The sequence below is a fragment of the Pseudomonas atacamensis genome (assembly GCF_017167965.1).
Lineage (GTDB): Bacteria > Pseudomonadota > Gammaproteobacteria > Pseudomonadales > Pseudomonadaceae > Aquipseudomonas > Aquipseudomonas atacamensis.
In genome coordinates this window covers 5,846,332-5,904,002 of the sequence record NZ_CP070503.1, presented here as the reverse complement: position 1 = coordinate 5,904,002, position 57,671 = coordinate 5,846,332, and the positions used below count along the sequence as shown (strand labels likewise).

General features: G+C 61.6%; 34 protein-coding genes and 2 pseudogenes (2 of these 36 only partly in view). 26 read left to right on the top strand and 10 right to left on the bottom strand.

Annotated elements, in window-relative coordinates; translation table 11 throughout:
* Positions 1-79: the 5' portion of a sigma-70 family RNA polymerase sigma factor gene (locus JWU58_RS26625; RefSeq protein ID WP_041479723.1), read on the bottom strand. Its footprint begins 422 nt before the window's first position; only the first 79 of its 501 coding nucleotides appear in the window; its start codon is at positions 77-79; the stop codon falls past the left edge of the window.
* A gap of 261 nt (positions 80-340) precedes the next feature.
* Here JWU58_RS26625 and JWU58_RS27680 point away from each other — a divergent pair.
* Positions 341-1,417: pseudogene (locus JWU58_RS27680) on the top strand (HAMP domain-containing protein); the annotation flags it as partial.
* A 69-nt stretch (positions 1,418-1,486) separates the two neighbouring features.
* Positions 1,487-2,272 carry a methyl-accepting chemotaxis protein gene (locus JWU58_RS27675; RefSeq protein ID WP_370593577.1) on the top strand — a complete coding sequence of 262 codons (786 nt, stop codon included), beginning with the start codon at positions 1,487-1,489 and terminating at the stop codon, positions 2,270-2,272.
* 126 nt (positions 2,273-2,398) lie between these two features.
* On the opposite strand, the gene JWU58_RS26615 is transcribed toward JWU58_RS27675, so the two are convergent.
* The 5 genes from JWU58_RS26615 to JWU58_RS26595 all read right to left on the bottom strand — a co-directional run bounded on the left by JWU58_RS26615 (position 2,399) and on the right by JWU58_RS26595 (position 9,403).
* On the bottom strand, positions 2,399-2,866 hold the full coding sequence (locus JWU58_RS26615) for an SRPBCC family protein (protein WP_206421284.1): 468 nt from the start codon (positions 2,864-2,866) through the stop codon (positions 2,399-2,401).
* Between the two features lie 22 nt (positions 2,867-2,888).
* Entirely contained in the window at positions 2,889-6,281 is a 3,393-nt protein-coding gene (locus JWU58_RS26610) for a non-ribosomal peptide synthetase (protein WP_123444133.1), read from the bottom strand.
* 10 nt (positions 6,282-6,291) lie between these two features.
* Positions 6,292-7,221, bottom strand: a complete 930-nt coding sequence (locus tag JWU58_RS26605) for a diiron oxygenase (RefSeq protein WP_123444132.1) — start codon at positions 7,219-7,221, stop codon at positions 6,292-6,294.
* Positions 7,218-7,994 carry a DUF3050 domain-containing protein gene (locus JWU58_RS26600; protein WP_038860823.1) on the bottom strand — a complete coding sequence of 259 codons (777 nt, stop codon included), beginning with the start codon at positions 7,992-7,994 and terminating at the stop codon, positions 7,218-7,220. Before JWU58_RS26600 ends, JWU58_RS26605 begins: the two co-directional genes overlap by 4 nt.
* A gap of 698 nt (positions 7,995-8,692) precedes the next feature.
* Positions 8,693-9,403: a GntR family transcriptional regulator gene (locus JWU58_RS26595; protein WP_016772282.1), complete on the bottom strand. Its 711-nt coding sequence runs from the start codon at positions 9,401-9,403 to the stop codon at positions 8,693-8,695.
* Positions 9,404-9,599: 196 nt separating this feature from the next.
* Here JWU58_RS26595 and lapG point away from each other — a divergent pair, with 196 nt between their 5' ends.
* Positions 9,600-10,292: a cysteine protease LapG gene (gene lapG, locus JWU58_RS26590; protein WP_041479715.1), complete on the top strand. Its 693-nt coding sequence runs from the start codon at positions 9,600-9,602 to the stop codon at positions 10,290-10,292.
* A gap of 14 nt (positions 10,293-10,306) precedes the next feature.
* Positions 10,307-12,259, top strand: coding sequence for a cyclic di-GMP receptor LapD (lapD, locus tag JWU58_RS26585; protein WP_071174001.1), 1,953 nt, complete (start codon positions 10,307-10,309; stop codon positions 12,257-12,259).
* 190 nt (positions 12,260-12,449) lie between these two features.
* On the opposite strand, the gene JWU58_RS26580 is transcribed toward lapD, so the two are convergent.
* Positions 12,450-12,788 (bottom strand): hypothetical protein, encoded by a 339-nt coding sequence (locus tag JWU58_RS26580; protein ID WP_016772279.1) that lies wholly within the window; start codon positions 12,786-12,788, stop codon positions 12,450-12,452.
* A gap of 149 nt (positions 12,789-12,937) precedes the next feature.
* Entirely contained in the window at positions 12,938-28,876 is a 15,939-nt protein-coding gene (locus JWU58_RS26575; RefSeq protein WP_206421283.1) for a retention module-containing protein, read from the bottom strand.
* A 361-nt stretch (positions 28,877-29,237) separates the two neighbouring features.
* Here JWU58_RS26575 and JWU58_RS26570 point away from each other — a divergent pair, with 361 nt between their 5' ends.
* The 11 genes and pseudogenes from JWU58_RS26570 to JWU58_RS26520 all read left to right on the top strand — a co-directional run bounded on the left by JWU58_RS26570 (position 29,238) and on the right by JWU58_RS26520 (position 42,935).
* Positions 29,238-30,590, top strand: coding sequence for a TolC family outer membrane protein (locus JWU58_RS26570; RefSeq protein ID WP_016772278.1), 1,353 nt, complete (start codon positions 29,238-29,240; stop codon positions 30,588-30,590).
* Positions 30,591-30,623: 33 nt separating this feature from the next.
* On the top strand, positions 30,624-32,780 hold the full coding sequence (locus JWU58_RS26565; RefSeq protein WP_206421282.1) for a type I secretion system permease/ATPase: 2,157 nt from the start codon (positions 30,624-30,626) through the stop codon (positions 32,778-32,780).
* A complete protein-coding gene (locus tag JWU58_RS26560) occupies positions 32,770-34,137 on the top strand; it encodes an HlyD family type I secretion periplasmic adaptor subunit (protein ID WP_024011116.1) in 1,368 nt (455 codons plus the stop codon). Before JWU58_RS26565 ends, JWU58_RS26560 begins: the two co-directional genes overlap by 11 nt.
* Positions 34,138-34,470: 333 nt before the next feature.
* A complete protein-coding gene (locus JWU58_RS26555) occupies positions 34,471-35,367 on the top strand; it encodes a TauD/TfdA dioxygenase family protein (protein WP_206421281.1) in 897 nt (298 codons plus the stop codon).
* 17 nt (positions 35,368-35,384) lie between these two features.
* Positions 35,385-36,245, top strand: a complete 861-nt coding sequence (locus tag JWU58_RS26550) for an ABC transporter ATP-binding protein (protein WP_122698868.1) — start codon at positions 35,385-35,387, stop codon at positions 36,243-36,245.
* 20 nt (positions 36,246-36,265) lie between these two features.
* The gene (locus tag JWU58_RS26545) at positions 36,266-37,132 is read left to right on the top strand and encodes an ABC transporter permease (RefSeq protein ID WP_041477414.1); all 867 of its coding nucleotides are present in this window, start codon (positions 36,266-36,268) and stop codon (positions 37,130-37,132) included.
* A 132-nt stretch (positions 37,133-37,264) separates the two neighbouring features.
* On the top strand, positions 37,265-38,182 hold the full coding sequence (locus JWU58_RS26540; RefSeq protein WP_016772273.1) for a LysR family transcriptional regulator: 918 nt from the start codon (positions 37,265-37,267) through the stop codon (positions 38,180-38,182).
* A gap of 224 nt (positions 38,183-38,406) precedes the next feature.
* Positions 38,407-39,945: an MFS transporter gene (locus JWU58_RS26535; RefSeq protein WP_206421280.1), complete on the top strand. Its 1,539-nt coding sequence runs from the start codon at positions 38,407-38,409 to the stop codon at positions 39,943-39,945.
* Between the two features lie 27 nt (positions 39,946-39,972).
* Positions 39,973-41,040: an HlyD family secretion protein gene (locus tag JWU58_RS26530; protein ID WP_110602297.1), complete on the top strand. Its 1,068-nt coding sequence runs from the start codon at positions 39,973-39,975 to the stop codon at positions 41,038-41,040.
* On the top strand, positions 41,037-42,602 hold the full coding sequence (locus tag JWU58_RS26525; RefSeq protein WP_206421279.1) for an efflux transporter outer membrane subunit: 1,566 nt from the start codon (positions 41,037-41,039) through the stop codon (positions 42,600-42,602). The genes JWU58_RS26530 and JWU58_RS26525 overlap by 4 nt, the downstream gene beginning before the upstream one ends.
* Before the next feature lie 78 nt (positions 42,603-42,680).
* Positions 42,681-42,935, top strand: a pseudogene (locus JWU58_RS26520) (DUF2789 domain-containing protein).
* Here JWU58_RS26520 and JWU58_RS26515 read toward each other — a convergent pair.
* Positions 42,923-43,204, bottom strand: coding sequence for a type II toxin-antitoxin system RelE/ParE family toxin (locus JWU58_RS26515; RefSeq protein ID WP_206421278.1), 282 nt, complete (start codon positions 43,202-43,204; stop codon positions 42,923-42,925). The pseudogene JWU58_RS26520 and the gene JWU58_RS26515 sit on opposite strands and share 13 nt — an antisense overlap.
* Entirely contained in the window at positions 43,201-43,479 is a 279-nt protein-coding gene (locus JWU58_RS26510; protein WP_016772267.1) for a hypothetical protein, read from the bottom strand. Before JWU58_RS26510 ends, JWU58_RS26515 begins: the two co-directional genes overlap by 4 nt.
* Positions 43,480-43,674: 195 nt before the next feature.
* On the opposite strand from JWU58_RS26510, the gene JWU58_RS26505 reads away from it, so the two are divergent.
* From JWU58_RS26505 to pgaD, 11 genes are all read left to right on the top strand, one after another.
* Positions 43,675-44,103 carry a MarR family winged helix-turn-helix transcriptional regulator gene (locus JWU58_RS26505; RefSeq protein ID WP_016772266.1) on the top strand — a complete coding sequence of 143 codons (429 nt, stop codon included), beginning with the start codon at positions 43,675-43,677 and terminating at the stop codon, positions 44,101-44,103.
* On the top strand, positions 44,100-46,163 hold the full coding sequence (locus JWU58_RS26500; RefSeq protein ID WP_206421277.1) for an FUSC family protein: 2,064 nt from the start codon (positions 44,100-44,102) through the stop codon (positions 46,161-46,163). The genes JWU58_RS26505 and JWU58_RS26500 overlap by 4 nt, the downstream gene beginning before the upstream one ends.
* The gene (locus JWU58_RS26495; RefSeq protein WP_016772264.1) at positions 46,160-46,369 is read left to right on the top strand and encodes a DUF1656 domain-containing protein; all 210 of its coding nucleotides are present in this window, start codon (positions 46,160-46,162) and stop codon (positions 46,367-46,369) included. The genes JWU58_RS26500 and JWU58_RS26495 overlap by 4 nt, the downstream gene beginning before the upstream one ends.
* Positions 46,366-47,253, top strand: coding sequence for an efflux RND transporter periplasmic adaptor subunit (locus tag JWU58_RS26490; protein WP_016772263.1), 888 nt, complete (start codon positions 46,366-46,368; stop codon positions 47,251-47,253). Before JWU58_RS26495 ends, JWU58_RS26490 begins: the two co-directional genes overlap by 4 nt.
* A complete protein-coding gene (locus tag JWU58_RS26485) occupies positions 47,250-48,692 on the top strand; it encodes an efflux transporter outer membrane subunit (RefSeq protein WP_206421276.1) in 1,443 nt (480 codons plus the stop codon). Before JWU58_RS26490 ends, JWU58_RS26485 begins: the two co-directional genes overlap by 4 nt.
* A 93-nt stretch (positions 48,693-48,785) precedes the next feature.
* A complete protein-coding gene (locus JWU58_RS26480; protein ID WP_206421275.1) occupies positions 48,786-49,421 on the top strand; it encodes an NADH:ubiquinone oxidoreductase subunit N in 636 nt (211 codons plus the stop codon).
* A 290-nt stretch (positions 49,422-49,711) separates the two neighbouring features.
* Positions 49,712-51,217 (top strand): YdgA family protein, encoded by a 1,506-nt coding sequence (locus tag JWU58_RS26475; protein WP_016772258.1) that lies wholly within the window; start codon positions 49,712-49,714, stop codon positions 51,215-51,217.
* A gap of 236 nt (positions 51,218-51,453) precedes the next feature.
* Complete coding sequence (gene pgaA, locus JWU58_RS26470; protein ID WP_206421274.1) at positions 51,454-53,934, top strand: poly-beta-1,6 N-acetyl-D-glucosamine export porin PgaA; 2,481 nt, start codon at positions 51,454-51,456, stop codon at positions 53,932-53,934.
* 12 nt (positions 53,935-53,946) lie between these two features.
* Positions 53,947-55,944: a poly-beta-1,6-N-acetyl-D-glucosamine N-deacetylase PgaB gene (gene pgaB, locus JWU58_RS26465; protein WP_122601359.1), complete on the top strand. Its 1,998-nt coding sequence runs from the start codon at positions 53,947-53,949 to the stop codon at positions 55,942-55,944.
* A gap of 1 nt (position 55,945) precedes the next feature.
* Complete coding sequence (gene pgaC, locus JWU58_RS26460) at positions 55,946-57,301, top strand: poly-beta-1,6-N-acetyl-D-glucosamine synthase (RefSeq protein WP_056786973.1); 1,356 nt, start codon at positions 55,946-55,948, stop codon at positions 57,299-57,301.
* A protein-coding gene (gene pgaD / locus JWU58_RS26455; RefSeq protein ID WP_123444120.1) for a poly-beta-1,6-N-acetyl-D-glucosamine biosynthesis protein PgaD crosses the window boundary here: on the top strand, positions 57,298-57,671 show its 5' portion. Its footprint extends 157 nt past the window's final position; 374 of the gene's 531 nt are visible here — the first part of the coding sequence; the start codon lies at positions 57,298-57,300; the stop codon falls past the right edge of the window. The genes pgaC and pgaD overlap by 4 nt, the downstream gene beginning before the upstream one ends.

Genomic DNA, 57,671 nt, shown 5'->3' with positions numbered 1-57,671 from the left:
GCCGCGCGCGCAGCCAAGCGTTGAGCCAGCCGTGATGACTACCGTAAAGCGCCTGTACGACCAACTCAGGTGAAGACATGACCACGCCAGCCCGAACGCCACAAATGATAATTAGTCGCATTGTCATCAAGGGTGACAGATTTTGCAACTGTCGCCCCTATGTCGATGCGGAAAACTCCCTTGCAGCCGCTCTGGCACGCCGTTCGGCGGGAATCCTGTCCAAAACCCGCCCATTTCTCACGCGCCCCTAAGATTTCTCCGACGCTGGCCGACAGACTGGTGAGAAATGCGTGCACCAAAGTAGAGCGGCCAGAAGAACGCTGCCTGCGCCGTACATGGAATGTTGCATCCGGAAACGCATCCCCACTTTTGGCATAAGAAGTCCCATGAAATGAATCTCAAGTTCAGCCATAAAATCCTCCTGGCCGCTTCGGGCGTCGTGGTCCTGGCGTTCGCGTTGTTCACGCTCTACAACGATTATCTGCAGCGAAACACCATTCGCCAGAACCTGCAGTCCTCCGTGCAACAGGCCGGTGACCTCACCGCCAGCAGCGTGCAGAACTGGATGAGCGGGCGCATTCTGGTGCTGGAAAACCTCGCGCAGAACGTTGCCCATCAAGGCCGGAATGCCGACTTGCCGGGTCTTGTCGATCAACCGGCCTTCACGTCGAACTTTCAGTTCACTTATGTCGGGCAGGCCAACGGTGTCTTCACTCAGCGTCCCGATGCGAAGATGCCGGACGGTTACGATCCGCGTCAGCGCCCTTGGTACAAGCAGGCCGTGGCCGCCGACAAAACCATGCTGACACCGCCTTACATGGCGGCCGTCGGTGGCCTAGTGGTGACCATCGCCATGCCGGTGAAGAAGGACGGTGAATTGCTCGGTGTGGTCGGTGGTGACCTGAGCCTGGAAACCCTGGTGAAGATCATCAACTCGGTGGACTTCGGTGGCCTCGGCCATGCGTTTCTGGTCAGTGCCGACGGTCAGGTGATCGTCAGCCCGGACAAAGATCAGGTAATGAAAAACCTCAAGGACATCTACCCGAACACCAGCGTGCGCATCGAGAAGGGCAACCAGAACGTCGTGCTCAACGGCCAGGAACGCATTCTCTCGTTCACCCCGGTCAGCGATCTGCCGAATGCGCAGTGGTACATCGGTCTGTCGATCGATCGCGACAAGGCCTACGCCGCACTCAGCCAATTCCGCACCTCGGCGTTGATCGCCATGTTTGTCGCGGTCGCGGCGATTGCGTTACTGTTGAGCCTGTTGATCAACGTGTTGATGCGTCCGCTGACCACCATGGGCCGCGCGATGAAAGACATCGCCCAGGGCGAGGGCGATCTGACCCGGCGTCTGGTGGTCGAGAGCAAAGACGAGTTCGGTGAACTGGGCAGCGCGTTCAACCAGTTCGTTGAACGGATTCACGCATCGATTTCCGAAGTGTCGTCGGCGACCCGTCACGTACATGACCTGTCGCAACGGGTGATGGCTTCGTCCAACGCTTCGATCGTCGGTTCCGACGAGCAAAGTGCGCGCACCAACAGCGTCGCGGCGGCGATCAATCAGCTAGGCGCCGCCACTCAAGAGATCGCGCGCAACGCGGCGGATGCTTCGCAGCACGCCAGTGGCGCTTCCGAGCAGGCCGACGACGGTCGTCAGGTGGTCGAGCAGACCATTCAGGCGATGACCGAGTTGTCGCAGAAGATCAGCCTGTCGTGCACGCAGATCGAAACCCTGAACGCGAGCACCGACAACATTGGCCACATTCTCGACGTGATCAAAGGCATCTCGCAGCAGACCAACCTGCTGGCGCTCAACGCTGCCATCGAGGCTGCGCGTGCCGGTGAAGCCGGGCGCGGTTTTGCCGTGGTCGCCGATGAGGTGCGCAACCTTGCGCATCGCACCCAGGAATCGGCGGAAGAGATCCACAAGATGATCACCTCGCTGCAGGTCGGCTCGCGCGAAGCGGTGAGCACCATGAACGCCAGCCAGGCGTCCAGCGAGCAGAGCGTGGAAGTGGCGAATCAGGCCGGTCTGCGCCTGGTCAGCGTGACCCAGCGCATCGGCGAAATCGACGGCATGAACCAATCGGTTGCAGCGGCGACTGAAGAGCAGACGGCGGTGGTGGAAACGCTGAACGTCGACGTCAACCAGATCAATCTGTTGAACCAGCAGAGCGTGGCCAACCTCAACGAAACGTTGAAGGATTGTGATGCGTTGTCGCAGCAGGCGAACCGGTTGAAGCAGTTGGTCGACAGTTTCAAGATCTGATTCACAGATCGCAGACCGCGTTATCGTTCTTCGCGAGCAGGCTCGCTCCCACAGGGAAATGCATTCCAAATGTGGGAGCGAGCCTGCTCGCGAAAGCGGCGGTTCAATCACCGCCAAACCGATGCCTTAGACAAACAGCTTCAGCACATTGCCCATCGCATCATCGGCAAACCCCTGCACGAAATCCCTGAACCCCGGCAATGCTTCATCCCCACCCGCAGCCGGTTCGGCAATGATCGTCCAGGTCGCTCGCGACTTCCCTGCGCTCAGCGATTCCACTTGCATCGCCGCCCACAGGTTCGCCACCCCCAACGTGTTGTAGATCGTCGTCCAGGTCATGCGCCGCGCCTGTTCATCGCGCGAGTTGAGTTGTTCGACCACGACGTTGCCGTCCTTGAAGACTTTCTTGCGCAGCGAAGACACGCCTTCGCCGGTCATTTCGGTGTGCGACAGCGCTGGAATGAATCGTTCGAAGCCAGCGAAATCGCCAACGATCGCCCAGACTTTTGCCGCGTCCGCCGGCACTTCCACCGACGACACAACGTGGCAGCCTTGCGGGTTTTTGATCAGGGTGTCGGGTTGCAGATTGCTCATGGTGTTGCTCCTTGTTGATGAGTCAGATGAAGTTGATTTCTTTCAGGTAGTCGCAGCCGCGACGCAGCAGCGCCGGGGATTTCTGTGGGTAGTGCGCGCCCATCTGCCGCACGCCGGCCTCGGCGTTGGCGTGACCGATCAGGGAGATGTCGCCGATGTCTTCTTCGAAGCCGTTGAGGTAGAAACCGAGCACGCCGAACAGCGCGTTGTCGGCGTCGACCCGGTTCAGTTGCTGTTGCCAATCGGCGACGCTGACCAGCGAAAATTCGCTGCCGGTTTCGCGGAACGAAGCGACGTACGCATCCCAGCTCAGCGGCTCGGGGTTGTGCAGATTGAACACCGCGCGTTGCGCTGAATAACGGCTGGCATGGAAGGCGATGAAGCGGGCGAGAAAGTCCACCGGCATCAGGTCGAAATTCAGCGCGAAGGCCGGCACCTGTCCGAGCTGGATCGAGCCTTTGAGCATCAGCATCAAACGGTTTTTATGCGGCTGGCAAACGCCGCTGAGGCTGTTGAAACTGATGTTGCCGGGGCGATACAGATTGACCCGAACACCACGCTCGCGCGCCCGTTCGAGGATGCGTTCGCCGACCCACTTCGACAGGTTGTAGCCGTTGCGAATGTAGATCGGCGGCGTCGCGGCGGCGGGTAGTTCCAGCACTCGACCGGCGTCATCCACGGTGCTGGATGCCGACAGGGTCGAGACGAAGTTGAAGACCTTTTTGCGCTGCCCTTCGCACAGCTTCAGCAGGGCAAATATCGGTTCGACGTTGTCCGCCGCCAGGGACTCGTAATCGAGCACGTGGTTGACGTTGGCGGCGTTGTGCACCAGCGCGCCGAACTCGCGATCCAGGCGCTGATAATCCTCATCGCCCAGGCCCAGTTGCGGACGGCTGATATCAGCTGCGTAAACTCGCACACGGCTCAGGTCGAGGTGCTCCAGCCGGTTCTCGCGCAGTGACTGAGCGAAGCGTTGCGCCGCCGTTTGCCCGGCGCCGTCGCGCACCAGACAGGCCACTTCGCTGGCGCCCCAACCGAGCAGCGCTTCGACGATGTGCACGCCGACAAAACTGTTGGCACCGGTGACGATGACCTTGTGCACATCGCCCATGCGGCTGATCGGCAGCGGTTCGACATCCAGCGCGCGCTCGGCGTCGGCCATGGCCTGAGCGCTGAGCACGGCGCTGTCATCGCTGCCGCGCACCAGCGTCGCCAGTTTGCTGATCGTGGGCAGTTCGATGAAGCGATTGATCGAAATGCTTCGACCGAATTCCTCACGCAAGCGCAGCAACATCCGCGACAGCAGAATCGAATGACCGCCGAGATTGAAGAAGCTTTCGTCAGTGGAAATGTCGCTGGTCGGCAGTTCCAGCAGTTCGGCCCAGACCTCAAGAAGCAGCGCTTCGTCAGCATTGGCCGGCAGGCATTTCGCAGCGCTGTCCTGCACCGTCACCGGCAATGCCAACAGCGCCTTGCGATCGACTTTGCCGTTACTGGCGAATGGCATCTGCGCCAGTTCGGTCCACGCTCCCGGTTGCATGTAGTCCGGCAGAAACTGCCGGGCGTGGGCTTTCAGTTCGTACCGGGCAGTCTCGGTCTGTGGCTGGGCGAGGAACGCCAGAATCCGCCGCTGATTGTCGATGACCACGGCAATCTGCCGATACAAGCGGCTCTCGCGCAGGCAGCGCTCGATCTCTTCCGGCTCGACGCGAAAGCCACGGATTTTCACCTGATTGTCGCGCCGCCCGCACAGCTCGATACCGTGCTCGCCCCACTTGGCCATGTCGCCGCTGCGGTAGGCGCGCACGGTTTCGCCGCCGGGCAGTGACAGGTTCAGATAACGCTCGGCGGTCTGCTGCGGATTGTTCAGGTAACCGAGGCAGACACCGGGGCCGACGATGAACAGCTCACCGACGGTTTGATCGGGCACCGGTTGCAGATCGTCGTCGAGAATCAGCACCCGACTGTTGGCGATCGGCCCTCCCAGCGTGCGGTTGCTGTCGCCCGGTTTGAGCTGGCGCGCGGTGATCAGCACGGTGGCTTCGGTCGGGCCATACAGGTTGTGCAGGGTGCCTTGACGGGTCAGTTGCTCGATGACGTACGGCTCGCAGACATCACCGCCGGTCATCACCTGAACGCCCTCCAGTTGTTCCAGCGGCAGGATGCTCAACAGCGCCGGTGGCAGGAAGGCGTGGGTCAGTTGCCGCCGGCGAATCAGCGCAATCAGCTGCAAAGGATCGCGGCGCTGGGTGTCGTCGGGCACGACGAGTTCCGCCCCTGCGAGCAGGCTGGGGAAGATGTCGATCAGCGAAGAATCGAAGCTCAGCGAAGAGAACTGCAACACCCGACTCTCGGCGTGCAGCTGCACGTAGTCGGCGTACCACGCGGTGAAATGGGCGAGATTGGCCTGGCTGAGCAGCACGCCTTTCGGATGCCCGGTGGTACCCGAGGTGTAGAGCGCCATGCACGGCGCATCAAGCTCCGGGCGGTGCTGCATCAGCGGCCGGTCGAGATCGGCGTTCGGCGCTTCGATGCCACTGACATCCAGCCCCGCTACCGACTCGCTGAGCGCCTGCTGTCCATCGTGAAGCAACAGCACCGCGCCGGCGTTTTCCAGGATGTATTGCTGACGCGGCAATGGATGGCTCGGCTCCAGTGGCAAGTACACCGCGCCGCTGCCGAGAATCGCCAGGATCGAGGCGAACAGCGCCGGGCTTTTGCCTTGGCAGACACCGACCACCCACGGCTGCGGATGTTGCTCGAGCAAGGGCAGCAACCGCTGCTGGATCGCCCGGCTGTGGGCGTGCAATTGGCGGTAGCTGATGGACTGTCCGCCGAGGTGCAGCGCCGGTCGTTCGGCATGCTCGATCAGGCTTCGTTGCAGACGCTCGATCAGCGGGATTTGCGCCTGCTCCAGCAGCGCCGGATTTGCCGTGTCGTTGAGACGGTGGACATACGCCAGTTTGTCGAGAAACAGCAGATCTTCCAGGCGTTCGAAATCCGGCGCTTTGAGGACCGGGGCATGCCTCAAATAATCGGCATCGCGGGAAAAGCGGCTGACCAGCAACGCCACTTCGTCGACCACATGGGCGAGCGCTCGTTGGCGTAGCGACTGACCGTTGCCGGACGGCTCATCGCCGATCGGCACACGGCTGATCAGCGACGAGCCGAGAAAGCACAGCAAGTCGAGGGTCGGCAGGCCGCCATGCTCTTGCGCGGCGATACCCAGGCGCAGGTGCAGATGCGGGATGGCGCAGAAGTCGCCGGCAGCGATAAAGCCATCGTCGATGATCAGATCCACCGTCGCTTGAGTGGCGCCGCTGCGGGTCAGTGCATGGCCATGCTGTTCGAGTTCCCGGGCCAGGTCGGTCATGGCCTGGCCGGCGCCGGTGAGCAAAATGTCCAGACGTTTCATGTCGGTCTCCTCAAACCAGATAGTCGCGCAGGGCGTGCTGCACGCACGGTGTGTCGAGCAGCGAGCTGTTGTGGAAAAACCTGACGATGTTGCCCACCAGCGGGTGGTGGCGATTGATCGGGAAGGCCAGTCCGGCGATTTCTTCGCGCAGTGAATGGCGCGTGGTTTCGCTGACCGGCAGCGCATCGATCAGGCGCAAATCGAAGGACTTCTGGATGTCGTTGGTCAGGTAATGGCCGATGAACACCGGCAGAATCTGCGCGATGGTTTCGCGGTCCGCGTCGCTGGCGGTGTGCCAATAGATGCGCACCATCCGCGCCCAGAAACTCGAGTGGCGACCTTCGTCGAGCAAGTGGTCGGCCATCAGGCCCTTGATCGACGGCTTGACCGAATCGTCGCGGGCGAACGCGGCGACATCACCGGTCACGGTGTTTTCGGCGATCGCCACGCAGATCAGTTCCACCGCGCTGCGCAGGTGGTCCGGCGCCAGCGCAACAGCGGCGGGAATTGCCCGGCTCAGCTCGATTTCGTCGGGCAACGGAATCGGTTCGATACCGGTCAGCGCGACCGTTTGCTGCATGAAGTCCATGGCCACCAGCGCGTGGTAATCCTCATCGACCACCACGGTCATCGCGTCGTAGCGACAGGCGAACGGGAACGCCACGGCAAAGCGATTCTTGGCAATGCTGCGGGCGGTCTTGTCGACGATTTCCGTCTCGAAAATCACTACGTCGTTGATGAATTTGTACAACGTCTGCACCAGGGCGAAATCACGTTGCTGTGGGCATTCACGCAGGAAGGTTTCGCTGAGCACCAGCGGCTGGCGGCTGAGCGGGTAGATCAGGCGCTGATCGTCTTCCAGCAGCCGCCGTGGACGGGTGCGGATGGTCGCGCGGCTTTCCCAGGCCTCGGCGAAGGATTGATAGTCGGCAGCGTTCATTGGGCCACCTCGGCAACTTCCACGCCCATGCTCAGGCGCAGCCCGTCCCACAAGGCGATGCGGCTTTCCACGGCGGCGATGGCGCTGGCGTAAACCTCGGCTGCGCGCTGCGGATCGCCGTCCACCAGACGCTCCAGCAACTGCTCGGCGGCCGGGCCGTGATCTTCGGAATCGACTTCGATATGCCGTTGCAGGTAGTAGCGAAAGGTCGGTGCCTGTTCGATGCCGATGCCCCAGTCATCGAGGATGCGCTGGAACATCGTTGGAATGACGCTCTCGCGACCATGCAGGAACGCGGCAGCGACACTGTGTCTCGGCGCCTCCAGGGCAATGCGCAAGGTATCGCGGACAAACTGCGCGGCCGCCGGGTCGACGTCGACGCTCTGCAACGCGACGTCATAACTCACGCCTTCCTGCTGCAGGGCGACAAAGCGCTCTACCGCCGTGGTGCTCGCGCCGACTTCGCGCATCGCATCCAGGTACAACTCGAAGTGGCTGTAGTGGCCGGCATCGAGGCGATCGTCCGATTCCTCGCCCAGCACGATCTCGTTGATCAACCGAGCCGCGTGGGGATCGCGCGGCGGCAACCAGGGTAAACGCGTGCAGGTCAGTTCCTGTTGCAGGCGCTTGGTCAGCGACATGAAGTCCCATACGGCAAATACATGGGTTTCCATGAAACGGCGTAATACCGATAACGAAGTAATCTCGGAAAAGATCGGGTGAATACTCAGTTCGGCTTTCTTCAGGGCGAGTTGCTGCTTAGTGGGCATCATGATGTCCTTTATCATTGATTGAAGTGCACGGTTCTTTTCAGTTGCTGTAAGCGGTCGAGCAAGTTGGATAGCAAGTTGGTCGGGCAAATATTGATTGCACTGTGGCGCCGTTGCGGCGCCACGGGTGCTGCGGTTGGTGCGTGAGGTATGCCGCGCTGAACGGCGACGTTCAAACCTGGCGAGAGAAAAACTAATACAGGGCAAATGCATTTAACAAGTTTATTTTCAATTATTTTAAGTTGGCTGTTTTTTGAATATAAGAGTTACCGATAAAACTTTCAGATCAAGTTTTATTAGGGCGTAGTTACTCCTTTCGGCTAATAACGGCCAAAATCGATAACAAGAGTGAATGCCTCACTCGAAGCAACTTTTAAACAAGGGAAATTTATGAATTCAAAGGGGGCGAAAGTTGGCCGGGACCGGCGCCATGACTTCCTGTTTCCCGTGACAAGGCTCCTTCCGTAGGTTCCTGTTGCGGGGACTGTGCCGTCAGGGCGGCGCGTCCCCGTTCTGTAGGGGTGGCGCTGGAAGAGTGCGGGTAAATTGCCGTCACGGCTATTACCGATTGGTCATCGGCGGGCAGCAGAAATGCGTCGGCAGGGCCGGGGCGGGCACCAGCGGGCACGCCGATCCGCTGCCAGAGCCGGCAGCAGAGCGGTCGCGAAGATTTGTAAGGGGATTATTCGACGTACGAGATATCAGCGTGCGGTGTGACGCTTCTGTGCGGCGGGAGTCGCCAGGTAGCGGGTGATAACCTCAACGCCACGGTTGAGGTGCTGCTCCAGCATTGCGAGCGAGCGCGGTATGTCCCGCTCGATCACGGCCTGAAGCATGGCGCGGTGGTCATCCTGGGACAGCTTGCCCAAGCCCATCGCTTCCAGATTGAACCGCAGAAAACGTTCTTCTTCGTTCAGCCCGTCCTCCACTAGGCGCAGCAGTCGCTGATTGGGCGCTTTGCTGTACAAGGCCATGTGAAAGAGACGGTTGAGGCGGCCGATTTCGTTGTAGTCGTGCTGCGCTTCCAGTTCGTCGATGTAGCCAGCGGCGAGTTGATGCTCGGCCTCAGTCAGCAGCGGAATGGACTGCCGCAATGCCTCGGATTCGAGCAGAATGCGCAACTCGTAGGTTTCAGCGGCATCGCCCTGGATCAGCGGGGCGACCACGGCGCCTTTGTGCGTAGTGACGCTAAGCAGCTCCTGCGCTTCGAGCTGGCGCAAGGCTTCGCGCACCGGCATGCGGCTGACCCCGAACAGATCGGCCAGATCCTGCTGGCGCAGTGCAGTGCCACAGGGCAGGCGGCCATCGAGAATGGCCGAGCGCAGAGTTTCTTCGATCACCGACCGGGCCAGATGCGCAGGAATCGGTCCTTCGACTTTGATGCTGTGCAGCGGTTTGGGCTTCTGAGTCACGACAACACACCCTGTAGGTCGCAATATTTGGATCCAAATGACACTAGTGATTGCTCTACAGGTTGTCAAACCTTGTAAAACGTTGCGCGGCAATCTCAAGTCTAGCGCGTCTTCGATGATCTCACGGTGCCATTGTTTTTTGCCGGGCTAAGCTTCACCATCAAACGCTTCCTTTCTGTCCTTCTGGAAACCTGCAGTGGCGGTACGTTTCGCGATCCCTCGGACCTTGCGCTGGCTTGGCTGCGCATTGCTGCTGGCCGGCGTCATGCTGGGCGGCCTGCACGCCGATTGGGATTTTTCCGCGATCAGCCGCAAGGCCACGGCTCTCTATGGGCCACTGGGCGCGGGGCAGCAGCGCATCGACGCCTGGCAGAACCTGCTGGCGACGCAAAAGCAGGCCAGTGAGATGGACAAGCTCAAGGTGGTGAACCTGTTCTTCAACAAGCAGGTGCGTTACGTCGAAGACATCGATCTGTGGCGCGAAGTGGATTATTGGGAAACCCCGATCGAAGCGCTGTGGAAGGGCGCCGGCGACTGCGAAGACTACGCCATCGCCAAGTATTTCAGCCTGCGCCATCTCGGCGTTTCCAGTGACAAGCTGCGCATCACCTACGTCAAGGCGCTGCGCCAGAACCGCGCGCACATGGTGTTGACGTACTATGCGACCCCCGATGCCATGCCGCTGGTGCTCGACAGCCTGATCGATCCGATCCAGCCGGCGTCGCAGCGGACCGATTTGCTGCCGGTCTACTCTTTCAATGCCGAAGGTCTGTATCTGCCCGGCGCCAAGGGCAATAAAAAGGTCGGCGACACCAAACGCCTGTCGCGCTGGCAGGATGTGCTGAAAAAAATGCAGGCCGAAGGTTTTCCGGTCGAGACGACTAACTAGGAGCACGCGCTCAGATGTCTTTGTTCAAACAGCTGTTGATCGCTATCTGTCTGTTCCTGGTCGTGGCCTTCACCGGCAGCTTCATGGTCAGCCTGGAGAGCTCGCGCACCCAGTACGTCAATCAGTTGCGCTCTCACGCACAGGACGCGGCGACGGCGCTGGCGTTGTCGCTGACGCCGAATATCGACGACCCGGCGATGGTCGAGCTGCTGGTCAGTTCGATTTTCGACAGCGGTTATTACGCGAGCATCCGCGTGGTCGACGTGAAGACCGAGCAGACCATTGTCGAGCGCAGCGGTACCCCGGCGGTGAGCAATGTGCCGGACTGGTTCGTCAGACTGATCGGCCTCGAACCGGCGGGTGGCGATGCGCTGGTCAGCCGTGGCTGGGAGCAGGCGGCGCGGGTCGAGGTGGTCAGCCATCCGATGTTCGCCGTGGCCAAGCTGTGGCAGAGCGCACTGGGCAGTCTTGGCTGGTTGCTGATCTGCGGCGCATTGAGTGCGGTGCTCGGCGCGCTGTTGCTGCGTCGGCAGTTGAAACCCCTCGATTACATGGTCCAGCAGTCCCATGCGATTGCCCGCCGCGAGTTTCTCAGCCTGCCGGATCTGCCACGCACGCCTGAATTGCGTCGCGTGGTGCAGGCAATGAATCAGATGGTCGAGAAGCTCAAGACGCTGTTCCAGGAGCAGGCCGAGCGCAGTGAAAAACTGCGTACCGAGTCCTATCAGGACAACCTCACCGGCCTGGCCAACCGCCGCTATTTCGAGATGCAACTGAACAACCGCGTGAGCAACCCGGAGCAGGCCAGTTCGGGTTATCTGCTGCTGTTGCGGGTCAAGGACCTGGCCGGTCTCAACCAGCGTCTCGGCGGCCAGCGTACCGACCAGTTGCTCAAGGCCGTCGGCGAGCAACTGACCCGCGAGTGCGCCAGATATCCACAAACTCAGGACTTGGTCACGCGTATTCGCGGCGGTGAATTCGCCGTGCTGGCGCCGGGGCTGGTGCGCGAGGAAGCGTTGCAGCTGGCGCAGAATCTCGACAATGCCTTGAGCAGCCTGCATGCCACCGGCGCGACCGACGTGCCGGCAGTGGCTTCGATCGGGCTGGCGCCGTTCGCTCACGGTGACTCCCCGCAAGCGGTGCTGACACTGGGCGATCAGGCGCTCGCACAGGCCGAAGGGCAGGGCGAGCAGAATTGGGCGTGCATCGATCAGAGTCTGGTGGCGGAGGTCGGTGACGACCATCACGCTTGGCATCGACTGCTGGATCAGGCCTTGAGTCAGCAGCGTTTCGAGCTGTACTTCCAGCCCGTGGTCGCTGCGCAGGACACGCAACTGGTGCTGCATTACAAGGTGCTGTCGCGCTTGCTCGACGAGCAGGGTCAGACCATTCCCGCCGGGCGCTTTCTGCCGTGGCTGGAGCGCTTCGGCTGGACCGCGCGGCTCGATCGGCTGATGCTCGAACGCGTGCTCGAGCAGATGAAGGGGCACGAGGATTCGCTGGCGCTGAACCTGTCCTCGGCAACGCTGGCCGACCCGCAGGCGCTGAACAAAGTCTTCGAGATTCTGCGCGCGCATTCCAATCTCGGCGCACGCCTGACTCTGGAGATCGGCGAGGAGCAACTGCCTGAACAAGCGGTGCTGGAGCAGTTGACCCGACGCCTGCGCGAGCTCGGTTTCTCGCTGAGCCTGCAGCGCTTCGGCGGGCGCTTCAGCATGATCGGCAACCTGGCGCGCTTGGGTCTGGCGTACTTGAAGATCGATGGCAGCTACATCCGCGCGATCGATCAGGAGAGCGACAAGCGTCTGTTCATCGAAGCGATTCAGCGCGCGGCGCACAGCATCGATCTGCCGCTGATTGCCGAACGGGTCGAGACTGAAGGGGAGTTGTCGGTGATTCGCGAGATGGGCTTGTATGGCGTGCAGGGGCAGTTGCTCGGTGAACCGAAGCCCTGGGGCCTGAACTGATCGTTCCCACGCTCTGCGTGGGAATGCAGCCCGTGATGCTCTGCGTCACAACGGTGACGGGCCGTGATAACTGAGTTGCGGTCGGAACGCGGAGCGTCCCTTGATGCATTCCCACGCGGAGCGTGGGAACGATCATTGTGGGAGCGAGCCTGCTCGCGAAAGGGCCAGTCCAGTTGGTGAAGATCTAGGATCAGATCAACCCGCCCTCATCCTCATCGATCAACTGGCTCAACCCGCCCAGCGCTTCACGTGCCTGGGTGCGGTCCATCAGTTTGGCCTGGGCCGCCGCCGGCAGGTCAGTGACGCGGATCACGCCTTTCTGGGTCAGCACCTGAATCAGGTCGTCGAGTACCCGAATCATTTCAAAGTCGCTCTGCTTGAGCTGTTTGAGGCTGTTTTCCACGGCTTCGTTGGCGTACCACGCCTGAATTTCATGGTTATCGGCGGGCAGCGTTTCCGTGGCCTCGGCGTACGCCGCAGCTTCCACGCGAATCAACTGGCCCTGCGCATCGCGTTGCACGTAAAACATTAAGCATCCCTCACAAATGAACAGCGTCATGCTGTCAGCAGCATAGCCAACTGCGCGCCAGTATGCGGGGCGACGAACAAATCGTCACCGCTGCATTGCCCGCAAACGCGACGGCCGCCCCACAGGAGGCGGCCGTCGTTGTTTGAGCCTCAGCTGTTGTTGTGATCGACCTTGATGGTCGGGTCGCTGCCGGCAATCAGGTTGTGCAGGTTGGCGCTCGCCCAGTTGTTGCCTTCCAGTTTGATCGTCACGTCCGGCGTGGCCGCAGCGGCATCGCCCGAGTTGAATTTGCCCGCCGAGCTGACTTGCAGCGACGACGTGCCATCCACCGTGGTGATCTTCAGGAAGTTGTCGATCGTGCTGCCGGTCTCGCCCTGCAACAGGTCGCGCAGGTCGATGCGGTCGCCTTCGCTGGCTTTGAAATCCTTGATCACGTCGTTACCGGTGTCGCCCGATTTCCAGACGAAGGTGTCGCCACCGGAACCGCCGATGAGGATGTCGTTGCCCTGACCGCCGATCAGCGTGTCGTTGCCGGTGCCGCCGAGCAGGATGTCATTGCCTTTGCCGCCGTCGAGCAGGTCGGTGCCGCCCGAGCCGAACAGGATGTCATTGCCTGCGCCACCGAGCAGCGTGTCGTTGCCATCGTGCGCGCCGGATACATCAAACGCCTGGTAGTGCTCGGTGATGTACTGGTGCACATTACTGGTGGTGACTTTGCTGACATCAACGCCGGTTTCCTTGGCGACGAACGCCTGCATCGCCTGGTAACCCTCGCCGGCAATGCCGTTGAAGCTGACCAGATCGCCGAACAGGATGTCGTTGCCTTCGCCACCGTTGACGGTGTCGTTACCCGGCATCGTCGCTTCGGTATGGCCGATGATCGAGTTGGCCAGGTCTTTCGGATCGATGTTGGTCTGCGGCGTTTTATCCGAATCGTAGGGTTTCAGGTCATCCAGAGTGACACCGCTGTTCAGACCAATGGCTTCAACGTTCGACAGGCCGTTGAGCAAGGCAAAGCCACTGGCCGAGTTGCTGCTCGTCGAAGAGTTGGTGCTGTTACCGGTACCTGCCAGGTTCGACAACTCGTAAGTGCCGTCGCCCTGCGCATGGATGGTGCCCAGATTGCTGCTGCTCCAGCCCCACCATGAGCTGTAGGTCTGCAGAGTCACGGTGCCGGCACTGTTGATCGTCAACGCATGGGTGTTGTCGATGTAGGTGCTGAAGGTGTCGCCCGGCTTGTAGTTGCTGGTTTTCACCACGTCATCGAGCTTCACGTTGCCATAAAGCGTCGGGTTGGTTTGCTCACCGCTCTGGTAGTAGGTCGGCTGGCCGTCGGTGATGAAGTAGGTGAGGTTCTTCGCCCCGGTGTTGGCCACAGCGTCGGCGCTCTGGAACCAGTTGGCCGTGGTCTTGAACACGTCCTCGTAGTTGGTGCCGCCGCCGGAGCCCATCGAGTCCAGTACGGCTTTGAGTTGCGCCAGAGCGTTCGGGTCGTTGAGGTTCACCGACACCGACTTGTTGACCTGGGTATCGAAGTCCACCAGGAAGATGTTCACCGTGCCCGAGTTGCTGCCGCCCAGGCTTTGCTTGAGGCTGTTGAACACCGAAGTCAGCGAGTCCTTCGCGGCGTTCAGCGACGAACTGCTCATACTGCCGGAGCTGTCGACCATGAACGCAATGTTGTAGTTGGTGCCCGGGACCACGGTCAGGCCGCCGATGTCAGCGACGATGATGTCGTTGGCGTCGGTGCCGGTGACGGTGTCGTCACCCGAGGTGGCGGTGACCGCGTTGTACACCGCCGGCACCACTGTGACCGGAATGGTCGCGGTGCTGCTTGCCGAGCCGCCGACCTGTTCGGTGGACGTCGAAGTCACGGTCAGGTTGAACTGGCCGTTGTAGTAGGTTGGCGGGGTCACGGTCAGAGAGCCGAGGTTCCAGCCGGTGACGTTGGCTTCGCCATTGCTCGCGGTAACGGTGAAGGTATGACCCGCGCCATCGCTGAGCACCGAACCGACCGGTGCACCGCTGATCTTCACAGTCAGGGTTTCCGAGCCGTCGGTGTCGGTCAGCGCGGTGCTGATCGCCGACAGTTTCACCGTGGTGCCTTCGGCGCCGGTGTTGAGCTTGTAGCCGTCGTAATAGCCTTCGCCGTTGGTGCCGTGCAGATCGGAGACGGTGACGCCCGAGTTGATCAGGTCCTGCACACCGGTGTAGATCGGCACGCCGGCATTGCTGAGGTCGATCGGCGTGCCGCCGTTGACCGACAGGTTGACGTCGTAGCTGCCCGGGCCGCTCTGGTTGTGGTGGTAGATGTCGAGGGTGTAGTAACCGCTGGTAGTCGGGGTAAACGAACCATTGATCGCACCGCCCGCGCCCCAGGTACCGGAAGCCACACTCTTGCCGCCGATGGTAATCAGCAGGCTGTCATCGGCCACGCCGCTGAAGGAGTAGGTCTTGCCTGCTTCCAGGTAGATCAGGCCAGAGGTCTTCGACGCCGTACCGGCGGCGACACTGCCGTCAGACTGCACGTTGGTGACGTTGCCGCTGGAGTTCGGTTTGCCGGCGGCGTCGATGACGTTTTTCAGGGTGGTCGAGTTCGCTCCGCTGCCGTCAGTGCCCAGACCCGACAGACCGGTCCAGACTTCCTTGATGAGGCCGGTGGATTTAACGCTGTTGTCAGCCACGGCTAGGGTCGGCGCATCCGCCACTGGCGTGATGTCGATCTTCACTGTGCCGGTGCTGCCCAGCGCCTGGCCATCGGTAGGCTGGAACTTGATCTGCGCGTAGTCCGCCTGATTGTTGCCCAGGCCGGTGCCGCCGTAACCATTGGTCCCCGACTCGTTGGCATCCGGCAGGAAGCGCAGCTTGCCGGCGTCGATGTCGGCCTTGCTGAAGGTCTGGTTGTTGGCAACATCCTTCCAGGTCGAGCCGTCCAGATACTGCAGTTTGCCCTCGCCCGGCAGCTGCGTGATCTTGATACCGAGGCTGCTCGCCGGACTATCGACATCGCTGACGCCGAAGGTCGACCAGCCGAGTACCAGCGGCGTGTCTTCGGTGCCGGTGACATTGCTCGGCGCGGCGACCGGTGCATCGTTGACCGCCACCACGTTGACCGTGGTCGTCGCGGTGTTCGAGTAGTTGCCGCCATCGGTCACCGTCACGGTGATGATGCGCGGCACGGTGCTCGGGTTTTCGCTGCTGTTGGTGAAGCTGATGTTCTTGATGGCCTGCATGTAATCGGCCAGGGTCGCGTTACCCGAGAGGGTCAGGGTCACCGTGCCGTTGGTGCTGTTGGCATTGATGGTGATGCCGTTGACGCTGTTGCCCAGATTCAGCGCATCGCCGTCCTGACGGTTGGTCAGCACCACGGTGGCACCGGTCAGCATGGTGCTGTCCGGGTCGGTGATGCTGAGGTCGGTGTCAGCGATCGACACGCCGGCGCCCGGGGTGTTCTCGGTGAACGTCACCTTGTAATCGGCACCGGTCGCACCGCTGGAGTTGTTGGCGTCCAGATCGAGCACCGGTGGTGCATCGTTGTCGATGATCGAGGTGCTGACGCTGCCATTGGTGCTGCTGACCGCGAGGTTCTCGAAGTTGCCGCCGGTAGCCGAATCGATCTTGACCACGAAGTTCTCGGTGCCTTCGGTGATCTTGTCATCGAGGGTGGCGACGTTGAACTGCGCGCTGCTGGCGCCCGCCGGGATCTTCACGGTGTACACACCGGTGAAGTCCGAACCGTCGGCAGCAGTGCCGCTGTAGACGATTTTCAGGGTCACTTCGGTCTGCGCCGGGTGATTGAGGCTGACGGTGTAGCTGGCGGTCTGGCCTTCGGTCACCGAGCTGCTGCCAGTGATGCTGACGGTGGTGGTGTCGACGGTGTCGGTGACGCTGGTCACCGCTGGCGTGGTGCTCGGTACCAGTTTTTCGAAGTTGCCACCGGTGGCGCTGCTGATGGTCGCCTGCACGGTGCCGGCGTCTCTGTAGACGTCGTCAGCTGGCGCTGGAACGTTCACCGTGCCGGTGGTTTCGCCCGCTTTGATGGTGATCACGGCACCGTTCGACAGGGTCACGGTCACTGGCGAGCCTGCGGCGTTGGTCAATGTCGCGGTGTACGTAATCTGGCCACCTTCTGCCACCGAGTTACTGGCGCTGAGGGACAGGTTGGTGGTGTCGACGGTGTCGGTCACGGTGGTGCTGACCGGGGTCTTGTCGGCGACGAGATTTTCGAAGTTGCCGCCGCTGACGTTGGTGATCGAGTTGGTCAGCGGAGCGTTGCCGGTCAGCGCATCGTTCGGTGCGACGGCGGTTACGGTGCCGGTGGTCTGGCCGACGGCGATGGTGATGTTCTGGCCGTTGGCCAACGTCACGACAACTGGCGAACCGGTGACGGGGGCGCCGACGGTTGCGGTGTAGACGACGTTGCCGCCTTCTGCCGCTGTGGCGGTTGCGCTCAGTTTTACGGTGGTGGTGTCGACGGTGTCGGTGACGCTGGTCACTGCTGGCGCGGTGCTCGGTACCAGGTTTTCGAAGTTACCACCGGTCGCGGTTTTGATCGTGGCTTGCACGGAACCTGCATCTTTGTAGACGTCGTCGGAGGGTGCCGCAACGGTTGCAGTGCCGGTTGTTTCGCCAGCCTTGATGGTGATCACGGCGCCGTTCGACAGGGTGACGGTCACAGGCGAGCCAGCGGCGTTGGTCAGTGTCGCGGTGTAGGTGATCTGGCCACCTTCGGCCACGGAGCCGGTTGCGCTCAGTGACAGATTGGTGGTGTCGACGGTGTCGGTCACGGTGGTGCTGACCGGGGTCTTGTCGGCAACGAGGTTTTCGAAGTTACCGCCGGTTACGTTAGTGATCGAGTTGGTGATCGGAGCGTGGCCGGTCAGTGCATCGTTCGAAGCAACAGCGGTTGCAGTGCCGGTAGTCTGACCGACGCCGATGGTGATGGTCTGACCGTTGGCCAGAGTTACCACAACTGGTGAGCCGGTAACCGGAGCGCCGACGGTGGCGGTGTAAGTTACGGTGCCGCCTTCGGCTACCGAAGTATCGGCGGTCAATTTGACGGTCGACGTGTCGATGGTGTCGGTGACAGTCGTCACGGCTGGAGCAGTGCTCGGTACCAGGTTCTCGAAGTTGCCGCCGGTGGCTTTGGTGATCGTCGCCTGCACCGAGCCGGCATCTTTGTAGACGTCATCGGACGGTGCCGCAACGGTTGCAGTGCCGGTTGTTTCGCCAGCCTTGATGGTGATCACGGCGCCGTTCGACAGGGTGACGGTCACAGGCGAGCCAGCGGCGTTGGTCAGTGTCGCGGTGTAGGTGATCTGGCCACCTTCGGCCACGGAGCCGGTTGCGCTCAGTGACAGATTGGTGGTGTCGACGGTGTCGGTCACGGTGGTGCTGACCGGAGTCTTGTCGGCGACGAGATTTTCGAAGTTGCCACCGGTTACGCCAGTGATCGAGTTGGTGATCGGAGCGTGGCCGTTCAGTGCATCGTTCGAAGCAACAGCGGTTGTAGTGCCGGTAGTCTGGCCGACGCCGATGGTGATGGTCTGGCCGTTGGCCAGTGTCACGACCACAGGCGAGCCAGTAACTGGCGCACCGACGGTGGCGGTGTAAGTCACGGTGCCGCCTTCAGCCACCGAAGTATCGGCGGTCAGTTTTACCGTCGAGGTATCGATGGTGTCGGTGACCTGGGTGATCGCAGGCGTAGTGCTCGGAACGAGGTTCTCGAAGTTGCCACCGGTGGCACTGGTGATTGTCGCCTGCACGGAACCGGCGTCTTTGTAGACGTCATCGGACGGTGCCGGAACGGTCGCGGTGCCAGTGGTTTCGCCAGCCTTGATGGTGATCACGGCGCCATTCGACAGGGTCACGGTTACTGGTGAGCCAGCAGCATTGGTCAATGTCGCGGTGTAAGTGATCTGGCCACCTTCCGCCACCGAATTGCTGGCGCTCAAGGACAGATTTGTAGTGTCGGTAACGTCGGTGACAGAAGTCGAGACAGGTGTTTTGTCCGCAACCAGATCTTCGAAGTTGCCGCCGGTCACGCCAGTGATCGAGTTGGTCAGTGGAGCATTACCAGCCAACGCATCATTCGGCGCGGTGAAAGTCGCAGTCCCGGAAGTCTGGCCAACAGCGATAGTGATGTTCTGACCATTGGCCAGAGTCACAACCACAGGCGAGCCGGTGACTGGTGCGCCGACGGTGGCGGTGTAAGTCACGGTGCCGCCTTCAGCCACCGACGTATCAGCCGTCAGTTTGACGGTCGAAGTATCGATGGTGTCAGTGACCTGAGTGATCGCTGGAGTGGTGCTCGGCACGAGATTTTCGAAGTTACCACCGGTGGCACTGGTGATCGTCGCTTGGACGGAACCGGCGTCTTTGTAAACGTCATCGGACGGTGCCGGAACGGTCACATTACCGCTGGTTTCGCCAGCCTTGATGGTGATCACGGCGCCGTTCGACAAGGTCACGGTCACTGGTGAGCCAGCGGCGTTGGTCAATGTCGCGGTGTAAGTGATCTGGCCACCTTCCGCCACCGAATTGCTGGCGCTCAAGGACAGATTTGTAGTGTCGGCAACGTCGGTGACAGAAGTCGAAACCGGAGTTTTATCTGCAACCAGATCTTCGAAATTGCCGCCAGTTACGCCAGTGATCGAATTGGTGATCGGCGCATTACCGGCCAACGCATCGTTCGCAGCAACAGCGGTTGCGGTGCCAGTAGTCTGACCGACACCGATGGTGATGGTCTGGCCGTTAGCCAGAGTCACGACGACAGGGGAGCCAGTCACTGGTGCGCCGACGGTGGCGGTGTAAGTCACGGTGCCGCCTTCAGCCACCGACGTATCGGCGGTCAGCTTGACCGTCGAAGTGTCGATGGTGTCGGTGACATTGGTCACCGCTGGAACCGTGCTTGGTACCAGGTTCTCGAAGTTGCCACCGGTCGCGCTGGTGATCGTCGCCTGGACGGAACCGACGTCTTTGTAGACGTCATCGGACGGGGCCGGAACAGTTGCGGTGCCGGTGGTTTCGCCAGCCTTGATGGTGATCACCGCGCCGTTCGACAGGGTGACGGTTACAGGCGAGCCAGCGGCGTTGGTCAGGGTCGCGGTGTAAGTGATCTGGCCACCCTCCGCCACCGAGCCGGTGGCCGACAGGGACAGGTTGGTGGTGTCGACGGTGTCGGTCACGGTGGTGCTGACCGGGGTCTTGTCGGCGACGAGATTTTCGAAATTGCCGCCGGTTACGCCAGTGATCGAGTTGGTGATCGGAGCGTTGCCGGTCAGCGCATCGTTCGCAGCAACAGCGGTTGCGGTGCCAGTAGTCTGACCGACGCCGATGGTGATGGTCTGACCGTTGGCCAGAGTTACCACAACAGGCGAACCAGTAACTGGCGCACCAACGGTGGCGGTGTAAGTCACGGTGCCGCCTTCAGCCACCGAAGTGTCGGCCGTCAGTTTGACCGTCGAAGTGTCGATGGTATCGGTGACAGTCGTTACGGCCGGAGCTGTGCTCGGTACCAGGTTTTCGAAATTGCCGCCGGTAGCGCTGGTGATCGTTGCCTGAACAGAGCCGGCGTCTTTGTAGACGTCGTCGGACGGTGCAGGAACAGTTGCGGTGCCGGTGGTTTCGCCAGCCTTGATGGTGATCACGGCACCGTTCGACAGGGTCACGATCACTGGCGAGCCAGCGGCGTTGGTCAGTGTAGCGGTGTAAACAATCGAACCACCTTCGGCCACAGAACCGGTCGCACTCAGCGAAAGGTTGGTGGTGTCGGCAACGTCGGTGACGGAAGTCGAAACCGGAGTTTTATCCGCCACTAGATTTTCGAAATTGCCACCGCTGACGTTGGTGATCGAGTTGGTGATCGGAGCATTACCGGTCAGCGCATCGTTCGCAGCAACAGCGGTTGCGGTGCCAGTAGTCTGACCGACGCCGATGGTGATGGTCTGACCGTTGGCCAGAGTTACCACAACAGGTGAGCCGGTGACCGGAGCACCCACAGTGGCGGTGTAGGTGACCGTGCCGCCTTCAGCGACGGAGGTATCGGCGGTCAATTTGACGGTCGAGGTATCGATGGTGTCGGTGACTGTCGTCACCGCTGGAGCAGTGCTCGGTACCAGGTTTTCGAAATTGCCACCGGTAGCGCTGGTGATCGTTGCCTGGACGGAACCAGCGTCTTTGTAGACGTCATCGGACGGCGCAGGAACGTTCACGGTGCCGGTGGTCTTGCCGGCGTCGATAGTGATCACAGCGCCGTTCGACAGGGTCACGGTCACTGGCGAGCCAGCGGCGTTGGTCAATGTCGCGGTGTAAGTGATCTGGCCACCTTCAGCCACCGAGTTACTGGCGCTCAAGGACAGATTTGTAGTGTCGGTAACGTCGGTGACAGTGGTCGAGACCGGAGTTTTGTCCGCCACCAGATCTTCGAAATTGCCACCGGTTACGCCAGTGATCGAGTTGGTGATCGGCGCATTACCGGCCAACGCATCGTTCGCAGCAACAGCGGTTGCGGTGCCGGTGGTCTGGCCGACGGCGATGGTGATGTTCTGGCCGTTGGCCAATGTCACGACAACTGGCGAACCGGTGACGGGTGCGCCGACGGTTGCGGTGTAGGTGATAGTGCCGCCTTCGGTCACCGACGTATCGGCGGTCAGTTTGACCGTCGAAGTGTCGATGGTGTCGGTGACCTGGGTGATCGCAGGGGTAGTGCTCGGAACGAGGTTCTCGAAGTTCCCGCCGGTAGCGCTGGTGATCGTCGCCTGCACGGAACCAGCATCTTTGTAGACGTCATCGGACGGTGCCGGAACGGTTGCGGTGCCGGTGGTTTCGCCAGCCTTGATGGTGATCACAGCGCCGTTCGACAGGGTCACGGTCACTGGTGAGCCAGCGGCATTGGTCAGTGTCGCGGTGTAGGTGATCTGGCCACCTTCAGCCACCGAGTTGCTGGCGCTGAGCGACAGATTGGTGGTGTCGTTGACATCCGTAACAGTGGTCGAAACCGGTGTTTTGTCCGCCACCAGATCTTCGAAGTTGCCACCGCTGACGTTGGTGATCGAGTTGGTGATCGGAGCATTACCGGTCAGCGCATCGTTCGCAGCAACAGCAGTTGCAGTGCCAGTAGTCTGACCAACGCCGATGGTGATGGTCTGGCCGTTGGCCAGAGTTACCACAACTGGTGAGCCGGTAACCGGAGCGCCGACGGTGGCGGTGTAAGTCACGGTACCGCCTTCAGCCACCGACGTATCGGCGGTCAGTTTGACCGTCGAAGTGTCGATGGTATCGGTGACATTCGTCACCGCTGGAACCGCGCTTGGCACCAGGTTCTCGAAGTTGCCGCCGGTCGCACCCTCGATGGTCACTTCGACTTTGCCGGCATCTTTATAGACGTCATCTTTCGGTGCGTCGACGGTCACGGTGCCGGTGGTTTTGCCCGCGTCGATAGTGATCGTGGCGCCGTTCGACAGGGTCACGGTGACCGGTGTGCCGGCGGGGTTGGTCAGCGTTGCGGTGTAGGTGATCTGGCCGCCTTCGGCAACCGAATCGCTGGCGCTCAGGTTCAGGTTGGTGGTGTCGGTGGTGTCGGAAACCACGGTGTCGGCGGACTCGCCGTCGACCAGCAGTTTTTCGTAGTTGCCACCGGTGGCGCCATCAATGGTCACGCTCAGCGAGCTGCCGCCCGCCAATGGGCTGTTCGGCGCGACGTAGTTGACGCTGCCGGTGGTTTCGCCAACGGCGATGGTGATGGTCTGACCGTTGGACAGGCTCACGATCACCGGCGAACCGGTCACTGGCGCGCCCACGGTGGCGGTGTAGACCACGGTTTCGCCTTCGGCGACGTTCGCAGTGGCGCTCAGCGACACGGTGGTGGTGTCGATGGTGTCGTTGACCGTGGTCACCGCCGGCGCTGTGCTGGTGACGAGGTTTTCGAAGTTGCCGCCGGTTGCGCTCTGGATGGTCGCTTCAACGCTGCCGGCGTCTTTATAGACGTCGTCTTTCGGTGCATCGACGGTCACGGTGCCGGTGGTCTTGCCGGCCTCAATGAGGATAGTCGCACCGTTCGACAGGGTCACGGTGACCGGTGTGCCAGCGGCGTTGCTCAAAGTCGCGGTGTAGGTGATCTGGCCGCCTTCGTTCACCGCGCCGGTCGCGCTGAGCGACAGGTTGGTGGTGTCGACGGTGTCGGTCACGGTGGTGCTGACCGGAGTCTTGTCGGCAACGAGGTTTTCGAAGTTACCGCCGCTGACGTTGGTGATCGAGTTGGTCAGCGGCGCGTGGCCGGCGAGAACGTCGTTCGGCGCGGTGGTGCTCACGCTGCCGCTGGTCTTGCCGACTTCGATAGTGATGTTCTGACCATTGGCCAGGGTCACGACCACAGGCGAGCCGGTGACCGGCGCGCCGACGGTGGCGGTGTAGGTGACGGTGCCACCTTCGGCTGCGGTTTCGGTGGCGGTCAGTTTGACCGTCGAGGTGTCGACGGTGTCGGTGACATCAGTGACCGCTGGCGTGGTGCTTGGCACCAGGTTTTCGAAGTTGCCGCCAGTGGCGTCCTTGATCGTGACTTCGACTTTTCCGGCGTCTTTATAGACGTCATCGGCAGGTGCCGGAACGGTGACGGTGCCGCTGGTTTTGCCGGCCTCGATGGTGATCACCGCGCCGTTGCTCAGATTCACGGTCACCGGGGTACCGGCCGGGTTGCTCAGGGTTGCGGTGTAGACAATCGAACCGCCCTCGGCCACAGAGCCGGTCGCGGACAGCGACAGGTTGGTGGTATCGGCGACGTCAGTCACCGAGGTCACCGCCGGGGTTTGGTCGGCGACGAGATTTTCGTAATTGCCACCACTGGCGCCGTCGATTTTCACGCTCAGGGTGTTGCCGCCGGCCTGTGCATCGTTCGGCGCGGTGAAGTTGACGCTGGCGCTGCTGGCGCCGACCGGAATGGTGATGGTCTGGCCGTTGGACAGAGTCACCAGCACTGGCGAACCGGTGACCGGGGCGGTCACGGACGCGGTGTAGACAACCACGCCGCCTTCTATCGCGCTGGCGCTGGCGGTCAGCGAAACCGTGCTGTTGTCGATGGTGTCGGTGACATCAGTTACCGCAGGAGTCTTGTCGATCACCAGATTTTCAAAGTTGCCGCCGCTGGTCTTGGTGATGCTCGCATCGACCTTGCCGGCGTCCTTGTACACATCATCGCCAGGCGCAGCGACGGTCGCAGTGCCAGTGCTCGCACCCTTGGCAATGTTGATCACCGCGCCGTTGCTCAGGGTCACGCTCATGGCGGTGCCGGCCGGATTGCTCAGGGTCGCGGTGTAGACGATCGAGCCGCCCTCGGCAACGCTGCCGGTGGCGCTCAGGCTGATGTTGGTGGTGTCGACGGCGTCGGTGACTTTAGTCACCACAGCCGAACGATCGGCCTCGACGCGCTCGAAATTGCCGCCGCTGTGGCTGGCGATCGCCGTCCGCACGTTGCTGCCATCGATGTACGGCGTATTGGCGGGCGCCGGGAAATTCACCGAGCCGCTGGTCGCGCCAGCGGCAATGTTGATCACCGCGCCGTTGGCCAGGGTCACGGTCATCGCAGTGCCGGCCGGGTTGCTCAGGGTCGCGGTGTAGGTGATCTGGCCACCTTCGCTGACGGTATCGCTGGCGGTCAGGGTCAGTGCGGTTGTGTCGACGGTGTCGTTGACCGTGGTGCTGACCGGAGTCTTGCTGACGTCGAGTTTCTCGAAGTTGCCGCCGCTGGCGTCGGTCATGGTTACGGTGAGCTTGCTGACGTCCTTGTAGACGTCATCGCTCGGTGCGGCGATCGTCACCGAACCGCTGGTCTTGCCGGCTTCGATGGTGATGGTCTGGCCGTTGCTCAGGTTGACCGTTACCGGCGTTTGCGCGGCGTTGGTCAGCGTTGCGGTGTAAGTTATCGAAGAGCCTTCGAGCACGTAGCTTTCTGCGCTGAGGGTCAGGTGCGTGGTGTTGACCGTGTCGGCAACGTTGGTCACCGCAGGCGTAGTGCTCGGCACCAGATTTTCGAAGTTGCCGCCGGTGGCGTCCTTGATGGTGACTTCGACTTTGCCGGCGTCTTTGTAGACGTCATCGGCAGGTGCCGGAACGGTCACGGTGCCGGTGGTCTTGCCCGCTTCAATGGTGATGACCGAACCGTTGCTCAGGTTGACGGTGACCGGCGTACCGGCCGGGTTGCTCAGCGTCGCGGTGTAGGTGATCTGCCCGCCTTCATTGACGTTGCCGGTGGCAGTCAGCGCGATGCTGGTGGTGTCGACGGTGTCGGTCACGGTGGTGCTGACCGGGGTCTTGTCGGCGACCAGATTTTCGAAGTTGCCGCCGCTGACGTTGGTGATCGAGTTGGTCAGTGGTGCGTGACCGATCTGCACGTCATTCGATACCGGGGCGGTGACGCTGCCGGTGGTCTGGCCGACGGCGATGGTGATGCTCTGGCCGTTGGCCAGGGTCACGACAACAGGCGTGCCGGTGACGGGCGCGCCGACAGTGGCGGTGTAGGTGACGGTTCCGCCTTCGGCTACCGAAGTGTCGGCGGTCAATTTGACCGTCGAGGTATCGATGGTGTCGGTGACTTGAGTGACCGCTGGCGTGGTGCTCGGAACGAGGTTCTCGAAGTTGCCGCCGGTGGCGCTGGTGATTGTGGCCTGCACGGAGCCTGAGTCTTTGTAGACGTCGTCGGACGGAGCCGGGAAAGTCACATTACCGCTGGTTTCGCCTGCATTGATGGTGATGACGGCGCCGTTCGACAAGGTCACGGTCACTGGCGAGCCAGCAGCATTGGTCAAGGTCGCGGTGTAAGTGATCTGGCCGCCTTCAGCCACGGAAGCGGTCGCGCTCAGCGACAGATTGGTGGTGTCGGCCACGTCGGTGACGGTGGTCGAAACTGGAGTATTTTCCGCCACCAGGTTTTCGTAATTGCCGCCGCTTACGCCAGTGATCGAGTTGGTCAGCGGAGCGTTGCCGGTCAAGGCATCGTTCGGTGCAGTGTAGGTGATGGAGCCAGTGGTCTGGCCGACGGCGATGGTGATGTTCTGGCCGTTGGCCAACGTCACGACCACAGGCGAGCCGGTGACTGGCGCGCCGACGGTGGCGGTATAAGTCACGGTGCCGCCTTCGGCAACCGAGGTGTCTGCGCTCAGCTTCACCGTCGAGGTATCGACGGTGTCAGTGATTTCGGTCACTGCCGGCGTAGCGTTCGGCACCAGATTTTCGAAGTTGCCGCCGGTGGCGTCCTTGATGCTGACTTCGACTTGGCCGGCGTCCTTGTAGACGTCATCGGCAGGCGCTGGAACGGTAACGGTGCCGGTGGTTTTGCCGGCATCAATGGTGATCACCGAGCCGTTGCTCAGGGTCACGGTTACCGGGGTGCCGGCCGGATTCGTCAGCGTGGCGGTGTAGGTGATCTGGCCACCCTCGGCCACAGAACCGGTGGCGCTGAGGCTCAGGCCAGTGTCATCGACCGAGTCGGTAATCGTGGTGACGGCTGGCGTAGTGTTCGGCACCAGGTTTTCGAAGTTGCCGCCGGTAGCGCCGGTAATGGTGGTGCTGACGGTGCTGCCATTGTTGTACACGTCATTGGCCGCAGTGGGCACGTTCACGGTGCCAACGGTCTCGCCCGCAGCAATGGTGATGGTCGAACCGTTCGACAGGGTGACGGTAACTGGCGTCTGCGCTGGATTAGTCAGCGTTGCGGTGTAAGTGATCTGACCGCCTTCAACGATGTTGTCGGTCGCGGTCAGGGTCAGGCCAGTGTCATCGACCGAATCGGTGATGGTGGTGACCGCAGGCGTGTTGCTTGGCACCAGGTTTTCGAAATTGCCACCGGTTGCGCCAGTGATCGTGGTGCTGACGGTGCTGCCATTGTTGTAAACGTCGTTGGCCGCAGTCGGCACGTTGACGCTGCCGACGGTTTCGCCAGCCGCGATGGTGATGGTCGAGCCGTTGGACAGCGTGACGGTTACCGGGGTTTGTGCCGGGTTGGTCAACGTCGCGGTGTAAGTGATCTGGCCGCCTTCAACAATGTTATTCGTCGCAGTCAGGGTCAGACCGGTGTTATCAACCGAATCAGTTATCGTGGTAACGGCTGGCGTGGTGTTCGGCACCAGGTTTTCGAAATTGCCACCGGTAGCGCCAGTGATGGTGGTGCTGACGGTGCTGCCATTGTTGTAGACGTCGTTGGCCGCAGTCGGCACGTTGACGGTGCCCACGGTTTCGCCAGCAGCAATGGTGATGGTCGAACCGTTGGACAGGGTGACGGTTACCGGGGTTTGTGCCGGGTTGGTCAACGTCGCGGTGTAAGTGATCTGGCCGCCTTCAACAATGTTATTCGTCGCAGTCAGGGTCAGACCGGTGTTATCAACCGAATCAATGATCGTGGTAACGGCTGGCGTGGTGTTTGGCACCAGGTTTTCGAAGTTGCCGCCGGTAGCCCCGGTGATCGTCGTGCTGACGGTGCTGCCATTGTTGTAAACGTCATTGGCCGCAGTCGGCACGTTCACGGTGCCGACGGTTTCGCCCGCAGCAATGGTGATGGTCGAACCGTTGGAAAGAGTGACAGTTACCGGCGTCTGCGCCGGGTTGGTCAGGGTCGCGGTGTAAGTGATCTGACCGCCTTCAACGATGTTATTGGTCGCGGTCAGAGTCAAACCGGTGTTGTCGACCGAATCGGTGATGGTGGTAACGGCTGGCGTGGTGTTCGGCACCAGGTTTTCAAAATTGCCGCCAGTTGCGCCAGTGATCGTGGTGCTGACGGTGCTGCCATTGTTGTACACGTCGTTGGCCGCAGTCGGCACGTTGACGGTACCAACGGTTTCGCCAGCCGCAATGGTGATGGTCGAGCCGTTCGACAGAGTGACGGTCACCGGGGTTTGCGCCGGGTTGGTCAACGTCGCGGTGTAGGTGATCTGACCGCCTTCAACAATGTTGTTGGTCGCTGTCAGGGTCAGGCCAGTGTTATCGACCGAGTCGGTGATCGTAGTTACTGCTGGCGTCGGATTCGGCACCAGATTTTCGAAATTGCCACCGGTAGCCCCGGTGATCGTCGTCGTAACGGTGCTGCCGTTGTTATAGACGTCGTTCGCTGGCGTCGGCACGTTAACAGTGCCGGTAGTCTGGCCAGCGCCAATGGTAATGGTCGAGCCGTTCGACAGCGTGACGGTTACCGGAGTTTGCGCCGGGTTGGTCAAAGTCGCCGTATAGGTAATCTGACCGCCTTCGGTCACGCTCGAACCAGCCGTCAGCGTGACGGTAGTGGTATCGACGGTGTCGGTGACCTGCGTGGTCGCCGGGATAGTTGGCGGGGTCACGGTGATGCCGTTGCCGCCGCTGGTGCCGGTGACGGTCACGTCGATCTGGGTCGGGTCGTTGTAGACCGTGTCGTTCGGCACCAGCGGCACGTTGACGGTGCCGGTGGTGGCGCCGGCCGGGATGACGATCACTGCGCCATTGGACAGGGTGATGGTCAGGTCGGTCAGCGGCGCCTGGGTCAGGGTCGCGGTATACACCAGCACGCCGCCGGCTTCGGTGATGGTCGGCGTGGCGCTGAGGCTCAGGGTCGAGTCACGCAGCGCGTTGGTGGTGGTGTCGGTGGTCAGGCCACCGGTGGTGTCCTGCGCGATTTGCCCGGCAGAATTGATGCCCGCCGTGGGGAAGCCGATGGTCGGATCGACGCGGCCAGCGGTGGCGTCGAGCATGACGAAGCTGTGACCGCCACCGGCAGCACCACCGGTACCTGCGGCGGTCGGGCCGGCCGCGGTGGATTCGAGTGCGGTGGTCGGGTCGACACCGGCGGCGATGGCTTGCTGCAGTTCTTCTACAGAAGGCGCAGCCTGCGCGGTGGCTTCGGCCAGGTCAGTGCTGGAGTCAGGCGAGCTGGCGCTCCACTGGGTGTCACGGCCCAGATCGAGCATGCGGCCATCGGCCAGTTCCAGCGACACCGCGCCGGACAGGCCGGTATCGATCTGGTCGCCGACATACAGGCGATCGCCTTCAACGAGTACGCGACGCACGCCCTCTGGGGACACCACGAAAACCTGACCGACAATGCTTTTGACGACGGCAACAACACTGCTCATTGAAGACTCTCCGGGGTGTCACATTCAGTTGACTTCCATGGACCTGACGGGCGTCGGCGCCACTTCAGTCTGGACGTACTTTCTATAAATGGATAACTTATTGACGCTGTATTTCCGTCAATAATCTGGCTATAAATTATCGCGATTAACTTTATGCCAAACTATTGACCTTCTGGGAGCCATCCTAAACAATCGCCCCACTAATGTCACATTGATATTTCCGCGGCGACCTGTCCTCCAGCCTGTCATCCAGTTCCTGTTTTGAACTTTCCGACATACGGTCTTTCGGGTTGCCATCATCCGACGCAGCGCCACGTTTCTGCTGTGATTCAAGACAAGAAGTTCCGGGAAAATTCCAACCATGCGTTCGCTTTTGCTCCTTGCCGCTCCCTTCGCTCTCGCCGCCTCATTCGTACAAGCACAATCCTTACCAGAAGCCATGCAACAGGCGCTGGATGTCCATCCGGAGATTCAGGCGGGGGTCAACAGTCGATTGGCGGCGGATTATCAGTTAAAGGCTGCGAAAGGGGGATACCTGCCCAAGGTCGATCTGCTGGGCGGTTATGGCCGTGAAGGCACTGACAGTGTGACCACTCGAGCGAACGGTGGAAGCAATCACTGGGAGACGTTGAACCGCAGCGAGTCAAGTTTACGTCTCTCGCAAATGGTTTTTGACGGTTTCGCGACGTCCAACGAAGTTGCGCGTCAACAAGCCAACGTCAGCTCCCGTGCTTACTCGTTGCTGGGCACTTCCGAACGCACTGCGCTGACCGTCGCCCAGGTTTATCTGGACGTGCTGACCCGTCGCGAATTCGTGCGTCTGGCCGAGGAAAACCTCAAGAGCCACCAGCGCATCTACGATCAGATCCAGCTGCGCACCCAGCGCGGCGTCGGCAGCGGTGCCGACCTTGATCAGGCCGAGGCCCGTATGGCCCAGGCCCGCAACAATCTGATCACCGAACAGACCAACCTCGCCGACGCGGAAACCAACTTCCTCAGCGCCGTCGGCCAGATGCCCGACCAGCTCGAGCGCCCGGCGCCGTTCATGGCGATGATGCCGGCCAACCTCAATGAAGCCCGCGCGCAGATGCTGGAAAACAGCCCGATCCTGCGTTCCGCCGAGTCGGATATTGCCGCTGCCGAGAAGCAGTTCGCCACCGCCAAATCGACCTTCTACCCGCGCTTCGACGCCGAACTGGGCCGTACCGCCGATAACGATATCGACGGCCAGAACGGCCACAACAATGAATGGCAGGCCATGCTGCGCATGCGCTTCAACCTGTATTCCGGTGGCAGCAACAAGGCCGATCTGGAATCCAAGTCGTACCTGGCCAACCAGGCGCTGGACATCCGCAACAACGCCCTGCGTCAGTTGAACGAAGAGCTCGGCCTGGCCTGGAACGCCCTGAACAACGCCAACGCTCAGGTGCCGATCGCTCAGCAGTACGTCGATCGCAGCACCTCGGTGCGTACCGCCTACCAGCGTCAATTCAGCCTCGGCGAACGCACCCTGCTGGATTTGCTCGACAGCGAAAACGAGCTGTTCACCGCCTCGCGGCGTCTGGCGGAAATCAAGAACATTCAGTTATTTACTCAGTACCGAATCAAGGCGACCATGGGGCAATTGCTCAAAAGCCAGGGAGTGGTCGCGCCGTTGGCATCCGTTGTGCAGAACGACGTGAAGCCCAAGGTCCAGCTGCCTGGGATGAACTGAGTTATCCCTTTCAACTGTTAAAGAGTGTCGAGCGTGGAATCAGAAGTCAGTCGAGTTCAACTCAGCCATGATCCACGCGCGTTGCATGACGATCCGTTGCTGGATGGTCTGCTCGCCCTGTGCATGCTGCACCAGAAGCCTGCCAGCGCGGCGATGCTGACCACCGGCCTGCCGCTGCCCAAACAACGTTTGAGTGTCGAGTTGCTGCCGCGCGCAGCGGCTCGCGCCGGGCTGCAGGGGCGGGTGTTGCAGCGCAAGCTTGAAGAAATTCCGGCGATCGCCATGCCCGCGCTGTTGCTGCTCAAGGATGGCCGCAGTGCCGTCCTGCTCGGCTGGCAGGGCGACGACGAAGCACGCGTACTGCTCAGCGAAAGCGATGGCGGCGAGTCGGTGGTCAGCCGTGAACTGCTGACCGACGATTACACCGGCAAAGTCTTTTTCGCCCAGCCGCAGCACAAATTCGACGTCAACCACGGCACGCTGATCCCGCGCGCACGCTCGTGGTTTCGCGACACCCTCAAGCGTTCGCGCTGGCTGTACGCCGATGCGATCGCCGCCAGTTTCCTGATCAACATCATCGCCATGGCCGCGCCGCTGTTCGTGATGAACGTCTACGACCGCGTGGTACCGAACCAGGCCGAAGCAACCCTTTGGGTGCTGGCGCTGGGCATCACCGGCGCTTACATCTTCGACTTGATCCTCAAGAGCCTGCGCAGCCTGTGCCTGGATCTGGCCGGGAAGAAAACCGACCTGATCATCTCCGCCACGCTGTTCGAGCGCATTGTCGGCATGGCGATGAAATACCGCCCGGCGCGGGTCGGCAGCTTTGCCCAGAACATCCACGAGTTTCAGAGCCTGCGCGACTTTCTCGCCTCGCTGACCCTGACCAGTCTGATCGACCTGCCGTTCACCATCCTGATTTTCATCGTCATCGCCATTCTCGGCGGGCATCTGGTGTGGATTCCGGTGCTGGCGTTCCCGATTGCCCTGTTGATCGGCTACGCCTTGCAGAAGCCGCTGATCGCGACCATGGAGCGCACCATGGCGCTGGGCGCCGAGCGCCAGTCGAGCCTGATCGAAACCCTCGCCGGCCTGGATGCGGTCAAGGTCAACAACGCTGAAAGCGAGCGCCAGTATCAGTGGGAGCAGACCATCGGCACCCTCAGCCGTCTCGAGCTGCGAGTGAAAATGCTCTCCGGTCTGGCAATGAACATCACCTTGCTGATCCAGCAACTGGCCGGGGTGATCATGATCGTCTTCGGCGTGTACCAGATCATCGCCGGCAACCTGAGCATGGGCGGGCTGATTGCCTGCTACATGCTCAGTGGCCGCGCGCTGAGCCCGCTGGCGTCGCTGTCCGGCCTGCTCACGCGCTATCAACAGGCGCGGGTGACCATGACCTCGGTCGACCAGATGATGGAGCTGCCGCAGGAGCGCAACTTCGAGGAGCGCCCGCTGAGCCGCAAGGTGCTGCAGGGTGCGATCGAATGCCGTCAGCTCAGCTTCACCTACCCGGACCAGCAGAACCCGGCGCTGAAGAACATCAACCTGGTGATCCGTCCCGGCGAGAAGATCGGCATCATCGGCCGCAGCGGTTCGGGCAAGAGTTCGCTGGCGAAACTGCTGGTGGGCCTGTACCAACCGGACGACGGTGCCTTGCTGGTCGACGGCGTGGACATCCGCCAGATCGACGTCAGCGAACTGCGCTACAACATCGGTTACGTGCCGCAGGACCTTCAGCTGCTGTCCGGCACCCTGCGTGACAACCTGGTGTCCGGCGCGCGTTACGTCGAAGACGAGCTGGTGCTGCAAGCCGCCGAACTGGCCGGCGTCCACGAATTCGCCCGTCTGCACCCGCAAGGCTACGAGCTGCAAGTCGGCGAGCGTGGGCAAAACCTCTCCGGCGGTCAGCGGCAGAACGTCGCCCTGGCCCGGGCGCTGTTGCTCAATCCGCCGATTCTGCTGATGGATGAGCCAACCAGTGCGATGGACAACACCGGCGAAGAACGCCTCAAGCAACGCCTCGCAGCAGTGATTGAAAACAAGACCGTGGTGCTGGTCACGCACCGGGCATCGCTGTTGTCGCTGGTCGATCGGCTGCTGGTGATCGATCGCGGGCAAATTCTCGCCGACGGCCCGAAAGCCGCCGTGATGGAAGCGTTGAAGAAGGGGCAGATCAGTGTTGCTTAAGTCCGGTGTCAAGGAGTCGATCCGTCGCTACTTCAAGGGCTCTGCCTCGCTGCAGGGTCAGCCGCTGCCGGAGGTCAACAAGGCGCTGATCGAAGACGCCCCGCGCGTCGTGCGCCTGACCATCTGGGCGATCATCGGCTTCTTCGTGTTCCTCATGCTCTGGGCCAACTTCGCCGTGATCGACGAAGTAACCAAGGGCGACGGCAAGGCGATTCCGTCGTCGAAGATCCAGAAAATCCAGAACCTGGAGGGCGGTATCGTCTCCGAGCTGTTCGTCAAGGAAGGCCAGATCGTTGAGGCCGGCGCGCCGCTGATTCGTCTCGACGACACGCGTTTTGCCTCCAACGTCGGCGAAACCGAGGCTGATCGCCTGTCGATGCTGCTGCGGGTCGAGCGCCTGAGCGCGGAAGTCGATGATCGTCCGCTGAATTTCCCCGAGGACGTGCTCAAAGCCGTGCCGGGCCAGGCGAAAAGCGAAGAGTCGCTGTACATCAGCCGCCGTCAGCAGTTGCACGATGAAATCGGCGGCTTGCAGGAGCAGTTGATCCAGCGTCAGCAGGAGCTGCGCGAGTTCAGTTCCAAGCAGGCGCAGTACCGTCAGCAACTCGGCTTGCAGCGTCAGGAAATCAACATGTCCGAGCCGCTGGTGGCGCAGGGCGCGGTCTCGCCGGTGGAAGTGTTGCGTCTCAAGCGTGCCGAAGTGGAAACCCGTGGCCAGCTCGATGCGACCACGCTGGCCATTCCGCGCGCGGAATCGGCGATCAAGGAAGTGCAGCGCAAGATCGACGAAACCCGCGGCAAATTCCGCAGCGAAGCGCTGACCCAGCTCAACGAAGCGCGCACCGATCTGAACAAGGCCCAGGCCACCGGCAAGGCGCTGGAAGACCGCGTCAGCCGTACGCTGGTTACCTCACCTGTGCGGGGTATCGTCAACAAGTTGCTGGTCAACACCATCGGCGGCGTGATCCAGCCGGGCAGCGACATGGTCGAAATCGTGCCGCTGGATGACACCCTGCTGGTCGAAGCCAAGATCCGCCCGCAGGACATCGCGTTCCTGCATCCGGGTCAGGAAGCAATCGTCAAATTCACCGCCTATGACTACACCATTTACGGCGGGCTCAAGGCGCAGCTAGAGCAGATCGGTGCGGATACCATCACCGACGAAGACAAGAAAACCACTTACTACGTGATCAAAGTGCGCACCGAGCGCAGCCACTTGGGCACGGATGAAAAGCCACTGCTGATCATCCCGGGGATGGTCGCTTCGGTGGATATCATCACCGGCAAGAAGTCGGTGTTGAGCTATTTGCTCAAGCCGATTATCCGCGCGCGGGCTGAGGCGTTGCACGAGCGCTAGGTCTTCAGCGCTGCTGGCGGCCCATTAGCGAGCAGGCTCGCTCCCACAGGAGATTGCATTCCAGCTGTGGGAGCGAGCCTGCTCGCGAAGGCGTCCTCCGAAGCGCTACATATCCGTCGGTAAGTGACACAAATGGTCACCCACGCCCTCACCATTCGCCATATCGTTATTCATTAACGGTATTTAATTTCCAATTCTTATAGCTATAAAGTCACCCACCTGCGTACCTGCCGACCAATCGGCGCGCCGCACGACCTGAACCGACACGCAATCCAGCGTGAGTGTCTGATCGACGAGCGCGTCCGTGAGCGCGCCGTGCGTGGGAGATGATTGATGTCCGCCGCTACTGCCACCGAAAGCGCCGCAACTGCCGCGCCACAAGTTTTCGAAATTCGCCCCTTCAGCGGTGCCGTCGGCGCCGAGATCGTTGGCCTCGACCTGCGCCGGCCGGTCAATGATCAGGACTTCGCGCGCATTCATCGCGCGCACCTGGATCACCACGTCGTGGTCTTCCGCGATCAGCAGATCACCCCGCAACAGCAAATCGATTTCAGCCGCCGTTTCGGCGTGTTGCAGATCCACGTGCTCAAGCAATTCCTCTTGGCCAATCACCCGGAAATCCTCATCGTTTCCAACATCATCGAGAACGGCCATAACATCGGTCTCGGTGACGCCGGCAAATTCTGGCATTCCGATCTCTCCTATAAAGAGCTGCCGAGTCTCGGCTCGATGCTGCACGCCCAAGAGCTGCCCGCCGAGGGTGGCGACACGCTGTTCGCCGACATGCACAAAGCCTGGGACGACTTGCCCGCTGCGTTGCGCACTGCGGTCGAAGGACGTTGCGCTGCGCATTCCTATACCGCGCGCTACAGCGAAACCAAGTTCGAGGGTAACTGGCGCCCGACCCTGACTTCGGAGCAGTTGGCTCAGGTCGCCGAAGTGGTGCACCCGGTGGTGCGCACTCATCCGGAAAACGGCCGCAAGGCCTTGTTCGTCAGCGAAGGCTTCACCACGCGCATCGTCGGTCTGCCGGAAGACGAAAGTCGTCAGTTGCTCGGCGAACTCTTCGCCCACAGCGTGCTGCCGCAAAACATCTACCGCCATCAGTGGGAACCGCATGACCTGGTGTTCTGGGACAACCGCTCGCTGATCCACCTTGCCGCCGGCTGCCCTGCGCATCTGCGCCGCAAGCTGTATCGCACGACCATTCAGGGCGACGCGCCTTTCTGATTTGCCGGAGATAGATCATGAACGCCCCTTTGCCAGGCCACGCGGCCAGCAACCCGATCGCCCGCAGCGAAGCGTTGCTGGCCGTCGATCACGTCAGCCTCGAATACCGCACGCCGCAGCGGGTGGTGCGCGCTACCCATCAAGTCAGTTTCGCCGTCGACCCGGCTGACCGGTTCGTCCTGCTTGGCCCGTCCGGTTGCGGGAAATCGACCTTGCTCAAGGCGGTCGCCGGGTTCATCCAGCCCTGCGAAGGCGAGATCCGCCTGCAAGGCCAGCGCGTCGATGCGCCGGGGCCGGACCGCATTGTGGTGTTTCAGGAATTCGACCAGTTGCCGCCGTGGAAAACCGTAAAGCAGAACGTGATGTTCCCGTTGCTCGCCTCGCGCACCTTGAACAAGAAAGAAGCCGAAGAGCGTGCGTTGCATTATCTGGAAAAGGTCGGCCTCGCAGCATTCGCCGACGCCTATCCACACACCTTGTCCGGCGGGATGAAAGCGCGGGTGGCGATCGCCCGGGCCTTGGCCATGCAACCGAAAATCCTCTTGATGGACGAACCCTTCGCTGCACTCGATGCGTTGACTCGCCGCAAGATGCAGGAGGAATTGCTGCTGCTCTGGGAAGAGGTGCGCTTCACCCTGCTGTTCGTCACCCATTCGATCGAAGAAGCCTTGGTGGTCGGCAATCGCATCCTCTTGCTGTCGCCGCATCCGGGGCGGGTGCGCGCCGAAGTGCACAGCCATCAATACGACCTGCACAGCCTCGGCGGCGTGGCGTTTCAGGAATCGGCGCGGCGCATTCATCGTCTGCTGTTCGATGAGGGCCAGGCGCCGGAGACCGAACGTGATCACCACTTCAACGACATTCGCATCGCCTATTGAACGGCCAGGAGGTCTACCCGATGAGCCATTCATCATCCGTGCGTGAAGAATTCGAAACCGTGCTCGAGCCGCTGACCGCAGTGCCGGTCGAGCGCGAATTGCCGCTTGGCACGCGCCTGTGGCAACAGGGCTGGTTGCGCAAAAGCCTGATCCTGATCGTGCTGGCGATCATCTGGGAAGTGGTCGCGCGGATTCAGAACAACGACCTGATGCTGCCGAGTTTTTTGCAAACCGCGCAGGCCCTGTTCGACGGTCTGCTCAGTGGCGAGTTGCTGGCCAAGGTGTGGATATCCCTGGTGGTGCTGATCAAGGGTTACCTGATCGGCATTGTCCTCGCGTTCGCTCTGACGACATTGGCGGTCTCGACCCAGTTGGGACGTGATCTGCTCAGTACGATGACTTCGATGTTCAACCCGTTGCCGGCGATCGCCCTGTTGCCGCTGGCGCTGCTCTGGTTCGGATTGGGGCAGAACAGTCTGATTTTCGTGCTGGTGCATTCGGTGCTGTGGGCGTTGGCGCTGAATACCTATGCCGGATTTCTCGGCGTCTCCGAAACGCTGCGTATGGCCGGGCGCAATTATGGTCTCAAGGGGTTGCGCCTTGTGTTGTTCATACTGATTCCGGCGGCGCTGCCTTCGATTCTCGCCGGTTTGAAGATTGGCTGGGCGTTCGCCTGGCGCACCTTGATCGCTGCCGAACTGGTGTTTGGCGCGACCAGTGGCAAGGGCGGGCTGGGCTGGTACATCTTCCAGAATCGCAATGAGCTGTACACCGACAAGGTGTTCGCCGGGTTGGCGGTGGTGATCCTGATTGGTCTGCTGGTGGAGAATCTGGTGTTTGCCACCCTTGAGCGGGTGACCGTCAAGCGCTGGGGTATGCAGCGCTGACCTGAAAAGATCGCAGCCTGCGGCAGCTCCTACATGGGAAAACCATCCTCTGTAGGAGCTGCCGCAGGCTGCGATCTTTTGATCTGCTAGCATTGCGCATGGATCAATCCAGATCAGCCAAGAGTGCTCAGCATGCAACTCCCGGACATGAACCTTCTGGTCGCTCTCGATGCCTTGCTCGACGAGGGCAGTGTGGTCGGCGCGGCGCGGCGGATGAACCTCAGCCCGGCGGCCATGAGCCGCACGCTGACGCGGATTCGCGAAGCCATCGGCGATCCGATCCTGGTGCGCGCCGGGCGTGGTCTGGTGCCGACCCCCAAAGCCCTCGAACTGCGCGAACAGGTGCGCGACGTGGTCGAGCAGGCGGCGCTGCTGTTTCGCTCCGCCGATAGCGTCGAACTGGGCACCTTGCGTCGACGTTTCAGCATCCGCGCCAATGATTTCTTCGTCGGCGTTTATGGCGGCAAGCTGTTCGACACCCTCGACCAGCTCGCCCCGCATTGCGAATTGCGCTTCGTCCCGGAAGGCGATGGCGACGATGAAGCGCTACGCGAAGGGCGCATCGATCTGAGCGTGAGCAACACCCGGCCGCTCACGCCGGAGGTAAAGGTACAGAACCTGTTCTCCACGCATTTCGTCGGCCTGGTGCGCGAGAACCATCCGCTGCTCGACGGCGAAATCACCGCTGAGCGCTACGCCGGTTTTTCCCATATCAGCATGTCGCGGCGTGGCATCGCTCGCGGCCCGATCGACACGGCGTTGAATGCGTTGGGGCTGGAGCGCCGGGTGGCGGTGATCGCGCCGAGTTTCCATGCGGCGATGTTTGCCTTGCCCGACTCCGACCTGATTTTGCCGGTGCCCAAAGAAGCACTGCTCAGCGTGCGGCGGCTGGGCCTGAAACTGCGTTCATTCGACCTGCCGATTCCGCTGCCCATGCTGATGCTGACCCAGGCCTGGCACCCGCGCTTCGACAAGGACCCGGCCCACCGCTGGCTGCGTGAAACCCTCAAGACCTGCTGCGATGAAACGTGGCTGGCGGCACAGCCGTAAATCATCAGGCACCATCGAATCCCTGTGGGAGCGAGCCTGCTCGCGAAAGCGGTGGATCAGTCACCTCAATGGCGACTGGTCCACCGCTTTCGCGAGCAAGCTCGCTCCCACATAGGCATTCACCGTTGTGTCTGATGCACTTATAACCTGCCAATAAGTCAATTTTCGTCAGCATCAAGCCCCACTAAAATGCTCCGGTATTTCACCCCCGGAGCTTTTCATTCATGACATCCCTGACGGTCCCGGCGCCTCTCGCCGCGACCAGCCCGGCGACGGCGGCTGCGCCACCGGTGTTCGGGGCGCGGATCATCATTGGTCTGGTCGGCGTGCTGTTGGCCGTGCTGGTCTCGGGCCTCAACGAGATGGTCACCAAAGTCGCACTCGCCGACATTCGCGGCGCGCTGCACATCGGTTACGACGAAGGCACCTGGCTGGTCGCCAGCTACACGGCCACGTCGGTCGCGGCCATGGCCTTCGCGCCGTGGTGCTCAGTGACCTTCTCGCTGCGCCGCTTCACGCTGTGCGCCATCGGTCTGTTTACCCTGCTCGGGGTGCTGTGCCCGTTCGCCCCGAACTACGAAAGTCTGCTGCTGATGCGCATCCTCCAAGGCCTCGCCGGCGGTGCATTGCCGCCGATGCTGATGACCGTCGCACTGCGCTTTCTCCCAGCGAACATCAAACTGTACGGACTGGCCGGCTACGCACTGACCGCGACTTTCGGCCCGGGACTCGGCACGCCGCTGGCCGGTCTGTGGACTGAATACGTCGGTTGGCAGTGGACGTTCTGGCAGATCATCGTGCCGTGCCTGATCGCCATGGCCGCAGTGGCTTACGGATTGCCTCAGGATCCGCTGCGGCTGGAACGTCTCAAGACGTTCAACTGGAAAGGCCTGCTGCTGGGCTTTCCGGCGATCTGCATGCTGGTGATCGGTCTGTTGCAGGGCAATCGACTGGACTGGTTCGAGTCGAATCTGATCTGTGGATTACTCGGTGCCGGTTCGCTGCTGCTGGTGGCTTTTATGATCAATGAATGGTCGCAGCCGATTCCGTTTTTCAAATTGCAGATGCTCGGCATCCGCAACCTGCTGTTTGCGTTGATCACCCTCGCCGGGGTGCTGATCGTGCTGCTGGCGGTGGTACTGATTCCGTCGAGTTATCTGGCCCAGGTGCAGGGTTATCGTCCGGCGCAAACCGCGCCGATCATGCTCATTGCCGCGCTGCCGCAGTTGATCGCGCTGCCATTGGTGGCGGCGCTATGCAACTTGCGCTGGGTCGATTGCCGCTGGGTGCTCGGCATTGGTCTGAGCATGCTCGCGCTGTCCTGCCTGGGCGGTTCGCACCTGACTTCGGCGTGGATTCGCGACGATTTCTACGTCCTGCAATGGCTGCAGATTTTCGGCCAGCCGATGGCGGTGTTGCCGCTGCTGATGTTGTCGACCGGCAGTATCACGCCGATGGAAGGGCCTTTCGCGTCGGCGTGGTTCAACACCGTCAAGGGCCTGGCCGCCGTGGTCGCCACCGGCGTCATCGAAGCGCTGACCACCGCGCGCCTGCATTTTCATTCGACCATGTTGGTCGACAGCCTCGGCAATTCGCCGCTGGCCGATCACAGCGATCCGGGTCTCGCTCACCGCGTGCATGAGCAGGCGGTGGTGCTGACTTCGTCCGATTTGTACCTGTGCATGGCCGGCGTCGCTGTGGCGTTGATCCTGCTGATTTTCTGGCTGCCGACGCGGATTTATCCGCCGCGCGCGCCGACCTGATCGCTGTACTGAAACTGAAGGTTTTTTATGACTCAATCCAAGCAAAAACTCGCGGTGGCCGTGGCAGCCGCGCTGGCGGTGGGCGTGCTGGTATATCTGGCAATGCCCGGGCTGTTCGGCCAACGCACCGAGCAAACCACCAACGACGCCTTCGTCTCCGCCGACTACACGCTGGTGGTGCCGCGCGTGGCCGGGTTCATCAAGCAGGTGCTGGTCGAAGACAACCAACAGGTCAAGGCCGGGCAGTTGCTGGCGCTGATCGATGACCGTGATCTACGCGCAGCGGCGGAAGCGGCGGATGCGCAAACCCTGGTCGCGCGGGCGCAGTTGCAGAACGCCAACGCGACTCTCGAGCGGCAGGCTTCGCTGATCGCGCAGGCGCAGGCCACCGTGGTCTCGGCCAAAGCGGAAATGGCTTTTGCGCAGCAGGAACTGAACCGCTACAACCATCTCGCCGGTGTCGGCGCTGGCACCGTGCAGAACGCGCAGCAGGCGCGCACGCGCATTGATCAGGCCTCGGCGCGCCTCGACACCGCGACCGCGAAGCTGGCGGCCGAACGCAAGCAGGTCGAGATTCTCACCGCCCAGCGCAACGCCGCCGACGGCAATCTGAAACACGCGCAGGCTGCGCTGGAGATTGCCAGTTTCAACTTGTCCTACACGCGTATCACCGCGCCGCAGGACGGCATGATCGGCGAGCGTGCGGTGCGCGTCGGCGCCTACGTCACGCCGGGCAGCAAACTGTTGGCGGTGGTGCCGTTGCAGCAGGCCTATGTGGTGGCCAATTTTCAGGAAACCCAGTTGACCGATGTGCAGCCCGGGCAGGATGTGCAAGTGCGGGTCGACAGCTTGGGCGGTGAAGCCCTGACTGGCCGCGTCGAGAGCATTGCGCCGGCAACGGGCGTGACCTTTGCGGCGGTGAAACCTGACAACGCGACGGGCAACTTCACCAAGGTTGTGCAGCGGATTCCGGTGAAGATCGTGCTGGAACCGGGCCAGCCACTGGCCGAGCGGTTGCGGGTGGGGATGTCGGTCGAGGCGAGTATTGATACCGCCAGCTCAAAGGCGTCCGGGCGCGAGGTGACGCAGCGATGATCGGTGTTGAATCGGCTGTCGCCTTCGCGAGCAGGCTCGCTCCCGCAGGGACAACGCATTCCAGAATGTGGGAGCGAGCCTGCTCGCGAAAAAGCCAGTGGCAGCAGCTAACCTTCAGTGCCTTGCTCACGATGAGTCTCACCGCCTGCACTGTCGGCCCAGACTTCCAGAAACCCGAAGCCCCTCAGCCTGCCGACTGGGCCAAACCCGCCCGGTCCGCCCCAAGCCAGGCCGTTAGCGAACCCCTGAACGAACGCTGGTGGGAAACCTTCCACGACCCGCAACTTTCCGCGCTCACCCAACGCGCGCTGAACAACAACCTCGACCTGCAGCTGGCCAGCAGCCGCCTGCAACAAAGCCGCGCCGCGCGTCAGGTGATCACCGCCGAGCGTTATCCGAACAGCACCGCCAGCGGCAGCTACGGGCGCAAACGCAACAGTGGCAAAGGCTTGAACGATCCATCGGGAAATAACGGCGACGAGGCCTTCAACCTGTGGGATGCCGGTTTCTCCGCCTCATGGGAACTGGACTTCTGGGGCCGCGTGCGTCGTGAAACCGAAGCCGCTGATGCCAATCTCGAAGTGGCAGAAAATGATCGTCGCGGCGTGCTGCTGACGGTGCTTGCCGACACCGCGCAAAACTACATTCAGCTGCGCGGGGTGCAGAACACCCGCGCTGTCACCGAGCAGAACCTCGACGTCGCCCGCCACAGCCTGAAATTCTCGCAGCTGCGGCTGGCCGATGGCGTGGCCACCGATCTCGACGTCGCCGAAGCCGCCGCGCAAGTCGCCGCCATCGAGGCACGGCTGCCGGCGCTCGAGCAGCGTCAGGCGCAACTGATCAACGCGATCAGTCTGCTGATGGGCGAACCGCCGCAGGCCCTCGCTCAAGCGTTATCCACAGACGCGGCAGTGCCGCAGTCGCCACTGCAAGTCGCCATCGGCCTGCCGTCGCAATTGGCCGAACGCCGTCCGGATATCCGCCAGGCCGAAGCGCGTCTGCACGCCGCCACCGCCAACATCGGTGTGGCCAAGGGCGATTTCTATCCGCGCATCACCCTGTCCGGCAACTTCGGTTCACAGGCCATGCAACTGAGCGATTTCGGTTCATGGGGCTCGCGCGCCTTTGCCATTGGCCCGCAATTCAGCCTGCCGTTGTTCGACGGCGGACGCCTGCGCGGCATGCTGCAACTGCGTGAAGCCCAACAGCAGGAAGCGGCGATCGCCTACCAGCAAACCGTGCTGCGTGCCTGGCATGAAATCGATGATCAACTGACCGCCTACAACGCCAGCCAGCGCCGTCGCGACAGCCTCGCCGAAGCCGTGCATCAGAACCAGATCGCCCTGCGTACTGCGCAACAGCAATACGTCGAAGGCGTGGTCGATTTCGTCAACGTCCTCACCGTGCAAAGCGCCTTGCTCGCCACGCAGGAACAATGGGTGGAAAGCTCGACCGGCGTTTCCCTGGCGATGGTCGGTTTGTACAAGGCGTTGGGCGGCGGATGGCAGTCGGTCTATCCGGCAGCGCAACTGGCAGGCTCACTTGACGTCGCCAGACCCTGAACCCGCCGCGACAGCTATGATCAACTCCACTGCAGCGAACGGCGCAACGCCGGACCTGAATTGCAGAGGAGTTGCATCATGGAAAATCCGCAGCACAGTCTACCGGCCCTGTTCAAACAACTCGGCCTCGATGACGATCCGACCGGCATCGACCAATTCATCGCCAGCCATTCGCCGCTCAAGCCGGATTTGCATCTGGCTGACGCGTTTTTCTGAACGGCAGGTCAGGCGCAGTTTCTGCGCGAGGAGATTCTCGACGATGCGGACTGGGCGGAGGTGGTGGATCAGTTGAATGTGATGTTGCGCAAGGGACGGGCTGATTACTTCGGCTGAGGCCAAGTCCGTGCCGTATGCACCAGCGCCATGATCCAGACGGCATCTCTCTCCGTTTGATAGACAAGACGGTAACTGGGATGCGGAATCACCTCACGCGTTCCGGCAATAATGCCGGCACGGCCAATCAACGGATTGTCGGAAAGGCGATGAACCGCTTCGCTGATGCGCAGATCCATTTCGATGGCCGCTCTTGGGTTGGCGGCCTGCAGGTAGTCCCAAATGTCTGCACGATCCTGTGCGGCAACTGGCGTCCATATGATTTTCATAGGTGATCTTCTGCCTGCCTGCGCTTTGCCGCGAACGCTGCTTCTACGTCTTCGTTGTTCAATCCGTCTCCGGCACGTACGGATTCCCGAGCGATTTCAACCTTGCGTTGCAGGAACGCTTCATATTCGCGGGCCTCTCGCTGGGTTTGAACATACTGACGCATCATGTCTCGCATGATTTGCGACGCCGGCCGGTGTGCCGCTTCGGCTTCCGCCATGAACTCCTCCCGCAGCTCCGGCTCCAGTTTCATTGTGAAAACGGCTTGTTTTGACATGTTGGGCTCCTGAATTTGGTGATGACAACGTATATACCTTGTCAGTATCGAAGGAGATAGCTTTGAGTCAGATAGGGCGACTAACGGAGAGATTTGTTTCAAAACTTGACTGAAATTCCTCTCCAATGCGATATTGATAGTTAGCAAACTAACAGTGTCCGTTATCCCGTGTCCGATTCCCTCGACAGTCTCCAGATGAACATCAGCAGCGCCATGGTGGTGGCCGCCCGGCATTGGCGGAAGATCTGCCAGACCACGCTGGTCAACTATGGAATTTCCGAAGCCTGCGCCGTGCCCTTGTTGATGATCGGTCGCTTGGGCGAGGGCGTGCGTCAGGTGCAAGTCGCCCAGGCTGCGGGGATGGAGAGTCCTTCGCTGGTGCGCTTGCTCGATCAGCTGTGCCATGCCGGTTACGTCTGTCGCACCGAAGATGCGCAGGATCGCCGGGCCAAGTGCCTGAGCCTGACCGATACCGGTCGCGAGCTGGTGCAAGCGGTGGAGGCCGAGCTGGTGCGCTTGCGTCATGAGGTGCTGGAAGGCATCGAGCGCAGCGATCTGGAAGCTACGCTTCGGGTACTGAGGGCTTTTGAGGCGGCGAGTTCGCCTGTGGTGGTCAATTCTTGAACGGTTTTTTCACTGGCATGCCGCCGGCCCGTGACTGGTTTTACGGGGTCCGTACTTTTGCAGCGTCGATGATTGCGCTGTACATCGCCTTGCTCATGCAAATGCCGCGTCCGTATTGGGCGATGGCCACGGTGTATATCGTCTCCAGCCCGTTTCTCGGCCCGACCAGCTCCAAAGCGCTGTACCGCGCGGCCGGTACATTTCTCGGCGCAGCGGCGGCGGTGCTGTTCGTGCCGATGTTCGTGCAGAGCCCGTACGTGCTGGTGGTGGTGATCGCGTTGTGGACCGGCATTCTGCTGTTCATGTCCCTGCATCTGCGCACGGCCAACAGCTATGCGCTGATGCTGGCCGGCTACACCTTGCCGCTGATTGCCCTGCCGGTGGTCGATAATCCGCTGGCGGTGTGGGATGTGGCCGAGGCGCGTACCGAAGAGATTTTCCTTGGCATCGCCGTCGCTGCGGTGGTCGGTGCGATGTTCTGGCCGCGACGGCTGGCGCCGGTGTTCAACGATGCCGTGAGCAAGTGGTTCGCCGATGCGACGAGCTACAGCCTGAAGTTTCTCAGCCGCGATGTGCAGCCGGAAGAAGTCACCGCGCTGCGCATGGCCATGGTCGCGAATTTCAACAGCCTCGAGTTGATGATCGGCCAGTTGCCCCACGAAGGCGCGCGGCCACAAACCGTGCGTAACACCAAGGAGCTGCGCGGGCGCATGATTCACCTGTTGCCGGTGATCGATGCCCTTGAGGATTCGCTGTACGCCCTCGAACGCCGCACCCCGGAACTGGTGGAGAAATTCCAGCCGTTGCTGACCGCGACCCGGGAATGGCTGGGCCACGCGGACGCCAACCTTGAGCGCTGGCAAGCACTCAGAGATCAACTTGAAGCGTTGCAACCGAGCGCCGAAGCGCTGGAGGAGCGCAAGCAGTTGCTGTTCTCCAATGCGATTTACCGCCTCGGTGAATTCATCGATCTGTGGCAGGACTGCCGCAGCCTGCAGGATGCGATTCTGTGCGAGCGCCAGGACAGCTGGCGCGCGGTCTATCGGCACTGGCGCCTGGGCCGGTTGACGCCGTTCATCGATCGCGGGCTGATGCTCTACTCGGTGACCTCGACCATTCTGGCGATCATCGTTGCTTCGGTGCTGTGGATCCTGCTCGGCTGGCCGGACGGCGGCAGCGCGGTGATCCTGGCAGCGGTGGCGTGCAGCTTCTTTGCCTCGATGGACGACCCGGCGCCGCAGATTTACCGGTTCTTTTTCTGGACCGGGATGTCGGTGCTGTTCGCCAGCCTTTATCTGTTTCTGATTCTGCCCAACCTGCACGACTTCCCGATGCTGGTGCTGGCGTTTGCCGTGCCGTTCATTTGCGTCGGCACGCTGACCGTGCAGCCGCGATTCTACCTCGGCATGCTGCTGACGCTGGTCAATACCTCGTCGTTCATCAGTATTCAGGGCGCCTACGACGCTGACTTTTTCGCCTTTGCCAACTCCAACCTCGCCGGGCCGCTGGGGCTGTTGTTCGCTTTCATCTGGACGCTGGTGGCGCGACCGTTCGGCGCCGAGCTGGCGGCCAAGCGTCTGACCCGGTTCAGCTGGAAAGACATCGTCAGCATGACCGAGCCGGCCAGTCTGGCCGAGCATCGGCATTTGGGCGTGCAGTTGCTCGATCGGCTGATGCAGCACCTGCCGCGTCTGGCCCTGACCGGTCAGGACACCGGCATCGCCATGCGCGAAGTGCGTGTCGGTCTGAATATGCTCGATCTGCTTGCCTACACCCCGCGCGTCACCGGCGTGCCAAACGCCCTGCTGCGACAAGTGGTGGGCGAGGTCGGCGAGTATTTCCGCGCGTGCCTCAAAGCCGACGAACGCCTGCCGGCACCGAGCGGTCTGCTGATGACACTCGATCGTACCCGCCGAGCGCTGAACGGCCAGGGCGACGATGAAACCCGTCGACACCTGTTGCACGCCTTGAGCGGTCTGCGTCTGGCCTTGCTGCCCGGCGTCGAGTTCGTCTCCAGCGCCGAGCCCGAAGAACCGCTGCCCGATGGAGCGCCCCTATGATCGGTGATCTGGATATCAGCGGCATCTTCCTGCCGACCCTGCTGGTGCTGATGGGCATCACTTACGTGCTGTTTTTGTTGGTGCATGGCGTGCTGCAACGCCTGCACTTTTACCGTCTGGTCTGGCACCGGGCATTGTTCAACGTGGCGCTCTACGCCGTGCTGCTGTACGGCGTGGACTCACTCAGTCGATACCTGATGACATGAAAAAACCGTTTCTGACCATCGGTCGCGTGGTCCTGACCCTGCTGATCGTGACTTTTGCCGTTGTCCTCGTCTGGCGCATGGTGATGTATTACATGTTCGCGCCGTGGACCCGCGACGGCCACATTCGCGCCGACATCATCCAGATCGCCCCTGACGTTTCCGGGCTGATCCAGCAGGTCGAGGTAAAGGACAACCAGTTGATCAAACGTGGCCAGGTGCTGTTCAGCATCGACCAGGATCGCTTCAAACTGGCCCTGCGCCAGGCCAAGGCCGCCGTTGCCGATCGCGAAGAAACCCTTGCCCAGGCCCAGCGTGAAGCCAAGCGTAACCGCGGTCTCGGCAATCTGGTGCCGGCCGAACAGCTGGAAGAAAGCCAGTCGCGCGTCGCCCGTGCACAATCGGCATTGGCCGAAGCCTTGGTGGCGGTCGACAGTGCGCAGCTCAACCTCGATCGCTCGGTGATCCGCAGCCCGGTCGACGGTTACGTCAACGACCGCGCGCCGCGTCCGCAGGAATTCGTCACCGCCGGGCGCCCGGTGTTGTCGGTGGTCGACAGCAACTCCTTCCACATCGACGGCTATTTTGAAGAAACCAAACTCGACGGCATCCACGTCGGGCAATCGGTGGATATCCGCGTGATCGGCGACCGCGCGCGGTTGCGCGGACATGTCGAAAGTATCGTCGCCGGCATCGAAGACCGCGACCGCACCAGCGGCAGCAACCTGCTGCCCAACGTCAACCCGGCGTTCAGTTGGGTACGCCTGGCGCAGCGGATTCCGGTGCGCATCGCTTTTGATGAGGTGCCGGCCGACTTCCGCATGATCGCCGGGCGTACCGCCACCGTGTCGATCATCGACGATCAGCATGAGGAGCCGCAGCCATGAGCAGGGCCTGGTTGATCGCCGGGTTGGGCTTGATGCTCTCGGCCTGTCAGATGGTCGGCCCGGATTATCAGGTGCCCGCCGACGCGGCGGTGCAGCGCATGGATATTCAGGGCGAGCTGGCAGTCGCCGGCAAACCGGTGGTCTCGGCGCCGGTGCCGACCGACTGGTGGCGGCTGTATAAAGACCCGCGCCTTGATCAACTGGTGCAGCAGGCCATGGCTTCCAATACCGACCTGCGCGTGGCGGCGGCGAACCTGTCGCGGGCACGTGCTCAGGTGGATGAAGCCGAGGCCGCTGGTGGCTGGAGCGGCGGGGTGAAAATGGGCGCGCAACGTTTGCAGGAGTCCGGTCAGGCGTTCCTGCTGCCGGAGAAAGTCCCGGTGGCCAACATTGCCGATATCGGCATCAGCGCTTCGTACCAGTTCGACCTGTGGGGCACCTTGCAGCGCGGCATCGAAGCGGCCAAAGCCAATGCCGATGCGACTCAGGCCGCCGCCGACACGGCGCGCATCACTTTGGTGGCGGACGTGGTTCGTGCTTACACCCAGGTCTGCGCAGCCAACGAAGAGCGGGAAATCGCCGAGCACTCTCTCGATCTGCAATCGCAGAGCACCACTCTGATCCAGCGCCTGCGCGATGCCGGGCGTGGTGACGAGACTCAGGTCACCCGTTCGCAGACCCAATTCAAATCCCTGCGCGCCGACTTGCCGCGCTATGAAGCAGCGCGTCAGGCCGGGCTGTTTCGTCTGTCGATGCTGCTGGCCAAACCGGTCGAACAGTTGCCGGCAGGTACCGCCAGTTGCGCCGAGTTGCCGAAGATCGCGCAACTGGTGCCGGTCGGTGACGGCGCTGCGCTGCTCAAGCGCCGCCCGGATATTCGTCAGGCCGAGCGGCGTCTCGCAGCGGCAACCGCCGGCATCGGTATCGCCACTGGCGAGCTGTACCCGGACATCAGCATCGGCGCGACCATCGGCACCGTCGGCATCATTGATGACCTTGGCGACCCGTCGACCAACCGCTGGGGCTTTGGCCCGTCGCTGAGCTGGAAAGTACCGACCAACGGCGCCCGTGCGCGCATTCGTGAAGCCGAGGCCAACACTCAAGGCGCGCTGGCGCATTTCGACGGCGTGGTGCTCAACGCCATCCGCGAGACCCAGACCGGTCTGGCCCAGTACAGCGCGCTGCTGCAACGCCGCGATGCGCTGGCCGAAGCCGAACAGTCGGCGAAGCTCGCCGCCGAGCAGACGCACCGCTTCTTCCAGGCCGGCCGCGAGTCGTTCCTTGCCGACCTGCAAGCAACCCGCACCTACACCGATGTCACCGCGCAACTGGCCGCCGCCAACACCCAGGTCGCGATGAGCCAGATCGATTTGTTCCTCGCCCTGGGCGGTGGCTGGGAAAGCGGACGAACGAACACCTCGAGCGCCAGCAAACCCTGAGGCCGTTGCTATGCTTTGAAGTGTTGGAGGGGCGCCCCATGCCAAGCGCTCCTGCAATGCACATTGCTCGTGCTGGCCCAGGGGAAACCAATAATGAAAAACCCTTACGCTCTCGGCTTCTGGTGCGCTCTGGTGGCACTGGTGCTGCTCTCGGCCACGTATTTCTACGGGATCATGCTGGCCCACCAGATCGATACGGCGATGATCTTCCTCGACAGCGCCGTTGCGCTGATCGCGGTGATGGCGATCGTCGTCGTCGCGTGGACCTCGATTCAGCTGCAACGGGTCAAGAGGCGCCAGCTCGAACGGGGCAGGATGCTCGTGCTGATCTGGGACACCAAAGTCGCCCTGCGCCGGGTTGAAACCGTGTTCGACCGCTACTTTTGGGGCAGTTACTGGCAGCCCGGGCGAACCTTCGCCGAAGTCATGGGCGAGCTCACCGGCACGCCGCTGGAAAAAAGCCTCGAAGCCCTGAAAAAGCAATGCCTGGAACTCGACAAGCAGATCGCCGATGACGGCTGGCACTGGCTGAACAACGCCCGCGAGCTGTCCGACGTCGCCACGGCCATGGCCCGCGAACGCTATCAGCTGGATTTCTGCGATGTGCGGGCGGATACCACCGGCGGAGCGGTGATCGATCGCGACTTTGAAGTGCTGGTGTATACCTGGACCGCGCGGCTGAAGAGCTTTGATCATCAGCTGGATGAAATCGAGGTTCAGTATTCCTGATTTGCTGTGAATCCACCGACCTCTTCGCGAGCAGGCTCGCTCCCACAGGTACGGCACTGTCCTGGTGGGAGCGAGCCTGCTCGCGAAGAGCCCGCAAAAACACCGAAACTCTTCGCTCCTGTCGACTGTCCATTCCCCCCATAGACACTCTTTAACCTTTAAACATTGGGCCGTCTTCCGCGCCCGGTGCTAATCTCCACCGCTTAATTGCGCACAGTCGAGCCGTGACCCGATCCCGGGTTCAAGGAAGACGACTTCATCCACAGCCACGGAAACCGATCAGGTCATTCATGAATAAATCAGCAGGCGTGCTTCTCGGAATTGTTGTTGCCATCGGCGCGATCAGCGCAGGCGGGGCCTGGTACACCGGGACCAAGATCGAAGGCGTACTGAACAACGCCGTGACCAACGCCAACAAAGAGTTGCAGACCGCCATGGCCGGCTCCAACGGCACCGCGTCGCTGGAACTGGTGTCGCTGGAACGCCACACCTTCACCAGCACAGCGCACTATCGCCTCAAGGGCGAAGGCGAAATGTTCGGTGATGCGCCGGTCGAGCTGCTGTTCGTCGACCACATCGAACACGGCCCGCTGCCGTTCTCACGTCTGGTTTCGCTGAAGTGGCTGCCGGTCATGGCCACCAGCAACTACGAGCTGGAAAAGAGCCCGTCCACGGAAAAATGGTTCGCCGCCACCAACGGCGCCGCGCCGCTCAAGGGCGTCACCAACATCGGTTACGACGAATCGACCACCAGCACCCTCAACCTGGTGCCGTTCGAAACTGCGCTGGATGAGCAATCGAGCCTGAAATTTTCCGGTCTGAGCATGGACATCGCCGCCAGCGCCCAGGCGCAGAAAGTCAAGGCCGACGGCTACATGGACAACCTGAAACTGGTCACCGTGTCGGAAGACCAGGCGCCGGTGCAGGTCGAGCTCAACGGCCTGACCCTGGCCAGCAACCTCGCCAAGAGCAGCTACGGCTACTACACCGGGGAAAACACCCTGGAAGTGACCAGCAGCAAAACCACCTTCGGCGCCAAGCCGATGGTGCTGGGCGTGAAGAACTTCGAAATGAAGAACCGCACCGAAGAAAGCGGCAGCAACGCCTCGGGGCGTGCCGACTACAAAATCGGCGAAGTGACGCTCAACGATAAGAAAGTCGGTTCGGCGGCCATGGCCATGAGCCTGAAGAACCTCGACATTCCGTCGACCATGTCGCTGATGCAGATCTACCAGACCAAATTGCAGCCGTACGAAAAAGCTGCCGCCGAAGCTGCCGCACAGGGGTTGCCGGCACCGGAGCTGAATCTGACCGAAGCGGAAAACGCCCAGGTCAAAGCCGATCTGCAGAAGTTGCTGGCGGCCGGCCCGCAATTGGCGCTGGAGAATCTGTCGTTCAACACCGCCAACGGTGAAAGCCGCGCCAATCTGGTGATCGACCTGACCAAGCCGCAATCGATGGACCTGCCGCCGGATCAACTCGGCAAGCAACTGATCGCGCTGCTCGACCTGAACATTCAGGTGTCCAAGCCGATGCTCGTCGATTTGCTCAGCGTGCAGGCGCAACTCGATGGCCAGACTGACGCCAAAGCCATCGTCGATCAGTCCAAGGAAGCGGCAGACATGTTCGCCGGCATGGCGGTCGGCTCGCAATTGGCTGTCGCCGACGGCACCAACGTGGTGACCAAACTGCATTACGCGGCCAATCAGGTCGAATTCAACGGCCAGAAGATGACCGTCGAGCAGTTCATCGGCTTCCTCATGAGCAAGTTTGCCGGCGTCACCCAAGAGCAATAAGCCCACCGCGCGCCCTCCAGACGCCCGGCCCCTGTGTAAACAGGCGCCGGGCGTTTTGCTGTACGGGTTTTGTACAGACAGGCCGATTCTGAACAATTATTGCGTTGTGAAAATTCGACTACGCTTGCGTGCAGACTGCCTCACCAAGCTTGGCCGAGGGCTGTCATCGTCGGCCACCGTTACGAATGGGCAAGGAGGGCATTGCGACCCGGCTGGCCATGTAAGGATGCTGACAAATGCCGCGTATTGATGGCCCTGTATTACATCGTGGTTTGCGCCCTTTGTTCCGATTCGCCCTGTGCAGCCAGTTGCTCTGGCCAGTGCTGGCGCTGGCCGACACACCCTACGACGAGATGGTGCGCGATGCCCGCGCCGGGCACTACACGCCTGCGCTGACGGTTTTGCGTCAGGTGCCGCCGGGCCAGGCCAGCGACGGCCAGGTCAGCGATCACCTGCAAATCGCCAGTTGGGCCGGGCTCGATGCCGAAGTGGTCAAGGTCTATGAAACCCAGGGTCGCGACCGCGTCCTGCCGGTGCAGGCACTGACCGCCGCCGCGCGTGCCTATCGCAACCTCAAGCGCTGGGATCAGGCTACCCAGGTCTACAACAAGGCGCTGGCGCTGGAGCCGGACAACGCTGACCTGCAACTGGGCCTCGCGCTGACTCAGGCCGATGCCGGCAAGCCCGATCAGGCCGTCACCCGCGCCCAGGCGCTGGTCGCCGCCAAACCCGACGATCCGTCACGCCGCCTGGCCTTGGGCTATGCCCTCGGCCGCGCCGGCAAACAATACGATGCGCTGTTTGAATTCGATCAAGCCTTCATCCGCGCCGGCAACAAACCGGAAGTCGCCCGCGAGTACGTGGTCGCGCTGCAAAAGGCCCGTCTGCCTGAACCGGCGCTGCGTCTGGCCAGTCAACGTCCCGGCCTGATTGATCCGGTGACCTTGCGCCGGCTCGAAGGCGATCTCGCCGCCGAACGCGTGCGCCTTGCCGAACTGGCCACCCGCAGCGAAAAGGAACGCTATGTCATCGCCGACCGCGCGCTGGCCGATTACGACAAACTGCTCGCAACCTGGACCCCTGACGCCACTGCCCACGATGACGTGACGCGCTGGCGCATCGACCGCATGGGCGCGCTCAAGGCCCGCGCGCGCACTGCCGACGTCATCAGTGAATACCAGAAACTGCAAGCCGAAGGCGTGGAGATTCCGACCTACGCACTGCGCTGGGTCGCGGCGTCTTATCTGGATCAACGCGAGCCTGAAATTGCCACCGATCTGTATCGCCAGGTGCTTTCGGCGCCGGACGCTGATGTCGGTGATCGTCTTGAGGACACCACTGCGCTGTACTACTCGCTGCTGGAAAGCGACCGCGCCGACGAAGCACGCAAGGTCGCCGAGGACGCAGCGAAAGCCCAGCGTCCGCGTGTCGAGCTCAAGGGCTTGCCGATCGGCAACCCCAACGACGAATGGATGGATGCCCAGCAACTCGCCGCCCAGGCCGGCACCTACGGTTCCGATCTTCCGCACGGCGAAGAGCGCTTGCAGACGCTGGTCGATCAGGCACCGGGCAACCTTGGCTTGCGTCTGGCCCAGGCCGATCTCTACCTCGCCCGCCAGATGCCGCGCCGCGCGGAAAGCCAGCTCAAGGAAACCGAGAGCATGGCGCCGCGCGATGCCGGCCTGGAAGTCGCTCAGGCGCGCACCGCGATGGAGTTGCAGGAGTGGCGGCAGAACGGTGCGCTGGTCGACGACGTGGTTGCGCGCTATCCGGACAACCGCCAGGTGCAGCGCCTGGCTCGCGAACGGGAAGTGCATGACATGGCCGAACTGCGTGTCGAAGCCTACGGCGGCAAGGCCAACGGTGGCGGCAGCGGCGATGCCGGTGCGGTCAGCGGCAGCCGTGATTTCGGTATCCAGAGCACCCTTTACAGCCCACCGATCAACGAGGATTGGCGGGTGTTTGCCGGCGCCGGTTATGCCACCGGTGATTTCGCCGAAGGCACCGGCCACCATCGCTTCCAGCGCGTCGGCCTGGAACGGCGCACCCGTGACATGACCCTCGAAGCCGAGGTGTCGAATCACGATTACGGCTTCGGTGACAAACAAGGCGCACGCCTGGCGATAGCCCGCGACATCAACGATCACTGGCAGTACGGCGGCAGCCTCGAATACCTCTCGGCGGAAACCCCGCTGCGCGCGCTCAACAGCGATATCAAGGCCAACGGCGGCAGTGCGTTCCTGCGCTGGCGCGCCAACGAAAGCCGCGAGTGGCGCGTGTCGGTCAGCCCGTCGCACTTCAGCGATGGCAACAACCGCGTCGAAGCCTTGGTGACCGGGCGCGAGGGCATCTACACCGCGCCGAACATTCAGGTCGACGCCGGCCTGGAAGTCGGCACCAGCCACAACTCGAAATCCGACGACGTGCCGTACTTCAACCCCAAGTCGGACTTCAGCGTGATGCCGCTGGTCAACGTCAACCACGTGCTCTACCACCGCTACGAGACTTCCTGGAGCCAGCAATTCCAGGCCGGCGCGGGCACCTACAGCCAGCGCGACCACGGCACCGGCGGCATGGCATTGCTCGGTTACGGCCAACGGTACGCCTGGAACGACGTGCTCGATGTGGGCGGCATGTTCAGTGTGATCAACCGGCCTTACGACGGTGATCGGGAAACTGATCTGCGTCTGCTCGTCGACCTCACTTTCCGCTTCTAGAAGAGTTTGAAGATGCCTTTTATCTCGCGTTTCATCCTTCTGCTGGGAGCGCTGCTGATCAGCGCCTGCGCCCAGCAAGCCCCGGCCTTCGCGCCGCCCTCCGAGCGCCCGGTCGCGGCCAGTGAACAACCGTGGCCAAAAAACCATGTGCTCGGCATCGCCTATCACGATGTCGAAGACCGTGATCCCGATCAGGCCGTAGTGGCGGTGCGCACCGAGCGCATGATCGAGCAGCTCGCCTGGCTGCGCGAAAACGGCTACAAACCAGTGACCGTCGACCAGATCATGGCCGCGCGCAAGGGTGGCCCGGAGCTGCCGGCGAGAGCGGTGCTGCTCAGTTTCGACGACGGTTACGCCAGCTTCTATACCCGCGTGCTGCCGGTGCTGCGCGCCTACAACTGGCCAGCCTTGCTGGCGCCGGTGGGCACCTGGATCGACACGCCGCTCAATCAACCGGTGGATTTCGCCGGCACGCCGCGTAACCGTGACAACTTCCTGACCTGGCAGCAGATCCGCGAAATTTCCAAGTCCGGGTTGGTAGAGATCGCCGCTCACACCGATGCCAACCACAAAGGCATCCTTGCCAACCCGCAGGGCAACCTGCAACCGGCCGCCGCGACCCGGCGTTATGACCCGGTGACCAAGCGCTATGAATCCGAAGCCGATTTCCAGGCACGCATTCGTACCGACGTGAAGAACATTTCCGAGAAGATCCGCAAGGCCACCGGTTACAAACCACGGGTCTGGGTCTGGCCGTACGGCACCGCCGACGGTACCTCGCTGACCGTGGTCGGTGAGGAGGGCTATGAAATGGCCCTGACCCTGGACGACGGCCTCGACACCCTCGATAACCTGATGAGCGGGCCGCGCTTTCTCGTCGCGTCCGATCCTGACGGCGAGCATTTCGCCAACAGCATCGTTTCGGTGCAGGCCGAAGCACCGATGCGCGTGGTGCATGTCGATCTCGACAACGTCTACGACCCGGACCCAGCGCAGCAGGACATCAACCTTGGCAAACTGGTGCAGCGCATGGCTGACCTGGGCGCCAGCACGGTGTTCCTGCAAGCCTTCGCCGATCCCAAGGGCGATGGTCTGGTGCATTCGCTGTACTTCCCCAACCGTCACCTGCCGATGCGCGCCGACCTGTTCGACCGCGTCGCCTGGCAGTTGCGCACCCGTGCCCATGTGAAAGTCTTTGCGTGGATGCCGGTGCTGAGTTTCGAACTGGATTCGAAGCTGCCGCGTGTAACCCGCTGGGATCCGGAAACCGCCATCACCTCGGTCGATCCGAAGCAGTACAAACGCCTGTCACCGTTCAACCCCGAAGTGCGCAAGATCATCGGTGAAATCTATGAAGACGTGGCGCGGCTGACCTCGGTCGACGGCATTCTCTACCACGACGATGCGGTGCTCTCGGATTTCGAAGACGCCAGCCCGGATGCCTTGAAGGCGTACGCCGCTCAAGGTCTGCCGGGTTCGATTGCCGCGCTGCGCGACGATCCGGCGGCGATGCAACGCTGGACGCGTTTCAAGAGCCGCTACCTGATCGACTTCACCAACGAACTGACCGCGAAGGTCCGTGCGATTCGCGGCCCGCAAGTGCTGACCGCACGCAACATCTTCGCCGAACCGATGCTCAATCCTGAAAGCGAAGCGTGGTTCGCGCAGAACCTCGATGACTTCCTCGCCACCTACGACTGGACGGCGCCGATGGCCATGCCATTGATGGAAAAACAGACACTGGCCGAGTCCGGCCCGTGGCTGGAAGAACTGGTTGCCACGGTGAAGAAACGTCCCGGCGCGCTCAACCGCACCGTGTTCGAATTGCAGGCGCGTGACTGGAACCAGAAGGATCAGGCCGATATCGATGCCGTGCATCTGGCGGACTGGATGGGCCGGCTCAAGCGCCAGGGCGCGACCAGTTTCGGTTACTACCCGGACAACTTCCTCGACAACCTGCCAGACCTGAAAACCGTAAGGCCTGCACTCTCCAACAAATGGAATCCATAACATGCTGGATAGACTGTTAGCCCTGCTTGTTCTGGCGATTGTCCTTGGCGTTCCGCTGGGGCTGATCTTCCTGGTGACCGGCCAGTTCCTGATGTCGTTCGTGTTCTTCTACCCACTGTTCATGTCCGGGTTGTGGATCGCCGGCGGCCTGTATTTCTGGCTGCACTGGGAGCGCCACTGGCCATGGCAGGACGACACGCTGCCGCCGCCGCTGGAAGGCGAGCCGCTGATTTCGATCCTGATTCCTTGCTACAACGAAGGCGATAACGCTGCCGATACCATTTACGCGGCGCTGGCCCAGCACTACCCGAACATCGAAGTGATCGCGATCAACGACGGCTCCAAGGACAACACCGCCGAAGTGCTCGATGCGCTGGCCAAGGAAGATCCGCGACTGCGGGTGCTGCATCTGGCGGAAAACCAGGGCAAGGCTGTGGCTCTGCGCATGGGCGCGATCGCTGCGCGCAGCGAGTATCTGGTGTGCATCGATGGCGACGCCTTGCTGGCCCCGAACACTGCGGCTTATCTGGTCGCGCCGATGCTGGATAACGCACGTCTTGGCGCAGTGACCGGCAACCCGCGGATCCGCACGCGTTCGACCTTGATCGGGCGGGTGCAGGTCGGCGAGTTCTCCTCGATCATCGGGCTGATCAAACGTACGCAACGGGTGTTCGGGCGCATCTTCACCGTCTCCGGCGTGATCGTCGCGTTCCGTCGTACTGCGCTGAACCGGGTCGGCTACTGGAGCCCGGACATGATCACCGAAGACATCGACATCAGCTGGAAGCTGCAACTGGATCACTGGAGCATCTTCTACGAACCGCGTGCGCTGTGCTGGATCCTCATGCCGGAAACCCTCGGCGGCCTGTGGAAGCAGCGTCTGCGCTGGGCTCAGGGTGGCGCCGAAGTGCTGTTCAAGAACATTCGCGGCATCTGGCAGTACCGCCATCGCTACCTGTGGCCGCTGCTGTTCGAATACTGCCTGTCCACCGGTTGGGCCTTCACTTTCCTGCTGTCGGTGATTTTCTGGGGCATGGGCAAGTTCATGGTCATGCCCGACGCGATCGCCGTCGATCACCTGATGCCGCCGGCCTTCACCGGCCTGTTGCTGGCGTTCGTCTGCCTGGTGCAGTTCGCTGTCAGCATTATCATCGATCGGCGCTATGAACCGGGTCTGGGCAAGACCATGTTCTGGGTGGTCTGGTATCCGCTGGTGTTCTGGCTCGTCAGTCTGCTGACCACCCTGGTCAGTTTCCCCAAGGTGTTGTTCAGCCAACACAAAAAACGCGCGCGCTGGGTCAGTCCTGATCGGGGTATCAAACCGCTGGGCGACGACCAGGAGGAAGTCATCAAATGAAAATTATCCGGACTCGCCAACGGCCCTTTCTGGTGGTGATCGACGTGATCCTCACCGTCCTGGCCTGGGTCGGCCTGCTGTTCCTGCTGGTACGCGGGTTATGGCCATTGATCGAAACCAGCGGCGGCCCGCGCATCGATCATTCGGCGTTCGATGCCTTGGGGACTCTGCAGGTTTATATGTGGGTGGCGCTCGTCAACGCGGTGATCCTGATCGGTTGGGCGCGTTACCAGCAACGCAAAAGCCGCAGCTTCGCCCAGCGCCGTTTGCCGTCACCGGTGATTGGCGATGAAGGTCTGAGCAAGAGTTTCAAGCTGTGCGACGAGCGTTTCCAGAAATTGCGCACGCCGGGGGTGATGACCATTCACAA

Coding starts and splice junctions, on each gene's coding strand:
- JWU58_RS26580 (WP_016772279.1), bottom strand. CDS start 12,788: ATGTTTTACGTGCAACGCGATGCGCAGGGCCAGTTGATTCGCGTGGAA.
- JWU58_RS26555 (WP_206421281.1), top strand. CDS start 34,471: ATGTCCGCCGCTACTGCCACCGAAAGCGCCGCAACTGCCGCGCCACAA.
- JWU58_RS26505 (WP_016772266.1), top strand. CDS start 43,675: ATGAACATCAGCAGCGCCATGGTGGTGGCCGCCCGGCATTGGCGGAAG.
- JWU58_RS26545 (WP_041477414.1), top strand. CDS start 36,266: ATGAGCCATTCATCATCCGTGCGTGAAGAATTCGAAACCGTGCTCGAG.
- JWU58_RS26540 (WP_016772273.1), top strand. CDS start 37,265: ATGCAACTCCCGGACATGAACCTTCTGGTCGCTCTCGATGCCTTGCTC.
- JWU58_RS26525 (WP_206421279.1), top strand. CDS start 41,037: ATGATCGGTGTTGAATCGGCTGTCGCCTTCGCGAGCAGGCTCGCTCCC.
- pgaC (WP_056786973.1), top strand. CDS start 55,946: ATGCTGGATAGACTGTTAGCCCTGCTTGTTCTGGCGATTGTCCTTGGC.
- JWU58_RS26530 (WP_110602297.1), top strand. CDS start 39,973: ATGACTCAATCCAAGCAAAAACTCGCGGTGGCCGTGGCAGCCGCGCTG.
- JWU58_RS26535 (WP_206421280.1), top strand. CDS start 38,407: ATGACATCCCTGACGGTCCCGGCGCCTCTCGCCGCGACCAGCCCGGCG.
- JWU58_RS26475 (WP_016772258.1), top strand. CDS start 49,712: ATGAATAAATCAGCAGGCGTGCTTCTCGGAATTGTTGTTGCCATCGGC.
- JWU58_RS26550 (WP_122698868.1), top strand. CDS start 35,385: ATGAACGCCCCTTTGCCAGGCCACGCGGCCAGCAACCCGATCGCCCGC.
- JWU58_RS26485 (WP_206421276.1), top strand. CDS start 47,250: ATGAGCAGGGCCTGGTTGATCGCCGGGTTGGGCTTGATGCTCTCGGCC.
- JWU58_RS26605 (WP_123444132.1), bottom strand. CDS start 7,221: ATGAACGCTGCCGACTATCAATCCTTCGCCGAGGCCTGGGAAAGCCGC.
- JWU58_RS26570 (WP_016772278.1), top strand. CDS start 29,238: ATGCGTTCGCTTTTGCTCCTTGCCGCTCCCTTCGCTCTCGCCGCCTCA.
- JWU58_RS26600 (WP_038860823.1), bottom strand. CDS start 7,994: ATGATGCCCACTAAGCAGCAACTCGCCCTGAAGAAAGCCGAACTGAGT.
- lapD (WP_071174001.1), top strand. CDS start 10,307: ATGTCTTTGTTCAAACAGCTGTTGATCGCTATCTGTCTGTTCCTGGTC.
- JWU58_RS26615 (WP_206421284.1), bottom strand. CDS start 2,866: ATGAGCAATCTGCAACCCGACACCCTGATCAAAAACCCGCAAGGCTGC.
- pgaB (WP_122601359.1), top strand. CDS start 53,947: ATGCCTTTTATCTCGCGTTTCATCCTTCTGCTGGGAGCGCTGCTGATC.
- JWU58_RS26610 (WP_123444133.1), bottom strand. CDS start 6,281: ATGAAACGTCTGGACATTTTGCTCACCGGCGCCGGCCAGGCCATGACC.
- JWU58_RS27675 (WP_370593577.1), top strand. CDS start 1,487: ATGGCTTCGTCCAACGCTTCGATCGTCGGTTCCGACGAGCAAAGTGCG.
- JWU58_RS26480 (WP_206421275.1), top strand. CDS start 48,786: ATGAAAAACCCTTACGCTCTCGGCTTCTGGTGCGCTCTGGTGGCACTG.
- JWU58_RS26490 (WP_016772263.1), top strand. CDS start 46,366: ATGAAAAAACCGTTTCTGACCATCGGTCGCGTGGTCCTGACCCTGCTG.
- pgaA (WP_206421274.1), top strand. CDS start 51,454: ATGCCGCGTATTGATGGCCCTGTATTACATCGTGGTTTGCGCCCTTTG.
- JWU58_RS26495 (WP_016772264.1), top strand. CDS start 46,160: ATGATCGGTGATCTGGATATCAGCGGCATCTTCCTGCCGACCCTGCTG.
- JWU58_RS26510 (WP_016772267.1), bottom strand. CDS start 43,479: ATGTCAAAACAAGCCGTTTTCACAATGAAACTGGAGCCGGAGCTGCGG.
- JWU58_RS26515 (WP_206421278.1), bottom strand. CDS start 43,204: ATGAAAATCATATGGACGCCAGTTGCCGCACAGGATCGTGCAGACATT.
- JWU58_RS26575 (WP_206421283.1), bottom strand. CDS start 28,876: ATGAGCAGTGTTGTTGCCGTCGTCAAAAGCATTGTCGGTCAGGTTTTC.